We start from the raw sequence: 57671 nt of genomic DNA, 5'->3' as shown, positions 1-57671 counted from the left end.
TAGTTACTCGATATATCAATCACGATATATTAATAATATATAAATGAATTTATTATGGAGATGATTATATGAATATACTGGATAAATATGATTGGCATCCCGCAGATATTATTGCAGCAATAAAAAAACAGGGTACGTGTCTATCACAAGTATCACGGAGGGCAGGCCTTGCTTCTTCAACATTATCAAATGCTTTACAACGTCCATGGCCAAAAGGGGAAGCAATTATCGCACATCAACTCGGGATATCACCCATGGATATTTGGCCTTCACGCTATATAAATAATAAAGCCAATATTTTTTGGCTAGAACTAAAACTAACTAATGTACGCTGATCATCACAAATACAAACAGCAAAAAGCCCTGAGTATAAATACTCAGGGCTTCAAATTTGTTGGCGGAACGGACGGGACTCGAACCCGCGACCCCCTGCGTGACAGGCAGGTATTCTAACCAACTGAACTACCGCTCCACTCTTTGTCCTTGCTTCAGAACAAGGCGAATATTACGGATACTAGACACTCCCGTCAATCATTTTTCTTTCAAAATGATTCGTTTGAGCAGTTTTTAGCCTTAATTCTATTTAATACTAGTGAACGATCTGATTTTCATCTTTTTCTAGTCGCCATAAGCAAGATTTTCCAGACTTTTTATCAACGAGATCAAGACGAGACTCATGTTCTATCAATTCAGTCGCGTTGGCATAAATAACTTTTAGCCCCGAGACAGGTCGTTCTACCCGCTGAATCTCCTGAATCGAATTTTCATTTGATGATTCCATTTCCAATGAAAATGCTAAAGAGGTCTGCCCGCCAGTCATGGCTAAGTAAACATCAGATAATATTTCAGCATCTAGTAACGCCCCGTGTAACTGGCGTTTGGAGTTATCAATCATGTATCGATCACATAATGCATCTAAGTTATTGCGTTTCCCCGGGAATAACGTTCTTGCTAACGCCAGACTATCGGTTATCTGACAAAACTCAGCAGTTGGGGGGATCCCTCGATTAAGCTTTCTAAATTCATAATCCATAAATCCAATATCAAACGACGCATTATGGATAACTAATTCTGCCCCGCGAATAAATTCGATAAATTCATCAGCTATGTCAGCAAATACAGGTTTATCCATTAAGAATTCATCACTAATTCCATGGATACCAAAAGCTTCAGGATCAACTAAGCGATCTGGTTTGATATAGATGTGAAAATTTCGCCCTGTTAATCGACGATTAATCACTTCTACCGCACCGATCTCTATAATATTATGGCCTTCATAATGAACACCAAGTTTGTTCATACCGGTTGTTTCGGTATCAAGTACAATTTGTCGTTTTATCGCCGTGCTCATAATAGTTTTTTATGTCAGACTAAGGTTTTTAATAATATAAGGTAAGTCTACCAGAAATGATTAAACAGGTAGAGATTTTCACTGATGGTTCATGCTTAGGTAATCCAGGTCCCGGTGGCTATGGAGTTCTTCTTAGGTATCAAGGTCATACTAAGGAACTAAGCCAAGGATTTTTCTTAACAACCAATAATCGAATGGAACTTCTAGCTGCAATTGTAGCATTAGAGTCCTTAAAGAGACCGTGTAATATTATTTTAACCACAGATAGCCAGTATGTACGCCAGGGGATCACTCAATGGATCCATAACTGGAAACGTAAGCAATGGCGCAAAGCGGATAAATCGCCTGTGATTAATGTTGATCTGTGGAAGCGACTTGATGAAGCCATTATTCGACATAAAATTGATTGGCGCTGGGTTAAAGGTCATGCTGGGCATGCAGAAAATGAAAAATGTGATGAACTCGCTCGTCAAGCTGCTAATTCACCAACCGAAGAAGATAGCGGATATAAACCAGCAAATTAAATTTAATTACGTTTTTTCATTGATTTAGTAACTCCAAGTGCATTACCTATTTTCATATTTGACCGGCTGAACTTCAAACATGTTGGGGTCAGTGGGCAGGTTCGTTTACGTGCGACGAGAATGCTCAATGTCCCAATTCCCCTAATATGATGATTAAGCCAAGACTTCGGATGGTGCCAAGGGAGTAATTGACAATGAGTTAAATAGAAAATTTCATAATTTAGGACACTCAACCAATCATAAATACGCCAAGAGGGAAACATTCGACTATTAAAAGGCGGCTGCTTTCTTAATATAGGGATACATTTAGCCATCCCTATTAAGCTAAAAGGGTTAAATTCAGAAATTATTAACCAACCATCATCAACCAAAACTCGATCTGCTCCGCGTAATAACCAATGAGGATCCTCGCTGTATGAAAGCATATTTACCATTAAACAAGCATCGATCGACTTGTTGTCAAAAGGTAACGCATAAGGATCACCGATCACATTAAAACGTGGATCATTATTCCCCATACTAAACTGATGGGCTATCATACACTCCTCAGTATGAATTTCAGTGCTCAAATGCCCTAGCTTAAGTAAATGAAAACCATAAATTTTTGCTAACCAAGGCTGTAATTGATATTCCAGAGCTAGGCGATATTGTTCACCAAAATAGATATCTGACCAGCTTACTGGCATCTTAATTTTTTTCTTTATGCGCGCTGACTTCATGAATTTCCCCTTTCATCGACTTACAGAGGTAATAATGGAGCTTATACGGATACCTGCCCTGAATGATAATTATATTTGGCTACTCGCAGATGCTGATCATCAGTGTATCATTGTTGATCCTTCGGAGTCAGAACCAGTTATCAAAATTATTAACCAAAAAAAACTCACCCCTGTGGCTATTCTATTAACTCATCATCATAACGACCATGTGGGTGGCGTTCCTCAATTATTAACTCATTATGCAAAATTACCCGTTTTTGGTCCGGCCGAAACAGCTAAAAAAGGAACAGACCACCTAGTTACAGATGGTGATTCAATTAATATTGGTTCGTTCTATTTTAATGTTATTGCCCTGCCTGGCCATACTTTGGGTCACATTGGCTTTTATCAAGCGCCTTATCTATTTTGTGGAGATACATTATTTTCTGCCGGCTGTGGTCGGATTTTTGAAGGGACGCCTGAACAGATGTTTCAATCTCTGGAGAGAATTTCAGCTTTACCTGATGACACATTGATATGTTGTGCCCATGAATATACAGAATCAAATCTTAAATTTGCACATCATATTTGGCCTGAAAATGAAGCTATAACTAATTATTTACATCTAATTCATACTAAACGACAAAAATTAGAACCAACAGTACCTAGCACGTTGAAAACAGAAAGAAAAATTAACTTATTCTTACAATGTAATAATAGCGATTTACAGAAGAAGTTAGCAATCAAGATCGATAAACCTTCACTAAGAGCAACATTTACCTTACTTCGTCAATTAAAAGATCAGTTTTAAACTTTGATCATTGTGTTATCTAGCTTAGGACAGTATTATTGTTCAACTTTTAGATATGAAGAATAACAACGATGAAGACAAAAGCGATACTATTCGCCATTGTTCTGCTTGCTGGTTGCCAATCACCGTCGAAACACAACAAGCAGAACGTGTCTTCAGCAAGTCACGCGATAGAAACTGTTGCTTCCCATAATCAGGCGGCAAGTAGACAAACTCCATTGTTAGAAAATGATCTCTGGGGCTATATCAGTGATGAACTGAAGATGAATGTGCCAAAAAATGAGCGTATCCAAGAACAAGCGAATAATTTCTTATCAAAAAAAGATCAACTTCAAACCATGACTGTTCGGGCTGAGCCTTATATGTACTGGATTGTTGATGAAATCAATGATCGCAATTTACCTATGGAGCTGGCACTGGTTCCCATTATTGAAAGCTCATTTAATCCAAATGCAACTTCATCAGCCCAAGCCGCGGGATTATGGCAAATCGTGCCTATTACTGCACGCTCATATGGCTTAAAACAAAATCAATGGGTTGATGATCGAAGAAATTTAGCTGCCTCTACTTCGGCGGCATTTGATCTGCTTGAAAACTTAAATGTCATGTTTGGCCATGATTGGGAGTTAACTTTAGCCGCATATAATTGTGGTGAAGGTTGTGTACTAAATGCTATAAAGAAAAATGAGGCACAAGGGTTACCTACTGATTTTTGGTCTTTATCACTCCCCAAAGAAACTATGTTGTACGTGCCTAAAATTTTGGCATTAAGTAAAATATTGCGTGATAAAGATAATTATCAAATACGATTACCGCGCTCAAATAAGAATAAAGCATTAACTCAAGTAGATGTCGGCCAACAAATTACACTTTCACAAGCTGCTGAACTCGCAGGATTAACGATAGAATCGCTTAAAACATATAACTCGGGATATAAAAAAGGGATCACATCTCCTGACGGCCCTCATTATATTATGCTACCGGCAAATAAAGCTGAGCGGTTTAAACTCGCATTAACAGATCAATCTGTTTTAGCCAATATTCGTTCTGCAGTAAATAAGAATAATCAACGTACTCAGCAAATACAACAACAAGCGATAACTCGCTATAAAGTCCAATCTGGAGATACACTTTCAAGTATCGCTAAACGTTATAATACTCACCCGAAAAAAATCCAACAAATTAATGGCTTAAAAACAGCCAGTAATATAAAGGTTGGTCAAATATTAAAAATTACAGACAAGCAGCGATTAGAAAATTATACTAAATCAAAATCACCTTCTTCTATCTATAAAGTTAAAAGAGGAGATTCTTATTATAGTATTGCTAAACGCCACGGAATCAAACTAAAAGATCTAATGAATTGGAACTCTGGTGTGAAAATGGCTGATTTAAAGCCAGGCGTGACTCTTTCACTCTATCTGTAATTTAATCAGAGCCAGCTTAAATTTAGTAAAGCTGGCTTTTTTCTTAATAGTCTAAAATTATTTTATTATTTTAATTTTTAGTACGTTAACAATATTGCATTACTGTTTCACTGAAATTTATTAGTTATATAAAAAAAGCATTTTTTATTCATTATTTCTTTCACTCTATTTTTTCTACTTTTTTCATAAAGAGATTTTAAAAACATCGGTAAAATAATAAAAATAACTATATCTTAAAAATTTTTTAGCTTAAAATTGTATTATTTTGAAGCAACTCTATCAATGGTGACAAAAAAACCTTCATACGGGTGGTGACTTATGCAAGAATAATGCTATATTAATGCGTATTGAACACTAGTGATACCAATCAATTCTATATCCAAAATGACACTATCAAAATTCATCAAAATAATTAGGTATACTATTACAATAGCTTTCTAAGTACTTTGTAAGTGATTTTTTGATATAGTATTTTTTGGGTTAATTCAGAAAATTTATTATGATTAATAATACAATTTATTAATCATAATAAAACTGGTAAGTGTTTTTTCTAATCCACTGACCGGAGGTGACTATGGATGAATATTCACCCAGATATTACGATACTGCTGAATTAAAGTATTTATGTGATAGTCTTAACAATGATGCGATATTATCGTTACATAAGACTAAAACGCATTGGATTAATGATTTGAGTTCACAGCAAAGTGCGAATCTGAATGAGTTAATAGAGCATGCGGCTGCATTTTTTTGGAAATTTAAGATAAAGTATCCTAGTGAACGCTTAGTCATCTCTCTAGTTGATGAATATCTTGATGAAACTTATAATTTATTTGGTAGTCCATTAATCACATTAAATGAATTTTCAGATTGGCAAAAAATGAACACTCACTTAATTGATGAATTAAATAATGATTTAAAGTGTTCAGTAGCCAAACTGTGATGCATTTACTCCCTCCACGATCAAAGAAATTTAAAAGTTTTAAATTATGAATGAAAGACAGGAAAATATGACTAAAACAGACTATCTGATGCGTTTAAGAAAATGCACGACTATTGAAACATTAGAGCGTGTTATTGAAAAAAATAAATATGAGCTATCTGATGATGAACTCGAACTATTTTTTTCCGCTGCAGACCACCGTCTAGCAGAACTAACAATGAATAAACTGTACGACAAAATTCCAGCATCTGTCTGGAAATATGTTCGATAAGCAGCAGTACCTAATATCAGATAGCATTTGTTTTAGCCGATAAGTTAATTTTTCTATCGGCTAGATGCTTTGATATAATTTATTAAAATAATTTATATCAATTAAAGCTACAGTTAGATTGAACTGATAAAAATAATTATTAGCCTATGAGATTGTTCATATCGCTAGCGCTCGCCATAAAAAACCCCTTATATGAGTAATTCCTATTAAACAATAATTATAAGTTATTACCATAATACGATTTATTCTATTTTTAATAAAAAATGACTATATTTAAAATCAAAACAATATAAAAATACCAATTTTCATCAAATATCTATCTTTTTTATATTAAAAATATCATTAAAATCAGCTCATTAAGAATGATCCAATAAGATATTGATATTTGAACTATGAGATACAACGTCAAATGATACCGATAGCAACTAGAGAAAGAGTATAAAGAAATATAACGATGAGATTTAGATTGGGTGGGAACCCTGCCAGCGACATCCCGGCACACACATCCCCTGCCATGGCTGCTTCCTTCCGGACCTGACCAAGTTAACAAGTTAGCATTGCGGGAGAACCAACAGGGTTCCCATTGAGTGCTTCTAATAAAGCGAGGGCATTATGCGTGATATAAAAAATAATAGCAACAATCGAGCTACCAATCGCTTATTTATTATACAATGATGTTCTAATTAATAGCGAATATCATTAATTTAACTTAATAAACACCCATTGTATATTCATAACCATTTATCGCTCAGCTACCGTTATCAACCGCTGTCAGCACTATCTCAACATTATTATCCACGCCATTATTTACTACTTCATAGAGGGAATCGGTCACATACCATAATTTTCCTTCTACTGAAATCGTAGCACTCACAATAACTTTTGCATCTGGTCTAACTTCGCTTTTTTTATACTTAATCTCAAAGGGAAACGGCGATTGATGCCCCTTTGTATTATAGGATTTTTGAGAAAGGATAACAGAAGGAACGCCAAACAAAGAGGCATCCGATAAAGTTACAGTAATAATGGCATTTTTAGGCAACGCAATGCGTTGTAATACCATGATAGATCCATTTACAGTACTAATATCCGTAGTATTCTTACTAGCATCGTCTTTCGGTGCAAAGAACTCTATATTTTTTCCGTTACCTTCACACGAAGATAATACGAAAATAGATGCTAAGGCGATGATTACATTACAAACCTTCATATCGCGTTTCCGATGACAAATTTTGTTAAATTTAAACTATCTTGGTTATATAAATACACACTTTTTTACTTAATTTAATTAATTATACACAAATTTATAGTTAGCATAGCTAGATAATCATCAATTAAAATTAGTTTTTGCTAAAAATGACCTTCTATAATCTGATAAAAATAAGAATTAAAGCCAGTAAAATAATAAAAAACAAACTCAATAACCACACATAACATAGTGATTATAAACATAATAACAGGTATCGTTAACGAGTTAATAATAGCTATTCCTATACTAAACATGCCTTTCAATTAAACGTAATAAAAATTAAATCTCCTACCTCTTTAATTCTTTTAGTGGGAGAATATTTACATTGAGTTATGATGATTAGGTGAAAGTTGATTATGAGTCCAGCATTAAAAAATCTGATTGAATTAATGGAACTCGAAAAAATTGAGGAAGGTTTGTTTCGAGGACAAAGTGAAGATCTTGGTTTACCACAAGTATTTGGCGGTCAAGTTGTTGGGCAAGCAATGTATGCGGCAGAACAAACTGTACCAAGTGAACGAATGATTAATTCATTTCATAGCTATTTTCTTCGCCCTGGAGATAGCCGCCGACCAATTGTCTATGATGTTGAAATTCTAAGAGATGGCGGTAGTTTTAGTGCGCGTCGTGTTAGTGCGATCCAGCACGGTAAACCTATTTTTTACATGACCGCTTCATTTCAAACCCAAGAAGATGGATATCAGCATCAAAATTTAATGCCTGATATTCCTGGACCTGATAACTTAATTTCTCAAGATAAAATTATTGAAAAAATAGCGGCTAATCTTCCTGAGGCAATAAGAAAATACGCATTACGTCCGAATCCCTTTGAATTTAGACCGATTGAATTTTACAGCCCATTTGACAATAAACCACAAGAACCAAATCGTTATATTTGGTTTAAATCGCAAGGAGAATTACCAGATATTCCTTCTTTGCATCATTATTTATTAGGCTATGTTTCTGACTATAACTTTTTACCAACCGCACTTCAGCCACATGGTCGCGGATTTATGGAAAGAAACTTACAAGTAGCAACAATAGATCACTCTATGTGGTTTCATCGTCCATTTAAGCTCGATGAATGGCTATTATATGCCATTGAAAGCCCTTCAGCCTCCGGTGGTCGTGGGTTTGTAAAAGGACAAATTTATGACCAAAGAGGAAACCTGATAGCAACTGCGGTGCAAGAAGGTTTGATGCGGATACGTAATAATTAATCATTCACGATCAACCAGATAACTGATTGTAAATAGATAATATATTATAAATAATGACAGTATTATACTGTAATGCTTGCCAGTTAAATATCTAATGACGCCGCAATATATATCATTGCGGCTTTTTATTTACTGCTCTGAAGTCATGTCTTTGTCGTTGAGCCGGCATTCCATGTTTTTCTATATTTGATATTTACCAATGAGACAATATATCAAATGTATAAAATTTTTATCGGATATTGTCTGAGAGTGGCTGAGGACAATCAGAGTAACAGTGTTTATTTGCTATCTGCCCGAACGCTGTATCATTTTCGGGGGATAGGATATACACCAAAGCGATCCATCTATGGCCACCAAAATTAATTCGCACCCGTTCAACAAAGGTAATGTTTCTAACCAGAGCTACCTTATTTTTTTCAAATACTTTGCGAATAATATCTTCATCCAGCCGCTGTCGAACCTGAATAACCATACTTTGTATAACATAGTGCTATTTTCTAGGTAAAAGCAATATAAAGATGTGAGACAAGCTGAGCTATAAAAAGTGACCTGAAAATCGACATTCCAGTAACATCTCAAACCATCATTTACATCGGAAGTCGATATTTATGTAGAGTAATAATATCAGTATTGATCAAATATACTTTGATGAGTTCAGTAGAAAGGAGAACAGGAAAAGTGGAAGCCTCCTTAATAAAAATAATAAATTATATCAACAACTTAATCAAATAATAAAAAAATCCGTAATCTTAGGAAGACTACGGATATTTACAGAACTGGAGTATCGTTCTATTTTATTCTTAACCCATCGATATCAGAGCATTATTCTGCCATTCAACTTTTATTTTATAACTGTCTCAAAAAAGATTAATTTCTGAAATTTGCTCATTCGTTACAGCTCGTTATTAATAATAGTCGTAGTAAGTAATCACTTACAATTAATAGCTTAAAGCTCTAATATATTAGCTAATTAATTATATGCACTTTCGCCATGTGATGTGACATCTAAACCTTCACGCTCTTGTTCAATACTGACTCTTAAACCCACGGTCATATCGGCAAACTTAAAGGCGCATGCAGCAACAATAGCTGTCCAAACGATACATATTACAATACTTAATGCCTGCACTCCTGCTTGCTTAGCCATGGTCATGCCTTCTGCATAACCGGTTCCACCAAACACCGATGCGGTTAAAATACCGGTTAGTAAGCAGCCTATAATTCCACAGACACCGTGTACACCAAAGACATCACAGACATCATCTGCTTTCAGCCAACGTTTTAATACCACAACTCCCCATAAACCAGCAGCACCGCAGAGTAATCCAATAATTAATGCGCCGCCAATACCGACTGTTCCTGCAGCAGGTGTAATCCCAACTAATCCAGCAAGGCACCCTGATGATGCACCTAATAATGAAGGCTGACCGCGGAATAACCATTCAGAGAGTGCCCATGACAATATCGCCCCCGATGTTGCAACAACTGTATTAATAAATGCTAAGGCTGCGACCTCATCTGCGGCACCAGCAGATCCGGCATTGAAACCAAACCAACCGATAAATAATATAGCCGCACCAATAAATACCATTGGTAAGTTATGCGGTTTAATCGCTTCTTTGCCCAAACCAGCACGCTTGCCTAAAAAGTAAGCCCCCACTAACCCTGCAACTGCAGCATTAATATGAACGACCGTTCCTCCCGCAAAATCTAACGCACCATCTTGAGATAGCCAACCTCCCCCCCAAACCATATGAGCCATCGGTAAATAAGCAAATGTCGTCCAAATCAGACTAAAAATAAGTACTGCAGAGAACTTAATACGTTCACTTAATGCGCCGGCGACTAATGCAACGGTCAGGCTAGCAAATGCGCCCTGAAAAACAACATGAATAAATTGAGGAATAGAGCCTGTCATACTGCTTAAAGTAATATTTTTCAGCATCACTTGATCAAAACCACCAAAGAAATCATTACCTTCACTGAAAGCGATACTGTAGCCATATACAATCCAAATAACAGAAACTAAAGCAAAAATAACTACCACTTGAGCCATCAAGGATAATACGTTTTTCGCTCTTAGTAAGCCGCCATAAAATAGTGCTATCCCGGGTAAGATCATAAATAAGACTAATGCAGTGCAAATCATCATAAAAGCATTATCTGCTTTATCTAATGTCGCCGGCTCAGATACAGCCATGAACGGTAAGCAAGTAAGTACTAACATTAAACTTCTATAAAATAACTTGTTCATCATTCATCTCCTAAATAGCATCATCAGCTTTTTCACCTGTACGGATCCGCACCACTTGCTCTAAATCTAATACAAAAATTTTACCGTCACCTACCTTGCCAGTTTTAGCGGCCTGTTCAATTGCCTCAATTACTGGCTCGAATTGCTCCTCTGTGACAGCTATTTCCATTTTTACTTTGGGCAAGAAATCGACGGTATACTCGGCACCACGGTAAAGTTCTGAATGACCTTTTTGACGACCGAAACCACGAATCTCTGAAATAGTTAATCCTTGAATACCGATATCAGATAACGCTTCGCGGACATCCTCTAATTTGAAAGGTTTAATAATTGCAATAATGTATTTCATATTATTCTCCGCTCGCGTGTGAATATAATATCTTATCTATCTCAATTTATTGGTCGATGATTATAAAAATTAGCGCTTTGGATAATTAGTAATAAACATCTTTCCCCTGCTTTTAATTGCCTAAATAAATAACTACAATTTATATAAAGCAATCTATATGCCAATATTAAAATTATTTGATTATCAATTAGATAGCAAAAAAAATGGCGACAGTTATACTGTCGCCATTGAATTTGCATTATTTTCGTGCGTTATGATATTAAGACATTAAATTAATAAAGGATCATCAGTCGATACATTTAACGATTCACCCACTTGTTGAAGTTGATACATTTGGTGATAGCGGCCTTTTCGTTGCAATAATTGCTGATGAGTTCCTTGCTCAACTATTGCACCACGATGAAGCACAACAATTTGAGAGGCTTCAACAATCGTTGATAATCGATGAGCAATAACAACTAACGTCGTCTTTTTGCGAATTAAATATAATGCTTTCTGAATTGCTTGCTCAGTTCCAGAGTCAATATTGGCCGTCGCTTCATCTAATATCAATATTTTAGGGGTTTGAACTAATACTCTAGCCATCGCTAATAATTGCTTTTGCCCTGCAGATAAAGTATTTCCTTGCTCACCTAACACTGAATCTAATCCATCAGGCAAAGAACTTACATGTTCGGCTAATTGCACCATCTCCAATACTTGCCAGACCCTTTCTTCAGAAATATCACGACCTAAAGCAATATTATCAAAAAATGAGACAGCCAAAACCACTGGATCTTGCTGAACCATAGCAATGCCATTACGCAAAACTTGATGGGATAAGGTATGCAGTGGACGGTTATCAAAATAAATATCACCTTGTTGCCAAGGGTAATAACCCATCAATAAATTAGCGATAGTGCTTTTACCACTTCCCGTATGCCCAACTAGTGCTAAAAAACCATGGGCTGGGACATGCAAATTAATATTTTGCAGCACAGGGCGATCTTTTTTATAACTGAAAGATAAATTTTTGATATCGATTTTACCACTGTTTAATGGTGCAATTTCTTGTCCATATGCTTGTTGTGGGCTATCCATCAATTCAAAAACTCTTTCACCGGACACAACCGCTTGTTGTAGCATAGATTGCTGAGAGGTTAATTCTATTAGTGGTTGATTTAAACGCCCTAAATAATTGATAAACGCGTATAAAACACCAACACCTACCGTTTCTGTTCCTTCAAAACCAAATAATAATAAGAGGCCACATAAAATAGCGGCAGAAAATAGACTTAATAATGGACGCAGCAAAATACCATCTAATTTAAGAGCCTGCATTCGTGCATTATAGTGATCTCGGCTGGCTGAAAACATTTTTTCGCCAAATCTAGCCTGCTGACGAAACTGTTGTATAACAGTCATTCCATTAATAATTTCGTTAAATCCATTATTAATATCCGCTAAATAAGATCTTACTCGTCTGACAATCGGCGTACTCAAACGTTGATAAATAACCATCACCACAAATACCGCCGGAAAAATTAATATCGCGATCGATGCCATTCGCCAGTCAAGTGAATACATCGCAATCAACATGGCACAAACTAGAGCCAAACTACGAAATACTGTAGGAACTACAGTGATAAATAAATCTTTAATCACTTCGGTATCATTAGTTACCCTTGAAATTAATTGACCTACGGGCTGATTATCAAAAGCACTCAGAGGCTGACGAATAGCTGCACTCATCGTATCTGTCCGGAGTTGCTGAACAACACCAACAGATGCGCGATTAAATAGAATAGTTTGATAATAATGAAGCACAGCTGCGGTAATTTGCAGCACAATAAAAGCAATGGCGAGTAATACCGTCATTGATAACTCAACCGTCTTGGTCGCGACCATATTATCAATAAAATAACTTACTAATAATGGGCCACTAACCTCAGCCAATGCCGCAACCCACAACATAATAATTGCAATAACCATCGGCTTTCGGTGAGCTTTCCCGTAAGAAAGTAACCGCTTAAGCGCTGGCCATAAAGGACGTTTTTGACTCATTAGTAATCATCCAATTCGGCTTCAATCTGCTGGTAATGATACATATCTTTATACCAACCCATTGATGATATTAACTGTGCATGGGTGCCTTGTGCAGCGATCGCCCCTTGAGATAATACCAAGATATTATCTGCTTCAGTTAATGCGGATAAACGATGAGCACTAATAATTAAGGTACGATCAGTACGCCATTGAGCCAGATTTTGTAAAATTTGATATTCAGTCTGGCCATCTACGGCCGATAATGCATCATCTAAAACCAATATCTCAGCATCTAATAATAAGGCGCGAGCAATAGAAATTCTCTGTTTTTGCCCACCTGATAACATGACCCCACGCTCACCAACTTCTGTATGATAACCTTCTGGTAGGCGCATAATATCATCATGCACATTGGCTAAACGTGCCGCAGTAATAATTTCATCTTCCGTTGCTTCGGGTTTTCCTAAGGCGATATTCTCAGCAATGCTGGCCGAAAACAAAAACGGATTTTGATTAACTACGGCCAAACGAGCTCGCCAGTTATCCAGCTTAATTTCTCGTAGATCAATTGATTGGAACAATATAGACCCTTCGCTTAAATCAAACTGACGTTGTAACAAAGCAATTAATGTTGATTTTCCAGATCCCGTAGGACCACAAATTCCCAATAATTCCCCCGGCGATAAAGTAAATTGAATATTATGTAATGACGCTCTTTGTGCTTCAGGATAAATGAAACGAGCAATATCAACGTGCAATTGGCCTCTCATTGGCTTCAATAGTTCTTGCCCTTCATTTACACTAGGTGTTTCATCGAGTAAAGAACGTATGCGACTATAAGCTGCGCTCCCTCTCTCAACGATATTAAACATCCATGCAAGTGCTAGCATTGGCCAAATCATTAAACCTAAATACATGATAAAACTTGTTAATTCACCTAGCGTAAGCGTGTCATGTAATACCATCCAACTTCCACCGCCTATCGCCAATAAATTAGCCATACCAATGGCAATAAAAATAGTAGGATCAAATCGGGCATCAATTTCAGCCACGTGCATATTGCGGCGCCCGGTCTCTGTTGCGACCTGTTCAAATTGATTAGATTGATTATCTTCCAAACCAAATGCTTTGATCATCCGAATACTAGTTAAGCTTTCTTGCGCCTGATTATTCAATAATGAGAAGGCCCCTTGCGCATGTTTAAATCGGTAATGTAATTGATCACCATAGCGTTTTATCACTAATGCCATAATTGGCATGGGAACCAAAGCTAAAAGAGTCAATTGCCAACTAATATCTATGCTCATCATAATTAACACCGCGCAGCCCATAACTAATGAATCCACCAGCGTTAAAACACCTTCACCCGCCGCAAAAACGACACGATCAACATCATTGGTTGTACGCGCAATAAGATCGCCCGTACGATGACGTAAATAAAAAACCTGATCTTGCTGACTAAGTTGCTGATAAATTTTTTGCCTTAATTGTATCGCTAGCTTATAGGAAGCACCAAATAACCAAAGACGCCAAATATAACGTAAACCATAAACGAGTAATGCAATTCCTAGCATTACTGCAACCCATACCACTAATTGCTGACGACTCATGGTCCCGCGACTGATACCATCGATAACCAGTCCCACAAGGCGTGGGGGTATTATTTGTAATATTGCTATAAGTACCAAAAAGCAAACAGCGCCGGTATAACGCCGCCACTCACTGAAAAAATACCAGCGTAGCTGAGAAAATAATCGCACGTTTTATTGCCTTGAATGGTTAGTAAAAAATACCAAAGAATAAGATAAGTCGATATTTAATATCGCAGTATCTATAAATTTATCAACTAGTCTGGAATTGGCAATGCCGTAGTATACTTTATTCGTTCCATAGCAAAACTGGAGGTGACATCAATCAATCCTTGCACGCCATTGACTAACTTTTTATAAAATAAATCGTATGATTTCATATCTCTGACTTCAACTTGCATCAAATAGTCGTATTCACCGGCCATCCGATAGAATGCCATCACTTCTGGCATTTGATTAACAAAAGTTACGAATTGTTCATACCATTCACTGTTATGGTGCTGTGTTCTGATCATTACAATGACAGTTAATCCTAAACCTAGCTTTTCACTGTCTAATAAGGTCACTCGACCTAAAATATACCCTTCATCTTCAAGACGTTTTAATCTTTTCCAGCAAGGCGTTGAGGTTAAATTAACCGCTTCGGCTAACGTATTCAACGAAACACTGCTATCAACTTGTAAGAGACTAAGAAGTTTTTTATCTATTTTATCTAACATCTGATTAATCCACTTGAAGACTCATTTTGCTCCCCTGATAGTATCAAGCGTATTAGATTAAACACTGCCAGGAAATTATTTTTTATATTTTATAATAAACTCAGAAAAATTTTATCTAGATTGAGCGATATAGACATTATATGATTCATTTTCAACAATAATACAGAAAATCAACTGGCATTACTCTCAGTAGGTAAGTATCCAGCCGAATTATTCGGCTAGTATATATCGCTTAAAATACTCTTCATTAATAAACAAAACTCAGTAAGCAAAGAGCTATCAATCAGCTTACAATGACGTATAGCAAATTGATGTAATATATTAGCAGATAACTGGCTAGGGCTTGAAAATAGCCAATAGCCGATAAATATTTATCGGGAGATATAAGTAATGAAACGTGCAGTTGTAGTGTTCAGTGGTGGTCAAGATTCAACAACTTGCCTAATTCAAGCACTTAAAAATTATGATGATGTCCATTGTGTCACTTTTGACTATGGACAACGCCACCGTGCGGAAATTCAAGTTGCCCAACGACTGAGCAAAAATCTTGGTGCTTCAGCACATAAAACGCTGGATGTGACTTTACTCAATGAACTCGCGATTAGTAGTTTAACTCGGGATAATATTCCGGTACCCGATTTCTCTGAAAGTGAAAAGAGTGCGATCCCTAGTACTTTTGTTCCTGGCCGCAATATTTTATTTCTTACTCTCGCGGCTATTTATGCATACCAAGTTCAAGCAGAAGCCGTTATCACTGGGGTCTGTGAAACAGACTTTTCCGGTTATCCTGATTGCAGGAATGATTTTGTTAAAGCATTAAATACAGCAGTTTCTGCGGGCCTTGCTCGTGATATTCGTTTCGAAACACCATTAATGTGGCTCGATAAAGCGGAAACTTGGGCACTAGCTGACTACTATGAACATTTAGAAACAATCCGCCAAGACACATTAACTTGCTATAACGGTATTCAAGGTGATGGCTGTGGCGAATGTGCTGCTTGCCACCTTAGGGCAAATGGTTTAGAGCGTTATCAAGATAATAAATCAGCAATTATGCAGTCAATGAAACAAAAAGTAGGTTTAGCATAATCCTTATCAACTAAACTGAAATAGACTGAGCTAAACGAGTGTCATCTTTATACTATGTAAGGTAAAGATGACGACTCAATACAATTAAAATTTACGCTAATTTTCATCATTCAGATCGAGTATCTGCCTCAATTTATCCGTAATCGGTAACGCCTTATTAGTTATTAAATCAATAAAAACAAAAGTAATTGCCGCATCAGAAACTAATTCTTTGGTTTGATTTCTCTCGCGAGTTATCTGCTGATAGCATATCGCACTTTTTTGGCCTATTTTCTGTATTGAAGAACTGATCGTTAATTGATCTCCTAATATAGCCCCAATGCGATAATTAACATTAATATTAACTGCCACCATAGCTATTTTATTTTGCATCATCCATTCTTTAAGCTGGTTTTTATCTAGCCATGCCCAGCGCTCCATTTCATAAAATTCAAGATAGCGAGCATTATTTACATGACCAAAAACATCAATATGATAACCAATAACTTTAATTTGTGATGCCATATCCACCTCTAGTTATTATAAATTTAGTTATAACATAACAAATATTAAATTAATTTTTCGATAGTTTTACCAACTTACGAAGTGCATCACAATAATAAAACATAAATAACAAAAATAATTAATAAAGATAAAATAACCACCAAAACAATTAGTTATGGTGGCTAAAGCTATTTATAACTTGAGTTTATCTCTGTTATTTTCGATGAATAAAGGTCCTATCCCATTAACTTCTTGTAAGTTTTCAATAGATTTAAAATCACCAAATTTTTCTCGGTAATCAATAATGGCTTGTGCCTTACGAATACCAATACCACTTAGCTTTAAGGCTAACTCATCAGCATCCGCTTTATTAATATTAACCAGATCACTGGATGTAGCAGAAACTGCCGCTGACCCTTTGGTTAATGTATCGCTTTCACTCTTATCTGGTTTATTTTTCGAAATTAATTTACTCACTAACTCTGAGCTGGTATCTGCTTTTGCTTTATCCGCCAGCACTAATGTGGGTACCACTGACAGCAATGATGTAATAAATATCAAAGCTGTTCCTAGTTTTCGTTGTTTATTCCATAACATGATTTATTTCTCCTTTGAGCGAGCTTTCATCATGCCTGAATAAATCATCCAAGCTGCTAGTTATTGATAGAAACAAGAAAGGCTACCCAAAGGTAGCCTTTCTGTTACAGCAAAATAATCTTATTTTGCGAGCCTGTACATATTTTTGCGAGAATTATTATTCCACTTTCTGCTCTTTATGTTAGGCGTTAGCTTCAAGCTGTTATTCTAAATTCAAAACTTCAACTTTTGCATTATCACGCAAATTAATCATCAATGTTTCCTGCATCGCTGCACTCATTAATGCTTTATATTGCTGAGCAAAACCTTGTAAATCTTGATCTTCAGGCTGACCGGCAATAACTTTATCTAACTGAATAATAACCACGTTACCTAAACTATCACGCGCGCTAGCAAACGTTGGTTTGCCTTCCTGTGGTTCAGGCATTGAAAATGCCGTATCTACAATCGGATTTTGCTGTTCAAGACGAGTCACGGTCTTAGATGCATCAAAATGTACGCCAGCTTCAGTTAATGCCGCTTCGCCTTTACCGTCTTTTAACGCCGCTAACAGCTTGGCACTCTCAGCTTGTAATGCAACTTCTGCTTTTTGACGCTTCACCAGATCGGTAATCTCTTGTTTAACGCTATCAAATGGTTGTACTGCTTCAGGTTTATATTCATCCACTCGAATAACAAATGCACGATCACCTTCGACATTAATAACGTCAGAGTTTAATCCGGTGGTGCCATTGGCATCAACTAAACGATCACTAAATATTTCAGCAATAACTTTATTGAAATTCAGTTCTTGTGGCGGATTATTACGATCAAACCAATCGGTGGTGACTTTTTTAATTCCTGCCGCTTCTTCTGCTGAAATCAATGATTCATTATCATTTGTCGCTGCATCACTGACTTTTTGTTGCAAGTCATAAAATTGTTTAATTTCAGAATCTTGACGTAAAGTCGTTTCAATTTGTGACTTCACTTGATCCAGCGGCTTAATCACTTCCGGTTTAATATCGTCTAAACGGAAAATAATATAGCCCGCCGTTGATTTAATCGGTGCAGAAAGTTGACCTTTCTCTGTCAGATTAGCATCAATAATTTCGCTCGGCGTAGATGTTGCTTCCATCCAACCAATTACACCTTTATTCGCGGCACTAAATTTATCAGTAGATTTTTCGCTAGCAAGCGTAGCAAAATCAGCACCTTGTTTTAACGCTGATTCAATTTCAGCGGCCTCTTCTGGAGTCGCAACTTGGATCATACTGTATTGTTGCTGTTGAGGCTGAGTAAAGTTCTTAAGATTCTGCTCATAGTAAGTTTTAATTTCTTCATCCGTAATTTTTACATCAGAAGACATATTCGCAGCATCTAATTTGATATAGCTAACTTTAACTTTTTCAGGAGAAAGGAAACTACTTTGATTGGAGTGATAATAATCCTGTAGTTCTTGTTCCGTAACTGTCTGTTTTTTCTGCATATCAATTAAAGACAAGGTTGCAGAACGAATATCGCGTTTCTGCATAATTAATTCAGCGTAGGCTTTAACTTCTGAAGGTAAAGCAAACTCGGTTCCGCTAAATGTATTTCCTAGCTGTTCTCTGACTAAATCCTGACCAATTTGTTGTGCCAAATTATCAGCATTTATATTGTATTGAGCGAGTACTGCGCGATATCTGTCACTATTGAATTGGCCATCAACTTGGAAGATAGGCATTTCAAAAATGCTCTGTTTAATCTGAGCATCGCTGGCAGAAAGACCAAGTTTGTTAGCATATTGATTGAATAAAGACACATTAATTAAGTTTTCAAGTGCCTGACGACGCAACTGATTCATCGTTTGTTCATTGCTAGCAACTTCAGAAAATCTATCGCCCAGACGTTCCTGCATCGTTTGTCTTTCTTGTTGAAAAGCCTGTTGCAGTTGTGCGCGAGAAATTGGCTGGCCATTAACTTCAGCTGCATCATTCGCAGATCCACTAATCAGATAACCACCGACGCCGGTTAATACAAACGACACCATGATTACACCCAGCACGATTTTAAGCACAGGACTGTTCGCCGCCGTGCGTAGATTGTCCATCATAAAAAGGCTTAACTCCGCTTTGTTGATTTCAATTAGCTAATGATACGCTATCTTAAACTTTAATAGAAAAAAAAGCGCATCATTTCCATGATGCACTCTATATTATCCTAACAGCGCTGATGAGTCAGTGTCAGTTTCTCTAAAATAAGCAGAAATAATAACCTGATACTGAATAATTATGAATTAACAGCGTCTTTTAAGGCTTTTCCTGGACGGAATTTAGGCACTTTGGTCGCTGCTATCTCAATTTTCGCACCTGTCTGTGGGTTACGACCAGTACGGGCAGCGCGATCACTCACTGCAAAAGTACCGAATCCAACTAATGCAACATCGTCACCTTGTTTTAAAGAGTCTGTAATTGATGCTACGAAAGTATCAACAACACGACCTGCTGCGGCTTTAGAAATATTTGCATCTGCTGCGATTTGATCAATTAATTGTGATTTATTCACGCTTATTATCCCCATAATTAGTTTGGCTATCACTTTAAGCTTTAAAATAGCCCTTAATGTGATGTTGTCGTTATATCAATACTGATAATTAATGGCAAGAGAACATATTCTCCACACATAATTATCAGAATCTTCGTTTAGATTAATTTCACAAAAAAAAGACTGACAAGCGTCAATTGCACTGTCAGTCTTTTATTCTGAGTGGTTGATTAAACTCGCTCTGTTATTACTGTTTAGTTACCACTTCCATACCCATCGGTGGATTTTGCAATGCTAATGCCAAAACCTCTTCAATAGTTTTCACTGGATGAATTTCTAAATCAGCAATCACGTTATCTGGAATTTCTTCCAAATCACGTTTATTTTCTTCAGGGATCAGAACCACTTTAATACCACCACGATGCGCCGCTAATAATTTCTCTTTTAGCCCGCCAATTGGCAATACTTGCCCCCTCAACGTTATTTCACCGGTCATAGCAACTTCAGCGCGTACAGGATTACCTGTTAAACAAGAAACCAATGCGGTTGACATCGCAATACCGGCGCTTGGACCATCTTTTGGTGTTGCCCCTTCAGGCACATGCACATGGATATCACGTTTTTCATAGAAATCACTATTGATACCTAATTTGTCCGCACGCGCTCTGACTACGGTTAATGCAGCCTGAATTGATTCTTGCATAACTTCACCCAGTGAACCGGTGTAAGTTAATTTTCCTTTTCCAGGAACACAAGCGGTTTCAATTGTCAGCAGATCGCCGCCTACTTCAGTCCATGCTAATCCAGTGACTTGGCCCACACGGTTTTCAGTATCGGCACGACCGTAATCGACTTTACGTACACCTAAGAAATCTTTCAAATTGTCAGCAGTAATATCGATATGCTTAAGGGATTTATCCATCAGCAACGTTTTTACAGCTTTACGGCACAATTTAGAAATTTCACGTTCGAGACTACGTACGCCAGCTTCACGGGTATAGTAACGAATAATCCCCATAATTGCGCTTTCATCGATGGTTAATTCGCCTTTTTTCAATGCATTACGCTGAAGCTGTTTAGGCAACAAATGCTGCATTGCGATATTCAGTTTTTCATCTTCGGTATAACCGGAAAGACGAATAACTTCCATACGGTCAAGCAATGGCGCAGGAATATTCATCGAGTTTGAGGTCGCAACAAACATTACATCAGACAAATCATAATCGACTTCTAAATAATGATCATTAAATGCAATATTTTGCTCTGGATCTAATACCTCAAGTAAAGCTGAAGCGGGATCACCACGCATATCGGATGACATCTTATCGATTTCATCTAATAAGAATAATGGATTTTTAACCCCAACTTTAGCCATTTTCTGGATCAGTTTACCCGGCATAGAGCCAATATAGGTACGACGATGTCCACGGATTTCAGCTTCATCTCGTACGCCACCTAAGGCCATGCGCACGTATTTACGGCCTGTCGCTTTGGCAATAGATTGGCCTAACGAGGTTTTACCTACCCCTGGAGGCCCCACCAAACAGAGAATGGGCCCTTTAATTTTACTAACCCGGCTTTGTACCGCGAGATACTCAAGAATACGTTCTTTAACTCGCTCAAGACCGTAATGATCGCTATCTAACACTTCCTGCGCTTTAATCAGGTCTTTTTTCACTTTACTGCGCGCATTCCATGGAACTTGGATCATCCACTCAATGTAACTGCGAACCACTGTGGCTTCCGCTGACATTGGTGACATCATTTTCAGTTTTTGTAACTCTGCTTCCGCCTTTTCATGCGCCTCTTTCGGCATTTTGGCTTCTTCAATTTTACGTTTCAGAGATTCATATTCATCAGGCGTATCATCCATCTCGCCTAATTCTTTCTGAATCGCTTTCATTTGTTCGTTCAGATAATATTCACGCTGACTTTTTTCCATCTGCTTTTTAACGCGATTACGAATGCGTTTTTCAACTTGCAGCAGATCGATTTCAGATTCCATCATTTCCATCAGATATTCTAGGCGCTCGCCTACATCTGACATTTCTAATACACGCTGTTTATCCGCTAATTTCAACGGCATATGTGAAGCGATGGTATCTGCTAATTTATCAACTTCATCAATTGCATTTAGTGAAGTTAAAACTTCTGGTGGGATTTTTTTGTTCAGTTTGATATAGCCTTCAAACTGATTAATCGCCACACGGATTAATGCTTCTTGTTCTTTTTCATCAACAGCTTCAGACGTTAGGTACTCAGCCTGAGCCAAGAAATATTCACCATTATCTGTCAGTGTGCTGATATGGGCACGTTTTAAACCTTCTACCAGTACTTTGACTGTCCCATCGGGCAGTTTCAACATTTGTAGAACGGAAGCTACGGTACCGACAGAAAAAAGATCATTTACCCCTGGCTCATCAGTTGAGGCTTCTTTTTGGGCAACCAGCATTACCTGCTTGTCATGATCCATCGCTGCTTCCAGACTGTGAATGGATTTTTCACGTCCAACAAACAGTGGGATCACCATATGTGGGTATACCACTACATCACGCAGAGGCAATACGGGTATTTCAATGCGTTCGGAACGCTCAGGATTCATAAAGCTCTCTCTTCGTTTAGCTTACGCCAATTTAAGGGTTTCAAGGCACAAAGTGATCGAAACCGCACCTCAGAATATAAACTATATGGGGACAAGATTTTGACATTCAATAGTAATAAAGCGATTAAAAACAAAATGAGGGGATACCCCTCATTTTGCATAATGCGCTATTGATGGAAAATCCTAAGTGTTAATTATCACCAGAAGCTTGAGCATCAGGTTTACTGTAAATCAACAATGGCTCTGACTGCTCATTAATTACATTTTCATCAACGATAACAGTCGCTACATCGTTCATGGAAGGTAAGTCATACATTGTATTTAACAGAACACCTTCAACGATAGAACGTAAACCACGTGCCCCAGTTTTACGGGCCATGGCTTTCTTAGCAATTGCTTTTAACGCATCATCGCGAAACTCAAGCTCAACGCCTTCTAAATTAAATAATGCCTGATATTGTTTAGTCAGTGCATTTTTTGGCTCTTTAAGAATTTGAATTAAGGCTTCTTCACTCAGTTCAGTCAATGTTGCAACCACTGGCAAACGACCAATGAACTCAGGGATCAGTCCAAATTTAATCAAATCTTCAGGCTCTGCTTGAGACAGTAATTCACCTTCTGTGGCTTTTTCTGACTCACCTTTCACTTCTGCCGCAAAACCAATACCAGAACGAGTATTGATACGTTGGCCGATAACTTTATCTAATCCAGCAAATGCACCACCACAAATAAATAGAATTTTAGAGGTATCTACCTGTAAAAATTCCTGTTGTGGATGCTTACGTCCACCTTGAGGTGGAACTGCAGCTACTGTTCCTTCAATCAGTTTCAGCAGCGCCTGCTGAACACCTTCACCAGAAACATCTCGGGTAATCGATGGATTATCTGATTTACGAGAAATTTTATCAATTTCATCAATATATACGATACCACGTTGTGCTTTCTCAACATCGTAGTCGCATTTTTGCAATAATTTCTGAATAATATTTTCGACATCTTCACCGACATAGCCGGCTTCTGTCAGCGTTGTTGCATCTGCCATAGTAAACGGCACATCCAAATAACGCGCTAATGTTTCTGCCAGTAATGTTTTACCGCTACCTGTTGGACCAATTAGCAAGATATTACTTTTACCAAGCTCAATGCCCTCACTGGTTTTATCGCCATTACGCAGACGTTTATAGTGGTTATAAACCGCGACGGCCAGAACTTTTTTGGCTTTTTCTTGACCAATAACATAATCGTCTAAATGTTGACGAATTTCATGCGGCGTTGGCAAAGCACTGCGCTCACGATGAGGCGCTAATTCTTTGATCTCTTCACGAATAATATCATTGCAAAGATCGACACACTCATTACAAACATATACTGACGGGCCGGCTATCAGCTTACGCACTTCATGCTGACTCTTGCCGCAGAAAGAGCAGTACAACAGTTTCCCTGAACCCTCTTTGCGCTTATCTGTCATCAGTTGACCTCACTTATATGCGACTATCTTGCTTTTATTTAGAGCAGATAGGAAAATTTCATCGCGCTACTATCGATAGCATGGAAGATTGAAACTACCAATATCCTAGCGTTATTTCACAGGAGTAATCGGTAATTCAATCATTCATCAAGCTCGATTATCCACGGTTAGTATAAATATGATCGACCAGACCGTAATCTTTTGCTTCTGATGCAGACAAGAAGCGATCACGCTCGGTATCACGATTAATTTCTTCTAATGTTCTACCTGTATGGTGAGCCATTAGCTGGTTCATACGCGCTTTAACTTTTAATATTTCTTGAGCATGGATTTCAATATCCGTTGCCTGACCTTGATATCCACCTAATGGTTGGTGGATCATAACGCGAGAGTTCGGCAAACAGAAACGTTTACCTTTCGCGCCAGCGGTCAATAAAAATGCGCCCATTGAGCAAGCCTGCCCCATACAAATGGTACTTACGTCAGGTTTGATAAATTGCATTGTGTCATAAATAGACATCCCTGCGGTGATAACACCACCAGGCGAGTTTATGTAAAGATGAATATCCTTTTCTGGATTTTCAGCTTCTAAGAATAACATCTGAGCAACCACCAGATTGGCCATATGATCTTCCACCTGACCCGTCAGGAAGATAATACGTTCTTTTAATAAACGAGAGTAAATATCATACGAACGTTCACCCCGAGAGGTCTGCTCAATGACCATTGGCACCAATGCCATATGGGGTGCTAAGTGATCCTGACTGTCAAAATGTGACATTTCTATCTCCTATTTAAATCTTACTGGTGCTTGAGCTTAATAATTTAATCTAGAATGACACTCGTCACGCTAAAAAATGGCGATTTTTTAATTAAATAATGCGTTTTACTCGCCTATTTTATCATTCGCTGTTTATTTATAGCTTGTACAACGCATTATTTACAAGGTGCTATTTACTCGGCGTTATCGACAAACATATAACTAACAAGCGAGCGGCCTATAACTACCGCAGTAGTTATTATTGGTGTTATTACAGGCGAAAATAATTTAGCGTCATCTAAAATAGTTTAACACAAGTGAACTGGGATACACCGACTTCTCGCGCGTCAGCAAACAGCCGACTTATTATAAATAAAAAAAATCCAAAACTGCTCTGGTTATTTTTAGATCAATAAAAAGTATCTATGCTCGAGCTATATACAAACTCTGTACGAACGATGTACAAACGACTTTTAGTATGACTTAAAATATCTTGGGGTTAATTATTTTTTTTCAAGGTCTATCAATATTCTTGCCACTTAATAGACAAAAAACCCGTAGCTAATCACTACGGGTTTCTTACTTAAGAACATCTCAGAAAAGAAAGGATTAACCCATCTGAACTTGATTCATCAGCTCAGTGAAATTAGTTTCTTTTTCTGTAACTTTCGCCGCTTCCAGTAATTTCTCTACTGCTTGCTCTTCAAGAGCTAAGTTGCGAACGCTATCCATCAACTCATTGTTCTTGCTGTAGTATTCGATAACTTCAGCAGGATCTTCATAAGCAGATGCCATTTCTTCGATCAGAACTTTGACACGATCTTCATCAGCTTTCAGCTCATTAGTGCGAATAACTTCACCTAACAGCAGACCGATAACGACGCGACGTTTAGCCTGTTCTTCAAACAATTCACGAGGCAGTTCCATCGCTTGTTTTTCATCGCCACCGAAGCGTTGTGCAGCTTGACGACGCAGAACATCGATTTCACCATCGATAACTGCAACAGGAACATCGATGTCATTCGCTTTAACCAGGCCATCAAGAACCTGAGCTTTAACACGGCTGCGAATTGCATTTTTCAATTCACGTTGCATGTTTTTACGAACTTCAGCACGCAGACCGTCTAAAGTACCATCAGCGATACCGAAACGTTTGATGAATTCTTCAGTAAATTCTGGCAGTTCGCGTTGTTCTACTTTTTTCAGAACGATTGCAAACTTAGCCGCTTTACCTTTCAGGTTTTCAGCATGGTAATCTTCTGGGAAGTTAACATCGATATCGAATTCTTCACCAGCTTTATGACCAACAACACCTTCTTCAAAACCTGGGATCATGCGGCCTTCGCCCATAACCAGCGCGAAATCTTCAGCTTTTCCGCCTTCGAATTCTTCGCCATCGATAGAACCAGAGAAGTTAACAGTAACACGAGAATCAGCCGCAGCGGCTTCGTCAGTTTCTTTCCACTCTGCTTGTTGTTTACGCAGAGTATCCAGCATGTTATCAACGTCTTCTTCTTTAACTTCAACCGCTGGTTTTTCAACTTCAATGGTATCTAAACCTTGTAGTTCGATTTCTGGGTAAACTTCAAATTCTACAGAATAAGTGAAGTCTTTACCGTCTTCAAACTGCTCAGGTTTATAGCTCGGTGCGCCGGCTGGATTAACTTTGTTTTCAATGATTGCATTGATAAAGTTACGTTGCATAACGTCACCTAGAACATCCTGAAGTACAGATGCGCCATAACGCTGTTTAACGATGTGCATTGGTACTTTCCCTTTACGGAAGCCATCAATGCGAACTTTTTTCGCAGCATTCACTAATTCGCTATTTACTGCTTTTTCAATATCGGCAGCAGGAACGGTGATTGTTACACGACGCCCAAGGCCTTGAGTCGTTTCAACAGAAACTTGCATCTTGTTACCTCAAAAAAAAATCTTAGTGCTCGGTCAACTCCAGAGTTATGTCAACGGTATAAACCGATAACAATCTCCCTTCCAGAACCGGGGCCGCCATATTGACGAACGATAATCCCTGTATCAGAAGCATCCCGAAACCTTACTGAAAATTAGACGCAACATTATACCGATGCATGAGGGTTGAGTCGAGAAAAGCCGATAAAAGAGGCAATTATTCCTGTTTTTTGTGACTTTTCTGACTTATATGCGCTAAAACCCCTCACTTACCTGGAGAAAAAACAACCAGTCCGGTATTCGATCGCGATAAATATAAATAAAACACCTTTCACCGAGAAAAGAAAATCACCACATTATCGGCAAATTAGTTATTTTATTTATCCTTAACGACATATTAACTGCAATGTCTTCGATAACTTAGGTTTTCTACAACCCTATTTTATATGGATAGATTTCTACTGCTTTGTCTTATGCAACTAAGCTTTATACCACTAAGCTTTATACAACTATATTTTATAAAACTATAACTTCTACAACTATACCTTAAATAATGTCCGGCATGCAGAAGACTATGGCTGATAAATTGACGTATTAAGTGTGCCGGATAGTCCAACAGAGTCAACACCCTACGCTAGAATTATCTTATCTACGGTAGGATTAATGCTTACCGCCACCGCGACATGCAGGCGATGATAACTTCGTATCTTGTAATTCATGCCATTCTTGCGGTGTATACGTATGGAGAGCCAAAGCATGAACACTGCCCGCCAGTTCTTCAGCAAGAAGCGCATAAATCGCCCGATGGCGGGCGATCATACGCTGTTCGGCAAAGCGCTCAGTGACAATAATAACTTTAAAATGGCTTTCTGCACCGGGCGCCACATTATGTTGATGGCTTTCATTAATAACATCGATAAACGTTGGCGAAAATTTTTGCTGTAATTTATCCATAATGTGTTGCTGTAGATTCTCTGCTTGCTGTTTAGACATAAGGTAACCTCTTGGTAAACGGTCTTTTTTTAGCTATATTTTTTACAAATATCATAATTGCCATCATTACGATAATCGAATAACCTCATATTACAAGATAGTCGAGATTTTTATTATCATCGCCAATGATAGGGATATCTGAGAATGCCAAGGCAGTGTTATAATAATCGCTGTAGATTTTGTTACCCGGATAAGGGTAACTCAACGCAGGCATTGTTGTGTGTAATGCTATAATTTAACTGAATTATCTACGATTTTATATTTTATGATGCCATCTATAACGATAGAATTAAATCGTTGGGTATCCCCCGAATAAAGATGCACATTAACGGAACACATTTAATTAAGAAAGATTAACCGGAAAAAAATTATGCTGAAAAGACTCTGTTTTCCACTCTTCGCTATTTTGTTGCTGGCTGGCTGCGCAGCACCAAATAATACCTTATCTTTAGAGCCTAAAATTACGCTACCAGCACAAAATCAAGCACAAGGAACACACTCGATTAGTATTACTAGCGTGGATAATCGCAGTTCAAAATCGTTAGCGGAAATTAATCGTGATGGAAAATTAGTACAATTAATACCTTCACGAGAACCTCGTTACTTATTGCAAGAAGCGGTCGAAAAACAAATGAGTGCACGCGGTTTTACTGTTAGCTCACCCGCAAATATTAATTTAGTTATTCAATTGAATAGTCTGAATGCTAACGTTCAGGAAGGCAGCTTACGACATAATATTACCGCACAAACTAGCGTAACCATTGATGCTCAAGCGCCAAATGGTGCCAAGACGACACGAACCTTCAATCGTAATTATAATGAGCAAGGACCGATGGGTGCTAGCAATGCTAAAATTGAAAGTGCCATTAATACCGCGCTAACCGATATTATTGCTGATATGGCTAATGATCAGGATCTTAGCCAATTTATTAAACAAAATTCGAATTAATTTTTCATCATCTATACCTCAATACATACTCAGATAGCAGAATATAGCAAGCTCACGGTAAAAATATCGTTAGCGTTGTTACTTGTTCTTCTTGAAATATAAGCGGTATATACAAAGGCTTCGTCGCGTAGCAGAGCCACAGGATTACTATGAGTCGCCCTTTATTGCCTAATTCAATCGCCCTGATCCTATTAGGTTTTGTGTCAGGCCTCCCGCTTGCTCTAACCGGCGGTACTCTCCAAGCGTGGTTAACCGTTGAAAATGTTGATATTAAAACCATCGGCTTTTTCTCCTTAGTCGGGCAAGCTTATGTTTTAAAATTTCTGTGGTCGCCGATGATGGATAGGTATACGCCTCCGTTTTTAGGCCGTCGTCGTGGCTGGTTAGTCACCACACAGATTTTACTGGTTGCCAGTATTGCGGGGATGGCCTTTATGAATCCGTCACAGCATCTATGGTGGCTAGCCTCATTTGCCGTTATCGTCGCCTTCTGCTCAGCATCACAAGATATCGTCTTCGATGCCTATAAAACTGATTTATTGAGTGCAGAAGAACGCGGTGTTGGTGCCGCTGTGTCAGTCATGGGCTATCGAATCAGTATGTTAGTGTCTGGTGGGCTCTCTTTATGGATGGCTGATACCTTTTTAAGCTGGAAGCAACTGTATTTATTAATGGCCGCATTAATGCTCATAGGGGTTGTCACTACTTTATTCGCTAAAGAACCCGAAGATAATTGCGCCCCGCCCGCTTCATTAAAAGACGCTATTTATGAACCATTAGCCGAATTTTTTAGCCGTAATAATGCATGGTTGATTTTATTATTACTGATTTTTTATAAAATGGGTGATGCCTTTGTAATGGCATTAAATACCAACTTTTTATTAAATGGCTTAGGTTTTAGTCTCAGTGAAGTCGGGGCGGTCAATAAAACTGTCGGGATGACAGCAACCATTGTTGGCGCATTACTGGGCGGCTATTTGATGAAAGAGATGAGTCTATTTAAGGCGTTACTGGTCTTTGGTATTCTGCAAGGTGTCTCTAATATTGGTTATTGGTTCTTGGCAGTAACTCCGGCGAATATTTATTCGATGGGCTCAATTATTTTCCTAGAAAATATATTTTCCGGTATGGGAACCGCGGCCTTTGTCGCATTATTAATGACGCTGTGTAATAAATCGCTATCCGCCACTCAATTTGCTTTATTATCGGCACTCTCTGCCGTTGGTCGCGTTTATATTGGCCCTGTCGCTAGCGTATTAGTCAGTAATTACGGCTGGCCACTGTTTTATCTTATTTCTATCGGTGTAGCTTTCCCGGGCATAATACTGTTATTAGCCTGCCGTAACTCGCTGTTATATACCCAAGTTACCGGGATGTTCCAGCGCCGAGTATTGTTTCCAGCTGCTTATAAAATTGCCGTTAAAATATTATTAGTAAGCGTAATACTTTTAGGGTTATGGTTGCTATCAATATTAATTTTCAGTTTTTCTACTATTAAAATCTACATGTTTATCCAACAATTAGATCTTTGGTTAAACCTAAACGCATATCAGGATATTTTATTTAATACTGGAATATCGATTGGCTGTATTAGCTTAATTCTTGGCGGATGTCTCGATTTCTTTGCAGTGAAAAAAGCCGTTGAGCAGAGCCACTAATCCTATATTTAGCTAAAATGCTGGATAACAACCCAGCATTTTATTAATTAATCGATTATTAATAAAAATAAACAACTTGAAGTCGCTCAGTAAATTTAACCATTCTCCGCCCTATTAAGTGACGCAGATCACTTAGCCAATGAAATCTATTTTTTATTTACACTATAAAAGTCTAAAATATCACAGTTTTAGGCAAGTCAGCATTGGCTGAATATGAATGTAATCACTTAATAATTAAATGATGATAATAATATAAAAAATGAAAAAACAATTGCTATGTCTAACCGCCCTAGCCTCTTTATCTAGTGCTGCACACGCTGATTTTTTAGGCTATCAGAATGGTTTTGCCGATCTCAACGTCAATTATTTAGATTGGTCTCGCCACACAGAAAACAAATCAAAAGATGGCTCACGTAAACAAGACTTTGCTTATATTGAATTAGAAGGCGGAGCAAACTTTAAGTGGGGTGAACTGTATGGTTTCTTCGATCTAGAAAATCCATTCCACAAAAGAAGAACTGAGCCAAGCCGTAATCAACGCTATACGGTAAAAACCACCAGCCGTATTTATTTAGGCGAAACGGGTTTTAACTTGTACGGACATATTTATGGTACTTGGTCAATGCCAGGTGCACGCTATGGTGGTAACTTCCATGAAGTCAATACACTGTATGGGGTTGGTTATAATACCGGTATTGGTAATCTATGGTTCAAACCTTTTGTTGCACTACATTATGTTGATCAAACCTATTATTCTGGCAATAACGGCTATGTTGTCGGCTGGGTAGCTGGCTATAACTTCAAAGTATTAAAAGAAGATTTCGCCATCACCAACTGGCATGAAATGGAATTCAACCGCAATGAACGCTACGGAAATGGTGGCAGTCACGGTATTAATGGTGCAGTCGCTTTATGGTGGAATGCAACGCCTAATTTAGCGGCTGGTGTACAATATCGTTACGCTGATAATAAATTAGGTGAAGACTTCTATCAGGATGCGATTGTTTATACATTAAAATATAATTTCTAAGGTGTCGAATTAATCACCAATAATAACGAAGATATCTCGCTATTATTTGGTTTGAGGATCCCTAATACGCCCTTATCGATAAGAACGACTGCCCATCAGTCGTTCTTTATTATTAAATAAGCCTCATCTTTTTACCTAATAAAACCGATATATAGTCGTCGATGTTTAAACTAATCTTTTTTTGTTTCTTTTTTCTTTTAAAAATTACAAAGATATTTTAAGATTAAGCGCGCTTTATCAAAGGATCGTTAAATCCTAAGCTATAAATTTAACTTTTAGCTAATGATGCTTTCACATGTGATCACATCTACATAAAGAGCCAACATTTCGATTTCTTTACCTTACAATTGTTTACACTACTATAACCTTACCGTAAAATGCCCACACTGATGAAACGACAATAGAATTTTTGTCATTTGGGGTCGTGGATGAGACTTATGAACTACAAAAAAAGTATTGGAGCAATCTCACTGTTAGTGGCTTCCTTATTATTAGGCGGTTGCGATATGGTGTTGATGGATCCTAAAGGCGCCGTTGGTGTCGAGCAGAAAAAGCTAATCCTAACTGCGATTGGCCTCATGCTGATAGTTGTGATCCCGGTAATTATCATGGCAATTGCATTTGCTGTGAAATATCGTCAATCAAACAAGTCAGCTACTTACCGTCCTAACTGGGGTCATTCAAATAAAATTGAATTAGTAGTTTGGACCATTCCTATCATTATTATTATTATCCTTGGGACAATCACGTGGAAAACAACCCATGAGCTGGATCCTTATCAGCCATTAGTGAGCGACCAAAAACCAATAACTATCGAAGTTATTTCTACCGACTGGAAATGGGTATTTATCTATCCTGAACAAGGCATTGCCACCGTCAATGAAATTGCTTTCCCGACGGGTGTTCCTGTTAACTTCAAAATCACTTCAGATTCTGTAATGAACTCTTTCTTCATTCCTGCTCTGGGTGGACAAATTTACGCCATGGCAGGTATGCAAACTAAATTGCACCTGATTGCTAACGAACCGGGTACCTATAAAGGTATCTCTTCAAGCTACAGTGGTGCTGGATTCTCTGACATGAAGTTTAATGCGATTGCAACACCGACGCAGGAAGGCTTTGATGAGTGGGTTCAGAAGGTAAAAGCTTCACCAAAAACGCTTGATACTATGCAAGCATTTGATGAGTTAGCTAAACCTAGCCAAAAAGTTCCAGTTACCTACTTCTCAAGCGTAAAACCTAATCTGTATGCAGATATCGTGATGAAATTCGGTCATGAGCATCACGCGGGTATGACGTCTATGGATCACAAAGAACAGTCTGCGGATCACTCTATGAATATGAGCCATTCAGCTCATGCAGGCGTTGAGGAATAAGGGCATGTTGGGAAAATTAACACTTGATGCAGTCCCGCTCCACGAGCCAATTATCGTAATCACCCTATTAGCTATTATTATTGGTGGTTTAAGTGTAGTCGGCGCGATTACTTATTTCCGTAAATGGAAATGGTTATGGGGCGAATGGTTAACCACCGTTGACCATAAAAAAATTGGTATTATGTATATCATCGTGGCGATGGTCATGTTGTTCCGTGGATTTGCGGATGCAATCATGATGCGTAGTCAGCAAGCACTGGCCTCTGCCGGTGAAGCAGGATTCTTGCCACCTCACCATTACGATCAAATCTTTACCGCGCACGGCGTTATCATGATTTTCTTCATGGCGACACCGTTTGTGGTCGGTTTGATGAACTTAGTCGTTCCCCTTCAGATTGGTGCGCGTGATGTTGCGTTCCCATTCCTGAACTCGTTGAGCTTCTGGTTCTTCGTTGTCGGTGTCGTTCTGATTAATATCTCTTTAGGTGTTGGCGAATTCGCACAAACCGGTTGGTTAGCGTATCCACCATTATCCGGCAAAGAATATAATCCGGGTGTCGGGGTCGATTATTGGATATGGAGTCTGCAAATCTCAGGTATCGGTACTTTACTGACTGGGGTTAACTTCTTCGCTACCATTATCCGTATGCGTGCGCCTGGTATGTCGATGATGAAAATGCCAGTCTTTACTTGGGCGGCATTCTGTACCAACATCCTAATTATCGCCGCATTCCCTATCCTAACAGTGACTATTACTCTGTTGACCCTTGACCGTTATCTCGGTACCCATTTCTTTACCAATGATATGGGCGGCAACATGATGATGTACATCAACCTGATTTGGGCTTGGGGTCATCCTGAAGTTTATATTCTAGTCTTGCCAGTATTTGGTGTGTTCTCTGAGGTTACTGCAACCTTCTCCAAAAAACGCCTGTTTGGCTATACCTCGCTGGTATGGGCAACTATCGCCATTACTGTACTGTCGTTCATCGTTTGGTTACACCACTTCTTCACCATGGGATCAGGCGCTAACGTCAACGCGTTCTTCGGTATTGCCACCATGATTATTTCAATCCCAACCGGGGTTAAAATCTTCAACTGGCTATTTACCATGTATCAAGGCCGTATCGAATTTAAATCCCCAATGCTGTGGACAATTGGCTTTATCATCACCTTCTCTATCGGTGGGATGACCGGCGTTCTGTTAGCGGTTCCAGGGGCTAACTTTGTCCTGCATAACAGCTTATTCCTGATTGCTCACTTCCATAACGTAATTATCGGCGGTGTAGTCTTCGGTTGTTTCGCGGGTATGACTTATTGGTTCCCGAAAGCATTTGGCTTTACGCTAAATGAGAAATGGGGCGTTCGTGCATTCTGGTTCTGGATCATCGGCTTCTTCTTTGCCTTTATGCCACTGTACGTTCTTGGCTTTATGGGAATGACACGCCGTATTAGCCAGAACATCGACCCTCAGTACCATACCATGCTGCTAGTCGCATCTTTTGGTGCACTCCTAATAGCTATCGGTATTCTGTGCCAAGTTATCCAAATCGTTGTCAGTATCCGTGATCGCCACGAAAACCGTGATTTAACCGGTGACCCGTGGGGAGGACGTACGCTGGAATGGTCAACATCTTCACCACCTCCATTCTATAATTTCGCGATTGAACCCAATGTTCAAACCCGTGATGCGTGGTGGGATATGAAAGAAAAAGGTACTGCACATCAGCGCCCTGCGGGATATGAAGAGATCCATATGCCGAAAAATACAGGTGCTGGCGTGATTATTGCCGGATTCAGTCTGGTGTTCGGTTTTGCCATGATATGGCATATCTGGTGGCTAGCGATTATTGGTTTCGCAGGTATGATTGTCACCTGGATTGTGAAAAGCTTTGACACAGACGTTGATTTCTATGTACCTGTGGCTGAAATCGAAAAAATCGAGACTAAGCATTTTGAAGATTTAGACAAGGCAGGTGTAAAAAATGTCAACTAATACAATGACTAATCAGAATGAGGCCCATGCAGAGCATGGGCACCACGATGCAGGAGCTACCAAAGTCTTCGGTTTCTGGATCTACCTGATGAGCGACTTAATTCTGTTTGCCAGCCTGTTCGCAACCTATGTTGTGTTATCCGGCGGTACGGCAGGCGGTCCGAGCGGTAAAGACATCTTCAGCCTGAAGTTTGTCCTAGGCGAAACTTTCTTATTGTTGTTCAGTAGCATTACTTATGGTTTTGCAATGCTGGCGATGCATAAAGGAAAAGTTGCTACCGTTAACCTCTGGTTATTCGTGACTTTCCTGCTAGGTCTTGGCTTCGTTATCATGGAAGTTTACGAATTCCATGAATTGATTTCAGAAGGTTATGGTCCAGATCGTAGCGGCTTTTTATCTGCGTTCTTTGCTTTGGTTGCTACTCACGGCCTGCACGTTACCGCAGGTCTGGTGTGGATTATCATCATGATGATCCAAGTTTCATGCCGTGGTTTAACCCAAGTAAATCAAACACGTCTTAACTGCTTGAGCCTGTTCTGGCACTTCTTAGATGTGGTTTGGATCTGTGTATTTACCGTTGTTTATCTGCTGGGGGCAATATAATGAGTCATGTTAAAGATGCTCATACAGGAGCGAGCCACGGTAGTGCCAAAACATACATGATTGGCTTTATACTGTCAGTTATCTTGACAGTCATCCCATTCTGGATGGTAATGGAAGGCACTGCGTCTCAATCCACGATTTTAGCGGTTGTGGTTGGTATGGCAGTGGTTCAGATCCTAGTACATCTGGTGTGTTTCCTCCATATGAATACATCATCAGATGAACGCTGGAACCTGATTGCATTCCTGTTCACTTTGCTAATCATCGGTATCGTTGTTATTGGCTCTCTGTGGATTATGTACAACCTGAACATCAATATGATGCTCGACTAAAGAGTCGCCAATATGTTTAAGCAATACCTGCAAGTGACCAAACCAGGAATTATTTTCGGAAATTTAATTTCTGTGATCGGCGGTTTTCTGCTCGCGTCGAAAGGCGTGATTGACTATCCCCTGTTCATTGCGACTTTGCTGGGTGTATCACTGGTTGTGGCATCTGGTTGTGTATTTAACAACTATATCGACCGTGATATCGACAGGATCATGGAAAGAACCAAAAATCGCCCTTTAGTTAAAGGGCTGATTGACCCGAAAGTTAGCCTGATTTATGCCGCTGCTCTCGGTATTGCTGGCATGGTGCTGCTACTTGTAGCAGCCAATGCCTTGGCAATGCTTATCGCGGTTGCCGGTTTTATTGTCTATGTCGGGGTTTACAGCTTATATATGAAGCGTAAATCCGTCTATGGTACTTTAATCGGTAGTTTGTCAGGTGCTGCGCCTCCGGTTATTGGTTATTGCGCTGTCACTAATGAATTTGATGCTGGCGCATTGATCTTGTTATTAATTTTCAGCTTATGGCAAATGCCGCATTCATACGCCATTGCAATTTTCCGTTTTAAAGACTATCAAGCAGCTAATATTCCCGTTTTGCCGGTCATCAAAGGAATTTCAGTCGCTAAAACGCATATTATCCTCTATATTCTGGCCTTTATGATTGCAACAGTAATGTTGGCGCTCAGCGGTTACGCGGGTTACAAATATTTAGTTGTTGCAGCTGCGGTTAGCCTATGGTGGCTAGGTATGGCTATTTCAGGATTTAAAACCACTAATGATGATCGTGTCTGGGCACGCAAACTGTTTATCTTTTCCATTATTACGATAACCTCTCTGAGCGTAATGATGTCTGTTGACCCAACAGTTTCCGCTGATACGGTACTGACTTATGTCCGGTAATCTGCTGAATAATCGCTAGCAAAATAAAAGATAGTTGATAATGGCAGGTAAATCCTGCCATTATTGTCTTTATCAAATAGCGGTTATCAAATAACATTCATTGAATAACCCGCACATTGACAGCATCAACCTTAACCACCAGCCAAATCGCATGTTTATTTCTAGGAATGTCCCTAGAATTACGTGTTTATATTTTTTGAGGTAACACCATGAACGATAATAAAATGACACCGCGGGAACTCAGAGCCACGTGGGGTTTAGGATCGGTTTTTTCCTTGCGAATGCTGGGAATGTTTATGGTTTTGCCCATCCTCACCAGCTATGGCTTAGAACTCAAAGGAGCAACTGAATTTCTGCTCGGACTGGCTATTGGTATCTATGGGTTAAGTCAGGCTATTTTTCAAATTCCTTTTGGCTTTTTATCCGATCGATTCGGTCGTAAGCCGATAATTGTTTTTGGACTGCTCATTTTTATTGCCGGCAGTATATTAGCTGCGTTAAGTGACTCTATTTGGGGAATTATTATCGGCCGAGCATTACAAGGTGCCGGGGCTATTTCAGCCGCCGTAATGGCCTTACTCTCAGATTTGACTCGCGAACAGAATCGAACTAAAGCGATGGCATTTATCGGAATTAGCTTTGGTCTAACCTTCGCTATCGCCTTAGTTTTAGGCCCAATTCTAACCCATGCTATAGGTATCCAAGGATTATTTTGGGGGATCACCCTGCTAGCGATTGGCGGGATCCTCATCACTCTATTTGCGGTACCAAATAGCCAGCATCATAGCTTAAACCGCGAATCAGGATTTGTTAAAGGCCATTTACGTGCTGTTTTAACTCACCCGCAATTGCTTAAACTTAATTTTGGTATTCTTTGTCTGCATACATTACTGATGTCTAGCTTTGTCGCCCTGCCATTAATAATGACCCATGCCGGATTTGCCGCAGAGCAGCATTGGAAAGCCTATCTAATCACTATGTTAGTCGCCTTTGTAGCCGTTCTGCCTTTTATTATTTATGCTGAAAAACAGCGTCGAATGAAACAAGTTTTCTTGTTCTGTATCGCGCTATTGTTTATTGCCGAGATTGTTCTGTGGCTTTCTGGCGATAATTTATGGATTATTTTCCTCGGGATTCAACTATTCTTTATCGCCTTTAATGTTATGGAAGCCATTTTACCTTCACTGATCAGCAAAGAAGCACCCGCCGGTTATAAAGGCACTGCGATGGGAATATATTCCACCTGTCAGTTTTTAGGCGTAGCTATCGGGGGGATTTTTGGTGGCTGGCTATATCAACATCAAGGCGCATCTGGCGTATTTATCGGTGGATTAATTGTTGCTTCGCTGTGGTTCATTGTCAGCTTAACAATGAAGCAGCCCCCTTATACCAGCAGTATTCGTCTGGTAATGCCCCATCGATTTAAAGCTATTCCAGCGCTACAGGCTAAACTTTCACAGCAACCGGGCGTCAGCGAAGTCGTTATTGTCGTCGATGAAATGAGCGTGTATGTCAAAGTCGATAAAAAACTCACGTCTCGCGAGCAGTTAGAATCTATTGTTAACGCCGAATAGTTGGTTGAATAAATAGCTCTTTGAATAATGAGCGCAATAGTTAAATTCAATCAACGTAATGACAGCCCGAAGCTCGATTGGGCTGTCATTAACTTACTCAATAAAAAGCATTTAATAGAAAAACGAAATAAAGACCGGCAAGTAATCTTAATCGCGGAAGTTATTAAACTGAAACGGCTGCCCCAAATCGCTCTGACGAACCAAATTCATCACTGCCTGTAAATCATCGCGCGATTTTCCAGTCACTCGTACTTGCTCACCTTGAATTTGAGCCTGTACTTTTAACTTGCTATCTTTAATCAACTTAACGATTTTCTTAGCTTGTGCAGTATCGATCCCCTGCTGCAATGTCGCTTCTACGCTGTACATTTTACCGCTGTGTAGCATCTCACTGGGTACCGTTAATACGGCACCATCAATACCGCGTTTAGACATTTTTTCGCGTAGAATATCAACCAGTTGGTTAACCTGAAAATCAGATTCACTGGTCAACTTAATCGATTCATTTTTTTCATTCAGCTCAATACTGGCGGTCACGTTACGGAAATCCCAGCGACTGGTCAGTTCTCTTTGAGCGTTTTCGACCGCATTACGAACTTCATGCAATTCAACTTCAGAAACAATATCAAATGATGGCATGCTCTATGACCTCCTGATAATCAATAGGATGGAATGATAGCCTCTTTCTATTACAAGGAAAAGAGCCGACCCGGAGGATAATAAACTCGATTTATGCTTTTATATACCAACCCGTGAGATCACCGTGAAATAAGAGAGAGATAAAAAATAGCTTTGGTTTATCTCCTCAATATAGACGCTATAATCTCCTCATATAGCAAAAATAGGAAACAACAAATCGTAGATAGCAGGGAGAACAATTGAAAATTACGCTAATTGGTTGTGGTTCTATCGGCAAACTGTGGCTTGCGGCTCTGCATCAACAGCAACATGAGGTGCAAGGCTGGCTACGACTTCCAAAAGAGGAATTGTCTTTATATATCAATAATGTGAATGGCGATACATTTAACCAGGTTATTGCGAGCAATGATTTGGCGCACTTGAAAGCCAGTCAGTTAATTATTGTTTGTCTAAAAGCCTGGCAGGTCTCAGCCGCGTTAAACCCGCTCAGTGATCTTATCGCAACTGATTGTCCTATTTTATTGCTGCACAATGGTATGGGTACCCTCGATGAGCTGCAATTTAATCAGCATCCGCTGTTGGCAGGAACAACCACTCATGCGGCTTGGCAAGATAACCACCAAGTTTTCCATGTTGCTCAAGGAATTACACATATTGGCGCCGTCAATCAACCTGCCCAAAATTACAGCTATATTGCCGATATTCTGCATCAAGCCCTACCAGATGTCGCATGGCATAACCAAATTATCACTACTTGCTGGCAAAAACTGGCGGTTAACTGCGTGATAAATCCATTAACGGTACTGTATGATTGTCATAATGGTGAGCTTCTCAATTATAGCGATCAAATTCAGCTTTTAATCCATGAAATCTATCAAGTTATGGTCGCAGAAGGGCTCTATACCGAAGAACAATCTTTATCTCATCATATTAATCGCGTGATCACCGATACCCATCAAAATTTTTCATCGATGTTACAGGATGTCAGAAATCAACGCCGTACAGAAATCGATTATATTACGGGTTATCTCCTCAAACGAGCGCGACTTTACGGTATTAATACCCCCGAGAATGATCGCATTTATCATCTTATTAAATATAGGGAACAACACTATGACAGTTTCGGTACTGGTCTGTCTGGCTAACGGCAGTGAAGAAATGGAGGCGGTAACAACTATCGACATATTGGTAAGAGCCGGTATAAACGTTACGACGGCCAGTGTGACTAATGATGGCTCAACCCAGATTACTTGCTCGCGTGGCGTCAAGCTTATCGCCGATTATCCGCTCGTTAAAATTGCCGATGAGCCTTTTGATGCGCTAGTGTTGCCCGGTGGATTATCCGGTGCAGAAACCTTCCGTGACAGCCCGTTAGTGATTGAAAAAATTCGCCGTATGCATCATGAAGGTCATATTATTGCGGCTATTTGTGCTTCTCCAGCGGTTGTATTGGAATACCATCAATTATTTCCGATTGGCAATATGACCGGCTATCCGAGTTTAAAAGATAAAATTGCAAGCAACAAATGGGTCGATAAACGTGTCTATTTTGACGAGCGGGTCAATTTATTAACCAGTCAAGGGCCGGCTACCGCGATTGATTTTGCGTTGAAATTAATTGAGTTATTAATTGATAAATCAAAAGCCGCTGAAATCGCCGCTGAATTAATATTACCGCCGGGGATCAATAACTATGTCGATAATCAGTGGTTATTTGAAAATTAATAATTAGCTTACCATAAGGCTATATTCGATAAAAAAGTCGGAGATATTGAGAATGGATCTCCTCAATTGTCTCCAACTTTTTATATTGCCGAGCTTATAAATCAATTTGTATATGAATTAATCTGTTTATTAATCAGCTAGCGTATTCATCAATTAACTTACAAGCCGCTGAGCTGCTCTTAGTAAATGATGAAAATAGCTAAATAATATCAATAAGTCTCGCCAGAAAAATCACCCTGTGAAGCCTAGCAGAATTAAGGACGATACACTTTAACGTTGGTGTATCCCTGCTCATGCAAATACAGCGCTTGCAGACGACTCATTACGCCTCGGTCACAGTACAACATGTAGGTTTTATCTTTCCCTAACTCTGCAAATTGTGTCGTTAATTTGTAGAATGGGATATGGATCACTTCCACATTGTCGATATGCAGTGGTTTAACTTCAGCTTCATCATTAGAACGAATATCAACGATGATTTCATCCTGAGCAGCTATTTCACTCACCGTTTCAACTTCTGTCACTTGCTGTTTACTTTCAGTCGCAATTTGACGGATATCCAGATTTTGCGCTTGAGATACCGCGTTCTCTAATACCTCGAAATTGAAATGAGCTTCTTCTGCTTCAATTTTTTCTTTAATAGCTTTTACGGTCGGGCTTTTTGAAATAACACCGCAGAATTCTGGCATGGTACGAGCTAAATCTTCCGTACCGATCTGTCTGGCCAGATTAATAATAGTTTCTTTATCGTGCGAGATTAAAGGCCTTAAAATTAAGGTATCGGTCGCATTATCGATCAAACGCAGGTTGGTCAATGTTTGGCTAGAAACTTGGCCTAATGCTTCACCAGTGACCAGCGCCTGAACGCCATAACGCTCTGCAACTTTAGAGGCGGCACGTACCATCATGCGTTTGAGCACAACGCCCATTTGCCCATCGTCTACTTTTTCAAGAATTTCAGCAACAACTGGTTCAAAGTCAATAGCAACAAAGCGCACTTTATGGGAGCTACCAAAACGGCTCCATAAATAATGAGCCACTTGTTTTACGCCGATTTCATGGGCTGCACCGCCTAAATTAAAGAAACAGTAATGCACACGACAACCGCGACGCATCAGCATATAGCTGGATACGCCAGAGTCAAATCCGCCCGAAATTAATGATAAAACATCTTCTTGAGTACCAATTGGGAAACCACCGATACCTTCATAGCGTGCTTTAACTAAAATTAATTTTTCATCTTCAATTTCAAGATGAACAGTAACCTCAGGTTTAGTTAATTTAACTTTGGCTGATGCTATATTTTGGTTTAATCCACCGCCGATATAACGTTCGGCATCAATTGAACTAAACTCATGTTTCCCTTTACGTTTTACACGAACACAAAAGGTTTTATTTTCCAGCGCCGGCGCATAAGCCTGATGAGTCATTTCATAGATATGATGCAGACTAGTAAATGGATGTTCTTCAACTTCTAAAATATGATGAATACCGGGAATACGCGTTAATGCGTCACAAATTTCATCGTGACGAATCTCACTTTTAACCCGTACCGCAATGTTATCCCAATGACGAACAACTGCGATATCATCGCCGAAGGATTTAAGTACATTACGAATATTGCTGGTTAGTATTTTAATAAAACGCAGTCTTACTGACTGGCTTTTAATAGTAATTTCTGGGAATAACTTAATGATAAACTTCATAATTGGCTGTACAGTTAATTTATAATTTAGGCGGTTATATCCCCCGTTTCCCTTAAAGCACAGACTGGTTTATGCTAAACCATGCCGCAGCGTAACGTATCTAATTCGGTTCGCTGCCGCTCTGCATCTAAAAGTTTGGGGAGATAAATTAACGCAATGAATGATAGAAAGAAGCGTTAACTTTCCGAGTGTCAATAAGGTGGCGGATTATAACATCATCTTGTGGAATGCGCCTAAAAACACGAAGAATAAATTGTATCCTTTGTTATACTAGGATAGTCTCCAATTCATATAGACTGACCCGACTTTTATAAAAAGCAAATATTATGGCTAAAGAAAAATCTCAGCGCGTTCCTTCTGTCAGCTTCGAAAACTCACTGCAAGAACTGGAACAAATCGTCGCAAAATTAGAATCTGGTGAACTTCCTCTCGAAGACGCATTAAATGAATTTGAACGTGGAATTCAGATTGCCAAACAAGGGCAAAAAGTTTTGCAGCAAGCCGAGCAGCGTGTCCAAATCCTGCTGCGTGATGATGAAAACGATCAGGAAACGCCTGCTCACGCTCAATCACTTACAGATTTTTCTCCTGATACCGAATAAATTATGCCTGAACAAACGCATTTATCATTTATCCAATTACAGCAACAGGCTCAAATTCGTGTGGATAGCTTTTTGTTATCCGTACTGAAATCACAGCCTTTTGCCGGATCCCCCTTAGCTAATACGATGCAACACGGGGCATTGCTGGGTGGCAAACGCCTACGCCCTTTCTTGACTTATGCCGTTGGCGGTATGTTAGGTGTCAGCGAAAATAATTTAGATGCCCCAGCCGCCGCGGTAGAATCTATTCACGCCTATTCATTAATTCATGATGATCTTCCGGCGATGGATAATGACGATTTACGCAGAGGCCAACCGACGTGCCATATAAAATTTGGCGAAGCCAATGCTATTTTGGCCGGAGATGCTTTGCAGACCTTAGCTTTTCAAATTTTATCGACATCATCGATGCCCGATGTGGCAGATAAAGACCGCATTGCCATGATAGCTGAACTTGCGATTGCCAGTGGTTTAACCGGAATGTGTGGTGGGCAAGCGCTTGATCTCGAAGCTGAAGGTAAAAATATTGATTTACCGTCTTTAGAGCGAATTCATCAGCATAAAACGGGCGCATTAATTAAAGCAGCTATCCGACTTGGGGCCTATGCCGCTGGCGATAAAGGCCGGAAAATCATGCCGGCTTTGGATAAATATGCCGAAGCCATTGGCTTAGCATTTCAAGTACAAGATGACATTCTTGATGTTATCGGTGAGACCGAGGTGACAGGCAAGCGTCAAGGCGCTGACCTCCAGCTAGATAAAAGTACCTATCCCTCACTATTAGGATTAAAGCAAGCACAGCAAAAAGCCCTCGAGCTATACGCTGATGCGCTTAATGCTTTAGAAACTATAGCCCAACAAGGTTATAATATCGAAACATTAAAAGCCCTAGCCAATTTCGTTATTGAGCGTAAAAACTAATCTGAACAGTCGATCGATTATTCGAAGAGACACGATCAGTTCCAGTTAACGCAATCAGTTTACGCTTTTGATTAACAAGCGACATGGCTAAGTAAACTTAAACGCAGCCTCTTTCTGAGGCAGCGATTTTCCGAATTAACAATAAAAAATGTAGTGGGCATCATAATGAGTATTGATATTGCCAAGTACCCAACCTTAGCGCTGGCAGCAACTCCAGAAGAGTTGCGCATGCTGCCAAAAGAAAGCCTGCCTAAACTATGTGATGAGTTAAGGCAATTTTTGCTTAACAGCGTCAGCCGTTCTAGTGGACATTTTGCTTCCGGGCTTGGCACAATCGAACTGACTGTGGCTCTGCACTACGTTTATAAAACGCCCTTTGATAATCTTATCTGGGATGTGGGTCATCAGGCGTACCCCCATAAAATTCTGACTGGGCGCCGTGATCGAATCGATACTATTCGACAAAAGAATGGATTACACCCTTTCCCATGGCGCGCAGAAAGTGAATATGATGTGCTGAGTGTAGGCCATTCTTCAACGTCTATCAGTGCTGGCTTAGGGATGGCGGTGGCTGCGCAGCGGGAAGATCACGGACGTAAAACCGTATGTGTAATTGGCGACGGTGCAATAACTGCGGGTATGGCCTTTGAAGCAATGAATCACGCTGGTGATATCGCGCCGGATATGCTGGTCGTCCTGAATGATAATGAGATGTCGATTTCTGAAAATGTCGGTGCGTTAAATAATCACTTAGCTCATTTATTATCAGGAAAATTATATACCACGCTTAGAGAAGGCGGAAAAAAAGTCTTCTCTAATCTGCCGCCAATTAAAGAACTACTGAAAAAAACCGAAGAGCATATCAAAGGCATGGTTGTGCCGGGCACCATGTTCGAAGAATTAGGCTTCAATTATATTGGCCCGGTCGATGGCCATGATGTATTAGCGTTAGTTCAAACGCTACGCAATATGCGTGATCTAAAAGGCCCGCAATTTCTACACATTATGACCAAAAAAGGTCGTGGTTATGAGCCCGCAGAGAAAGACCCCATTAGTTGGCATGCGGTGCCTAAATTTGATCCATCGACCTTTACGCTGCCAAAAAGTAAGGATACTCGCCCGACATTCTCTAAAATATTTGGCGACTGGCTATGTGAAGAAGCAGCAACTGATGAAAAATTAATGGCAGTGACTCCCGCCATGCGCGAAGGCTCTGGCATGGTTCGATTCTCCAAAGAATATCCAGACCAATATTTTGATGTCGCGATTGCAGAGCAACATGCCGTCACATTTGCCGCGGGATTAGCCGTAGGTGGCTACAAACCTATTGTCGCAATTTATTCCACATTTTTACAACGTGCTTACGATCAAGTGATCCACGATGTAGCTATTCAAAAATTACCGGTGTTATTTGCTATCGACCGCGCGGGGATAGTCGGTGCTGACGGTCAAACACATCAAGGCGCATTTGACCTTTCGTTCTTACGCTGTATTCCTGATCTAATCATTATGGCACCAAGCGATGAAAACGAATGCCGCCAAATGCTACATACGGGCTATCAATATGATCAAGGGCCTGTCGCCGTACGTTATCCTCGAGGTGCAGGAACAGGCGCGCAATTAACGCCTTTATCGCCATTACCGATAGGTAAAGCTATTGTTCGTCGCCAAGGTGAAAAAATTGCTATTTTGAACTTCGGCACGTTATTATCAGAAGCCTTAATAGCTGCTGAGTCACTGAATGCTACCGTAGTAGACATGCGCTTTATCAAGCCTCTCGATGAAGCGATGATCCTCGAACTCGCCGCATCGCATGAAATTCTGGTAACTCTGGAAGAAAATGCCATTATGGGCGGCGCAGGCAGTGGCGTAAATGAACTATTAATGCGCGAAAAAATTCTTATTCCGCTGCTGAACCTTGGATTACCAGACTTTTTCATTCCACAAGGTAACCAAACAGAAATACAAGCGGATTTAGGCTTAGATAGCGCGGGTATAGAGAACTCAATTAAACACTATCTGGCTAAATAAGTTTATTAAATTTCAAAACAGCACGGCGATTGATTAATACCGTGCTGTTTAATCTGATTAATTAAATCTTTCACTAATTTATTCAGCTTAAATAACTAATATTGATTATCTCTATTACGATTCACCGATTTTTATCAGTCTGCATTAGCTATTAATCTACTTTAACTAACCACTCTCGACTATCCTATCTAGAATAACCAAGCCGATTATAATGATTTTCAAATGCAACCTAAGAGTAAATGAGCCTTAAATGTTATCATTATGTTATAAATTGGTATTATTTAATTAATGCCCTTCGATAAGTAACGCTGTCCTCTTTATCTTTCCTTATTTAACTTAGTTTGTCTGCCAGTGAGTGGTCAAAGATACCGACTAGAGATAGGTTAACTACAACAAAGATAAAGAAATCCTAGAGTGATAAACTACCTGGTGATATTCTCATGGAATAGGTCATCAATCCTTCAGCCTCAATAAAAACTTCGCTAAATAATAGGATTAGAGATAAATAATAAAATTAAGCCATAAAATATATACCAGCATATTGCAATTATAAAAAATAAAGCTCAATATAATTACATCATATTATTTATTATCCTCAGTAATTCTTTTTAATTTATATTATATAGTTAAAATCACTTATTTTAACTATATTACAATAACCTACGCCTCTATTTAAGCTGCCTTTGGGCAGCTTTCTTTTATTGTATTTATATTAATTACCGCTCGTCTACATTATCACCAACAAACTACTTTTATTTACGGCTATAACGCAAAATGGGCTATCTGCCGCAGCAAATAGCCCATATTTAAACATCAAAATTCACTTGTATTAATTAGTGATAATCAAATTATCATATGCCGTATCAGCAGTATTCTAATTAGCAGAGAATGGCATGAGATTATAAAACGCCAATAACCACACGGTAACATATGCAAAAATTGCCGCGATCACATCGTCGATCATAATACCAAAACCACCACTGACACGCCTATCAAACCAACGGATTGGCCATGGCTTCCACATATCAAAAATGCGGAAAATAAAGAAGCCGGTTAATATCCATTCCCAACTTACTGTAGGGATAGCCATTAAAGTTATCCACATGCCGATAAATTCATCCCACACAATACTGCCGTGATCGTGAACTTTCATATCATCTGAGGTACGCTGGCAAATCAAACAGCCAATAAAAAAACCAGCCACAATAATTACCCAGCAACTCCATATTGGCATCCGGGCCATCAGTAACCAAAATGGAATAGCCACTAATGAGCCCATGGTTCCAGGTACAATAGGTGACAATCCGCTGCCAAATCCGGTCGCCAGTAAATGCCATGGATTACGCATTTTTAGTCGATCTGTTGCTTCACTCATGTGTACCTTCCAAATTAAAATGATCAAATCCCTGTAAGGAAACAGATATTTCCTGTTCGCCTTTAAAATAGCGAACACCTTCCGATTCAGGACGAATTTGACCGATACAAGTAAAGCCGGAGCCAGTATGCGCTAAAGCCATTTCCAATGCACCGCGATTAATCTCAGGAACAGTAAAGCACAGTTCATAATCTTCCCCACCGCTTAATGACCAAATATGAGCTTGTTCTTCGGTGCAAGATTGATCTAAATAACATTGGGTTAATGCAGATGATAACGGCAATTTGTCGAGATTAATCCGTGCACCTGTACCACTTATTTTTAAAATATGGGCTAAATCAGAAATTAAACCGTCTGAAATATCAATCGCGGATGACGCCAAATTACGTAAAGCTTGGCCTTGTAAAACGCGAGGCTGAGGGCGTAAATGACGCTGAACTAACCACTCGCGTTGTGAAAGATCATCAACTTGTAAACGTTGCTGTAATATTGCTAAGCCGGCAGCACTATCGCCCAATGTACCAGTAACATAAATCCAATCACCAATACGTGCACCAGATCGCGTTAATGCTTTACCCGTAGGTACTAGTCCATGAATAGTATAGGTTAAACTCATCGGTCCGCGAGTTGTATCTCCACCTATTAGTTGAATTCCATAATAATTTAATTGCTCAAATAATGAGTCGCTAAATTGAGATAACCATGCAGTATCAACAGAGGGAAGGGTTAATGCTAAAGAGACCCAAGCCGGATCAGCACCCATAGCAGCAAGATCGCTAATATTTACCGCTAAAGATTTATATGCCAGATCGGCAGGCGAGATATCCGACAAAAAATGAATACCGGAGACCAAGGTGTCTGTACTCACAGCCAGTTGCTGTTTTTCAGGGATAGTCATTAACGCACAGTCATCACCAATACCAATATTAACATCATGGCGGTTAATTGTCTGGCGGTTAAAGTAACGTGCGATGAGGTCAAATTCGCCATATGACATTATGTATCATCCCAAATTTGTAATGCTGATGTATATAAGGCCGGTCAGCCGGCCTTATTATGCATTACTACCGTTTTGTCAGGGGGAACCCCGGTAAACAATTATTTCTTTTTACGTACGGCCGGAGCAGCTTTATCTAACACACCGTTGACAAACTTATGGCTGTCTTCAGCGCCAAATACTTTAGCCAGTTCGATACCTTCGTTGATTGCAACTTTAAAAGGCACATCTTGACGATAGCTCAGTTCATACATAGAAATACGCAGAATGGCTTTTTCAACTTGACCCAACTCTTCTAACTGACGAGACAAATATGGATTCATCAATTGGTCAAGTTTGGCTGCGTTGGTAGCAACACCCGACAGCAGTTCACGAAAATATGCCACATCGACACCAGACATGTCCTGTTCAGATAAAAATTCTAATTCCACATCTGCGATATTATTACCGGATAACTGCCATGAATAAATGGCCTGAACAGCACATTCACGGGCGCGACGACGAGCAGCAGGTTTCACAAGATCCCCCTTAAATAAGAACTAAATCAGCTTTTTAAAGCTTTAATTACATTAATCATTTCAAGTGCAGTCAGCGCAGCTTCGGCGCCTTTATTACCTGCCTTTGTTCCTGCTCGTTCAATAGCCTGTTCTATATTTTCAGTGGTCAAAACACCGAAAGTCACCGGAATATTACTATTCAATGCAACATGAGAAAGACCTGAACTGCATTCACCGGCAACGTACTCGAAATGGGCTGTGCCACCACGGATAACTGTACCCAATGCAACCACTGCATCATATTTGTTGGTTTCTACCAGTACTTTTACTGCCAGTGGTAATTCATAGGCACCGGGTACCCAAACCACAGTGATATTGTCTGAAGGAACTTGGCCAATGCGATCTAACGCATCAATAGCACCTTCCAGCAGGCTGTCATTAATGAAGTTGTTAAAACGAGCGATAACAATTGCTATACGAGCTTCAGGAGCAGCAACAACACCTTTGATTACGTTCATAGCCTTCCTTAAAATATCAATTTAGATCCGCGGGGCGCGGATTTTATCACATTCTTTCATTTACTGCGTCTTTCAATTTTAGCAAAGAGGCAAAAAAGTTATATTTGGTGCTATTTATCGCCAGTTACCAAAGTGGGCGTAATCGTAAACGCACATCGTCACCGACTTTAGTGACCTCGGTAAATTCAAATTTTGGCGCATCACTAAGATGAGCTAATTCGGGTAAGTTAATCAACCCGCGGGCCGTATCGCCTAAAAGTTTTGGTGCAATATACAGGATAAGTTCATCGACTAAGCCCAATTTAAGTAAAGATCCCGCCAGTTTGGGGCCACTTTCAACCCAGATACTATTGATATTGCGCTTAGCTAACTGCATCATCAAAATGACTAAGTCGATGCCTTCTGCATGCTCAGGGATCGCCAGTTGCTCTACATCACCAGCAAATTCTGTCGCCTGTGGCTGAGGACGCACTAACCAGCATGCTCCGTCGAGTTGAGTCACTTGATGTTGTGAAGTCACTCGATTATGACGGTCTAAAATAATTCGGGTAGGTTGACGTACAGACGCTTGCGGATAAATAGCTTGAATATCCGTTGATAACTGTTCCCAACGTACTGTCAATGCAGGATCGTCGGCTAAAACAGTGCTACTAGTAGTTAAAATAGCGCTAGCTTGAGCACGGAAATTCTGTACATCTTGACGCGCCGCTGGCGAAGTTATCCATTTACTTTCACCGGAGGCCAATGCAGTTTTACCGTCTAATGAGGCGGCTAATTTTAATTGAATATATGGGAATGCTGTACGCATTCGCTTAAAGAAACCCCGATTAATCGCTTCGGCTTCCGCCATCAATACGCCACTTTCAACCTCAATACCTGCCTGTTGCAGCATAAATAACCCCCGTCCCGCCACTTGCGGATTAGGATCTTGCATCGCCGCAACGACTCGGCTAACACCGGCTTTAATTAATGCTTCTGCACAAGGCGGTGTACGGCCATGGTGGCTACAAGGCTCTAACGTAACGTAAGCAGTTGCACCTTTAGCACGTTCACCTGCCATTTTTAAGGCATGAACCTCGGCGTGTGGCTCACCTGCTTTTTGATGATACCCTGTACCAACGACTTGATTATCAAGGACAATAACACAGCCGACATTGGGATTGGGAGAAGTAGTAAATCGGCCTAATTGAGCTAACTCGATAGCTTGTGCCATATATTGGGCATCTTGCTGTTGCAGCGTTTGCGGTATGGATTTTTGCGTTGATTGTTGCATAATTTAGTCCTGTAGCCGCGCAATCTCTTCGCCAAACTCACGAATATCTTCAAAACTACGATAAACAGATGCAAAACGGATATAGGCGACTTTATCCAACTTTTTCAGTTCATCCATCACCAAATTGCCGATCATTTTCGAGGCAACTTCACGTTCACCGGTCGCTCGCAGTTGCGACTTAATCACATTGATAGCCATTTCAACATCATCAGAGCTTACGGGACGTTTTTCTAGCGCTTTTAGTAAACCTCGACGCAGTTTTTCTTCGTCAAAAGGCTCACGAATATCGTCACTTTTAATCACTCGAGGCATAACAAGTTCGGCGACTTCAAAAGTGGTAAAACGCTCGTGGCATTCCAAGCATTGTCGACGCCTGCGAACCTGAGATCCGTCGGCAACCAGGCGGGAGTCGATCACTTTGGTATCTACGGCAGCGCAAAATGGGCAATGCATAGCAGTTCCTGATTCAGATTACGGGAGAATAGTGTACCTCAGACTGCCATGAAAAACACCCTGACAGTGAATACTGTCAGGGTGTTTTATCGGCAGACTATTAGCCGGAGAGCACAAGATTAGCGAAAAGTGATGAGTTTTTTAACTAACTCAATAAAATAACTCTGTTAATTATTGCGTCTGAAAAATATTTCACTGTCATTATCACTTTCACCCTTTGCCGTCGTTATCTTATTTTTTATCGTAACTTCGCAGCTACATTTATGTAGCTATATTTGCGAAGCTACGCGCAAATTAAGGTAACAGGGAATCTTGATCTGCACCTTCTTTTTCGACTTTAGTTTGGATCAGATGTTCACGTTTCATGCCCATTTTCAGTGCTAATGCAGAAGCCACATAAATAGAGGAGACAGTCCCGATGGTCACACCAATCAACATAACTAAAGAGAAGCCTTCTAACATCGCACCACCGAAGATGTACAGCATCAGAACCACCAATAAGGTCGTTGCTGAAGTCATAATCGTACGGCTTAATGTTTGCGTTAGTGAGACGTTCATAATCTCATAAGGCGTTCCGCGGCGGATTTTACGGAAGTTTTCACGAATACGGTCAGAAACCACGATACTGTCATTCAGTGAATACCCGATAACCGACATCAAAGACGCCACAATAGTCATATCAATTTCAATTTTGAATAGTGATAAAATACCTAAAGTAATTATCACGTCATGGGCAAGCGCTATAACCGCACCTGCAGCCAAACGCCATTCAAAACGACACCCGACATAAATCAAAATACAGATTAATGCCGCAACAAGCGCTAAAGCCCCCGTTTGTGCCAATTCAGCACCCACACTCGGCCCAACAAACTCGATGCGTTTTACTGTCGCCTTATCATCCACATTATTGTTGATAATGGTAATAATCTCTTTACCCACTTCTTGACCCGCAACGCCTTCAATCGGCGGTAAACGGATCATGATGTCACGGCTACTGCCGAAATTCTGGATAAGCGGATCTCGATGATCTGAATTAGATAAGCTATCGCGGATCTTATCCAAATCAGCTGGCTGGCTGAGGCTAATCTCAATGACGGTTCCGCCAGTGAAATCTAATCCCCAGTTAAAGCCTTTAACCCCAATAACCACAATCGAAGCGATCAACAATATGATAGAAATCGTAAAGGCAACGTTGTCCCAGCGCATAAAGTCATAGACTTTACGGCCATGGTTTAATTGTTCAACAGTATAATCCTGTGCCACAACGTGCTCCTTAAATTGACAGCTTCTTAATACGTTTACCACCATACAGCAGGTTCACGATAGCGCGTGTTCCTATGATTGCAGTAAACATTGAGGTGGCGACACCAATTGCTGTCGTAATCGCAAAGCCTTTAATCGACCCAGTCCCCACAGCATACAAAATAATTGCGGTGATTAAGGTAGTTAAGTTTGCATCGATAATACTTGAGAAAGCGCCTTTATACCCTTCATGAATTGCTTGCTGGACAGATCGCCCATTCCGCAACTCTTCTTTGATACGCTCATTTATCAGTACGTTAGCATCAACAGCAACGGCCAGTGTCAGCACGATCCCGGCAATACCCGGCATGGTGAGTGTCGCCCCCGGTAATAGAGACATTATCCCGACAATCATCACTAAGTTTGCAAGCAATGCTGTACTAGCAATCAGACCAAATTTACGATAGTAAATCATCATAAATAGAATCGATGCTATCAGACCAGCCAGACATGCTTTCAGACCTTGTTCAATATTCTGTAAGCCCAGTGTCGGACCAATCGTCCGTTCTTCAACAATTTGGATAGGTGCAATCAATGCCCCGGCACGCAATAGTAAAGATAATTGACGTGCTTCTGCTGGGTTTGAAATACCGGTAATCCGGAATTTACTCCCAAAGCGTGCAGAAATACGAGCTACGTTGATCACTTTCTCATCTTTAACCAGAATCGAGCGACCCGCTGCATCTTTTTTACCGCTGTCTTTATATTCGACAAATAGCGCTGCCATCAATTTATCCTGATTATCACGAGTGAAATCAGACATGATGGTACCGCCCGAGCTGTCCAAGCCAATACTGACCTGTGGTGCGCCCATTTCGTCATTTTCTGAGGTTGAATCAGTAATATGGTCGCCGGTGAGGATAACGCGTTTAAACAACACGACAGGCTCATCTTCACGGGTATATTTCACTTCAGAGTCACCTGGAATACGACCAGATGCAGCCGCAGAACTATCTACGCCACTGTTAACTAAACGAAACTCTAAAGTTGCAGTTGCGCCCAAAATTTCTTTTGCTCGTGCCGTATCTTGAATCCCCGGTAATTCAACCACGATGCGATCCGCACCTTGACGTTGAACTAATGGTTCTGCAACGCCTAACTGGTTTACACGGTTACGCAGGATATTGATATTCTGAGAAACAGCATAATTACGCGCTTCACGTAAGCGCTCATCAGTCATAATGGCTGTCATGGTATTACCACTGCCATTAGTGAGCACTAAATCAGGATAGCGACGGGTCAGATAACTCTCCGCTTTAGAGCGGTCATCTGTATTACGGAATCGAACTTCGACGCCATAATCATTAATTTTACGAATAGAAGAATATGGAATACCTTGATCACGCAAGTCACTGCGTAAGCCATCCATATTTTGTTCCTGCAATTTACTTAATGCAGTATCCATATCAACTTCCATCAGGAAGTGGACACCACCACGCAGATCAAGCCCCAATTTCATCGGCTCGGCCCCTAAAGTCTCTAACCAACTTGGGGTTGCAGGCGCTAAGTTTAATGCGACAACGTATTGATCACCCAGTGCTTCCATTAAGGATTCACGGGCATGCAATTGAATATCAGGGTTATTAAAACGCGCTAAAATAGCCCCATTCTCCAGAGCAATAGATTTGCTCTGTATATTCTCTTTATCTAATATTTTACGGACTTGGACCAGCGTTTGTTCATTGGCGGCGGTTCCCCGCACGCCAGTGATCTGAACAGCCGGATCCTCACCATACAGGTTGGGAAGTGCATATAGCAGACCGATGAGGATCGCAGCGATCAGCATCAGATACTTCCACAAAGGATAACGGTTTAGCACGGCTAGTTCCCTTCGGGAAAATCAGAAATTAAATAGCTTTCATTGTGCCTTTAGGCAATACAGCAGCAACGAAATCACGTTTGATAGTTACTTCAGTCGTTTCGTTCAGCGCGATAACCACATAACCGGTATCAGAAACTTTACTTACACGACCAATCAGACCACCAGTTGTCAGGACTTCATCGCCTTTAGCAATAGAATCCATCAATTTTTTATGGTCTTTAGCACGTTTTTGTTGTGGACGCAGGATCATAAAATAAAAGATCAATGCAAATACAACTAACATGATAACTAAAGAATAAGGGCTACCCTGACCTGGCGCGCCAGCTGATGCCGCTGCTTCAGAAATAAAAAAACTCATTCAACTTTCCTCATTGTTATTGAACGCAATTTAAAACACTAAGTGCCAACAAGCCCGATATGCTACACAGATTAAGACAAATTGGCACTCAAATTCATTCGCCTTTTATCGGCGGTACAGGTTTACCAATCCGTTGGTAGAAATCTTGTACAAATTGATCGAAATTACCCGCTTCAATCGCCGAGCGAATTCCCGACATTAAGCGTTGATAGTAACGCAGATTATGAATGGTATTTAATCTCGCGCCAAGGATTTCGTTACAACGGTCAAGATGATGCAAATAGGCACGGCTATAATGACGACAAGTATAGCAATCGCACTCGTCATCCAACGTTGCAGTGTCCGATTTATATTTAGCATTACGAATTTTAACCACGCCAGTAGTAACAAATAAATGCCCGTTACGTGCATTGCGTGTTGGCATAACGCAGTCAAACATGTCTATCCCACGGCGTACGCCTTCCACTAGATCTTCAGGTTTACCCACCCCCATTAAATAACGAGGTTTATCCTGTGGAATTTGAGGGCAAACATGTTCCAAAATACGGTGCATGTCTTCTTTAGGTTCACCGACCGCTAAGCCGCCTACAGCGTAACCATCAAAACCGATTTCAACCAGACCTTTGACTGAAATATCACGTAAATCTTCGTAAATTCCGCCCTGAATAATACCGAATAATGAATTTTTATTCTTCAGTTCATCAAAGCGTTGACGGCTACGAGCCGCCCAGCGTAATGACATTTCCATTGAATTCTTCGCATAATCCCAATCAGCGGGATATGGCGTACATTCATCAAAAATCATGACAATGTCAGAACCGAGGTCATACTGAATTTCCATCGATTTTTCTGGGCTAAGAAAAATTTTCTCACCATTAATCGGATTGCGGAAATGTACACCTTCTTCTTTTATCTTGCGGGTTGCCCCTAAGCTAAAGACCTGAAAGCCGCCGGAATCGGTCAGGATAGGACCTTGCCATTGCATGAAATCGTGCAGATCGCCATGTAACTTCATGATCTCCTGACCTGGACGTAACCAAAGATGGAAAGTATTGCCCAGTAGAATCTCTGCGCCTGTCTCTTTGACTTCCTCTGGCGTCATGCCTTTTACTGTGCCGTAGGTTCCTACCGGCATAAATGCGGGAGTCTCAACCGTTCCGCGTTCAAAAATCAAGCGACCACGACGAGCATTGCCGTCTGTAGTCTGTAATTCATATTTCAAGTTTGCCTCCAGGCACCAGAAAAACAGTCTGATGCTATGCTAAAAAATATCAGCCACCTGCGAAGCAGAAGCTGATAAGAGTTTGCTAGTTATACATGACCGTTTATTCGCTCACGTCCAATTGCCCAACCTGTTCGGCTGGCGCTTGTAAATTACGCGTAATAAACATGGCATCGCCATAACTAAAGAAACGGTATTGTTGTTCAACCGCTTCGCGATAAGCCCGCATAGTATTTTGATATCCTGCGAAAGCAGAAACCAGCATAATCAAAGTTGATTCAGGTAGATGAAAATTAGTAATTAATGCATCGACGACCTGATAGTTATATCCTGGATATATAAAGATTTGTGTATCATCGAAAAACGGCGCAATTAACTGTTCTTTACTGGCCTGAGCCGCGCTTTCTAGCGATCGAACCGAGGTTGTCCCTACAGCAACAACGCGATTTCCTCGCGCTTTACACGCTAACACGGCATCCACTACATCCTGAGAGATCTCTGCATATTCAGAATGCATAATGTGGTCTTCGATGGTATCAACTCGCACAGGCTGAAACGTCCCCGCCCCAACATGTAGAGTCACAAACGCCATTTCAATGCCTTTTTCTCGCAGTGCTGCAAGTAAGGGTTCATCAAAATGTAGCCCTGCTGTTGGCGCAGCGACTGCGCCAGGACGTTGGCTATAAACGGTTTGATACAGCTCTTTATCCGCTTCTTCATCTGGGCGATCAATATAAGGCGGCAGTGGCATATGTCCGATCTGATTAAGGATAGTCAAAATATCACGGCTATCATCAAAGCGGAGCTCAAACAATGCCCCATGCCTTGCCAGCATTGTGGCTTTCACGCTTTCATCGTCACCCAGTAACAGCTCAGCGCCTTCTTTTGGTGCTTTCGATGCTCTGACATGCGCCAGAACACGGTTATCATCCAGCATACGTTCAACCAGTACTTCAATTTTACCGCCTGATGCCTTACGGCCAAATAACCGTGCAGGAATAACGCGAGTGTTATTGAATACCAAGAGATCGCCAGGTTCCAGTTTCTCAAGAACATCAGTAAAAATACCGTGCGTGAGTTGTCCTGTGGTGCCATCCAAGCTCAGCAAGCGACAAGCACTGCGTTGGGATTGTGGATAGTGAGCAATCAGCCCTTCAGGTAGTTCAAAAGTAAAATCTGAGACACGCATTGTATTGACATCATTCTGAAAAAATAGGCGTACTAGTCTAGTGCTGAGCAACAAAAGGCGCAAGAAATAAGCGTGCTTTAGGATAAAAAAGGCTGAATATCGAACAAATAAGTCAAAAATAGTGATAGTCGTCGATGAAAAAAAGCCTCTATCTTCGATTAAATAGCTGGCGCTTGAATAAACTAAACAATGATCAATGTATTACGATACTAAATATCACTGACTGTAACTTACGTGATAAGCAGTATATACTAAGCCAATGAATTTTCTTGCGCATCTCCATCTCGCCCACCTTGCCGAAAGCTCGCTATTAGGCAATATTATGGCTGACTTTGTCCGGGGCGATCCTACGGAGCTTTTCAGCGCCGACATCGTGAGCGGGATCCGTATGCATCGCAGAATCGATGTTGAAACGGATAAACATCCGCTAGTTGTTGGAGCAAAAAGGTTTTTTCGTCCTGCCTATCGGCGAGTTGCTCCGATTACGTTGGATTTAATCTGGGATCACTTTTTGTCATTACACTGGTCAAAGATCGAACCCGAATTGCCATTGACCGAGTTTGTACGTCAAGCACGCCAGCAAATTGAACCTCAATTATCTGTTACCCCAGAAAGATTTCAGTCGTTAAATGAACATTTATGGCCACAAAATTGGCTAATACGCTATGCGGAGCCTGAATATATCGGTGCATCCCTTAGAGGCATGGCACGTAGACGCCCAAAACTAAGCGATTTAGCCGGTTCATATGATGATTTTAGCGCTGAATATGCACAGTTTGAGCAG

At 40.0% G+C, this 57671-nt stretch carries 53 protein-coding genes, 1 tRNA gene and 1 other RNA gene (1 of these 55 only partly in view); 23 read left to right on the top strand and 32 right to left on the bottom strand.

Annotated features, from left to right (window positions below; all coding sequences use genetic code 11):
• Positions 1-68 precede the first annotated feature (68 nt).
• The gene (locus M992_RS05620; protein ID WP_053907690.1) at positions 69-335 is read left to right on the top strand and encodes a helix-turn-helix domain-containing protein; all 267 of its coding nucleotides are present in this window, start codon (positions 69-71) and stop codon (positions 333-335) included.
• Between the two features lie 60 nt (positions 336-395).
• On the opposite strand, the gene M992_RS05615 is transcribed toward M992_RS05620, so the two are convergent.
• A tRNA-Asp gene (locus tag M992_RS05615) sits at positions 396-472 on the bottom strand.
• A 117-nt stretch (positions 473-589) separates the two neighbouring features.
• Positions 590-1351: a DNA polymerase III subunit epsilon gene (dnaQ, locus tag M992_RS05610; protein WP_053907689.1), complete on the bottom strand. Its 762-nt coding sequence runs from the start codon at positions 1349-1351 to the stop codon at positions 590-592.
• Between the two features lie 56 nt (positions 1352-1407).
• On the opposite strand from dnaQ, the gene rnhA reads away from it, so the two are divergent.
• Complete coding sequence (gene rnhA, locus M992_RS05605; protein WP_053907688.1) at positions 1408-1875, top strand: ribonuclease HI; 468 nt, start codon at positions 1408-1410, stop codon at positions 1873-1875.
• Positions 1876-1877: 2 nt separating this feature from the next.
• On the opposite strand, the gene M992_RS05600 is transcribed toward rnhA, so the two are convergent.
• Entirely contained in the window at positions 1878-2594 is a 717-nt protein-coding gene (locus tag M992_RS05600) for a class I SAM-dependent methyltransferase (protein ID WP_053907687.1), read from the bottom strand.
• A 34-nt stretch (positions 2595-2628) separates the two neighbouring features.
• On the opposite strand from M992_RS05600, the gene gloB reads away from it, so the two are divergent.
• The 4 genes from gloB (at position 2629) to M992_RS05580 (ending at position 6025) form a co-directional block, all read left to right on the top strand.
• A complete protein-coding gene (gene gloB, locus M992_RS05595) occupies positions 2629-3384 on the top strand; it encodes a hydroxyacylglutathione hydrolase (protein ID WP_053907686.1) in 756 nt (251 codons plus the stop codon).
• 71 nt (positions 3385-3455) lie between these two features.
• Entirely contained in the window at positions 3456-4811 is a 1356-nt protein-coding gene (gene mltD, locus M992_RS05590) for a murein transglycosylase D (RefSeq protein ID WP_053907685.1), read from the top strand.
• 574 nt (positions 4812-5385) lie between these two features.
• Positions 5386-5754: an Hha toxicity modulator TomB gene (gene tomB, locus M992_RS05585; protein WP_053907684.1), complete on the top strand. Its 369-nt coding sequence runs from the start codon at positions 5386-5388 to the stop codon at positions 5752-5754.
• Between the two features lie 67 nt (positions 5755-5821).
• On the top strand, positions 5822-6025 hold the full coding sequence (locus tag M992_RS05580; RefSeq protein WP_047256413.1) for an HHA domain-containing protein: 204 nt from the start codon (positions 5822-5824) through the stop codon (positions 6023-6025).
• Positions 6026-6502: 477 nt separating this feature from the next.
• Here the strand turns inward: M992_RS05580 and ffs are convergent.
• Positions 6503-6599, bottom strand: an RNA gene (gene ffs / locus M992_RS14655) — signal recognition particle sRNA small type.
• Positions 6600-6773: 174 nt separating this feature from the next.
• A complete protein-coding gene (locus tag M992_RS05575) occupies positions 6774-7235 on the bottom strand; it encodes a YbaY family lipoprotein (RefSeq protein ID WP_053907683.1) in 462 nt (153 codons plus the stop codon).
• A 395-nt stretch (positions 7236-7630) separates the two neighbouring features.
• Here M992_RS05575 and tesB point away from each other — a divergent pair, with 395 nt between their 5' ends.
• Entirely contained in the window at positions 7631-8494 is an 864-nt protein-coding gene (gene tesB, locus M992_RS05570) for an acyl-CoA thioesterase II (protein WP_053907682.1), read from the top strand.
• 970 nt (positions 8495-9464) lie between these two features.
• On the opposite strand, the gene amtB is transcribed toward tesB, so the two are convergent.
• From amtB to M992_RS05545, 5 genes are all read right to left on the bottom strand, one after another.
• Positions 9465-10751, bottom strand: coding sequence for an ammonium transporter AmtB (amtB, locus tag M992_RS05565; RefSeq protein WP_390892480.1), 1287 nt, complete (start codon positions 10749-10751; stop codon positions 9465-9467).
• Between the two features lie 7 nt (positions 10752-10758).
• Positions 10759-11097, bottom strand: coding sequence for a P-II family nitrogen regulator (gene glnK / locus M992_RS05560; protein WP_047256417.1), 339 nt, complete (start codon positions 11095-11097; stop codon positions 10759-10761).
• A gap of 267 nt (positions 11098-11364) precedes the next feature.
• Positions 11365-13140: a SmdB family multidrug efflux ABC transporter permease/ATP-binding protein gene (locus tag M992_RS05555; RefSeq protein ID WP_047256418.1), complete on the bottom strand. Its 1776-nt coding sequence runs from the start codon at positions 13138-13140 to the stop codon at positions 11365-11367.
• On the bottom strand, positions 13140-14882 hold the full coding sequence (locus tag M992_RS05550) for a SmdA family multidrug ABC transporter permease/ATP-binding protein (RefSeq protein WP_053907680.1): 1743 nt from the start codon (positions 14880-14882) through the stop codon (positions 13140-13142). Before M992_RS05550 ends, M992_RS05555 begins: the two co-directional genes overlap by 1 nt.
• Before the next feature lie 86 nt (positions 14883-14968).
• Positions 14969-15430: an Lrp/AsnC family transcriptional regulator gene (locus M992_RS05545; protein WP_047256420.1), complete on the bottom strand. Its 462-nt coding sequence runs from the start codon at positions 15428-15430 to the stop codon at positions 14969-14971.
• Between the two features lie 390 nt (positions 15431-15820).
• Here M992_RS05545 and queC point away from each other — a divergent pair, with 390 nt between their 5' ends.
• Entirely contained in the window at positions 15821-16519 is a 699-nt protein-coding gene (queC, locus tag M992_RS05540) for a 7-cyano-7-deazaguanine synthase QueC (protein ID WP_047256421.1), read from the top strand.
• A 96-nt stretch (positions 16520-16615) separates the two neighbouring features.
• Here queC and M992_RS05535 read toward each other — a convergent pair whose 3' ends face one another.
• The 9 genes from M992_RS05535 to bolA all read right to left on the bottom strand — a co-directional run bounded on the left by M992_RS05535 (position 16616) and on the right by bolA (position 27838).
• A complete protein-coding gene (locus tag M992_RS05535) occupies positions 16616-17023 on the bottom strand; it encodes an acyl-CoA thioesterase (RefSeq protein ID WP_053907679.1) in 408 nt (135 codons plus the stop codon).
• A 171-nt stretch (positions 17024-17194) separates the two neighbouring features.
• Positions 17195-17599, bottom strand: coding sequence for a ComEA family DNA-binding protein (locus tag M992_RS05530; RefSeq protein WP_053907678.1), 405 nt, complete (start codon positions 17597-17599; stop codon positions 17195-17197).
• A 202-nt stretch (positions 17600-17801) separates the two neighbouring features.
• Positions 17802-19673: a peptidylprolyl isomerase gene (gene ppiD, locus M992_RS05525; RefSeq protein ID WP_053907677.1), complete on the bottom strand. Its 1872-nt coding sequence runs from the start codon at positions 19671-19673 to the stop codon at positions 17802-17804.
• Positions 19674-19849: 176 nt separating this feature from the next.
• Positions 19850-20125 carry a nucleoid-associated protein HU-beta gene (gene hupB / locus M992_RS05520; RefSeq protein ID WP_047256425.1) on the bottom strand — a complete coding sequence of 92 codons (276 nt, stop codon included), beginning with the start codon at positions 20123-20125 and terminating at the stop codon, positions 19850-19852.
• Between the two features lie 226 nt (positions 20126-20351).
• Positions 20352-22706, bottom strand: a complete 2355-nt coding sequence (gene lon, locus M992_RS05515; protein ID WP_047256426.1) for an endopeptidase La — start codon at positions 22704-22706, stop codon at positions 20352-20354.
• Between the two features lie 190 nt (positions 22707-22896).
• Positions 22897-24174, bottom strand: a complete 1278-nt coding sequence (clpX, locus tag M992_RS05510) for an ATP-dependent protease ATP-binding subunit ClpX (RefSeq protein WP_053907676.1) — start codon at positions 24172-24174, stop codon at positions 22897-22899.
• 157 nt (positions 24175-24331) lie between these two features.
• The gene (gene clpP, locus M992_RS05505; RefSeq protein WP_053907675.1) at positions 24332-24955 is read right to left on the bottom strand and encodes an ATP-dependent Clp endopeptidase proteolytic subunit ClpP; all 624 of its coding nucleotides are present in this window, start codon (positions 24953-24955) and stop codon (positions 24332-24334) included.
• A gap of 588 nt (positions 24956-25543) precedes the next feature.
• Complete coding sequence (gene tig, locus M992_RS05500) at positions 25544-26848, bottom strand: trigger factor (RefSeq protein WP_053907674.1); 1305 nt, start codon at positions 26846-26848, stop codon at positions 25544-25546.
• A gap of 657 nt (positions 26849-27505) precedes the next feature.
• On the bottom strand, positions 27506-27838 hold the full coding sequence (bolA, locus tag M992_RS05495) for a transcriptional regulator BolA (RefSeq protein WP_053907673.1): 333 nt from the start codon (positions 27836-27838) through the stop codon (positions 27506-27508).
• Positions 27839-28208: 370 nt separating this feature from the next.
• On the opposite strand from bolA, the gene M992_RS05490 reads away from it, so the two are divergent.
• The 9 genes from M992_RS05490 to M992_RS05450 all read left to right on the top strand — a co-directional run bounded on the left by M992_RS05490 (position 28209) and on the right by M992_RS05450 (position 38257).
• Positions 28209-28787 carry a YajG family lipoprotein gene (locus M992_RS05490; protein ID WP_053907672.1) on the top strand — a complete coding sequence of 193 codons (579 nt, stop codon included), beginning with the start codon at positions 28209-28211 and terminating at the stop codon, positions 28785-28787.
• Between the two features lie 149 nt (positions 28788-28936).
• Positions 28937-30445, top strand: coding sequence for an AmpG family muropeptide MFS transporter (locus M992_RS05485; RefSeq protein ID WP_053907671.1), 1509 nt, complete (start codon positions 28937-28939; stop codon positions 30443-30445).
• Between the two features lie 259 nt (positions 30446-30704).
• Entirely contained in the window at positions 30705-31475 is a 771-nt protein-coding gene (locus M992_RS05480) for a nucleoside-specific channel-forming Tsx family protein (RefSeq protein WP_053907670.1), read from the top strand.
• Between the two features lie 428 nt (positions 31476-31903).
• The gene (gene cyoA, locus M992_RS05475) at positions 31904-32851 is read left to right on the top strand and encodes a cytochrome o ubiquinol oxidase subunit II (RefSeq protein WP_053907669.1); all 948 of its coding nucleotides are present in this window, start codon (positions 31904-31906) and stop codon (positions 32849-32851) included.
• Between the two features lie 4 nt (positions 32852-32855).
• The gene (gene cyoB / locus M992_RS05470) at positions 32856-34847 is read left to right on the top strand and encodes a cytochrome o ubiquinol oxidase subunit I (protein WP_053907668.1); all 1992 of its coding nucleotides are present in this window, start codon (positions 32856-32858) and stop codon (positions 34845-34847) included.
• Entirely contained in the window at positions 34837-35451 is a 615-nt protein-coding gene (locus M992_RS05465; protein ID WP_053907667.1) for a cytochrome o ubiquinol oxidase subunit III, read from the top strand. The genes cyoB and M992_RS05465 overlap by 11 nt, the downstream gene beginning before the upstream one ends.
• Positions 35451-35783 (top strand): cytochrome o ubiquinol oxidase subunit IV, encoded by a 333-nt coding sequence (locus M992_RS05460; RefSeq protein ID WP_053907666.1) that lies wholly within the window; start codon positions 35451-35453, stop codon positions 35781-35783. The genes M992_RS05465 and M992_RS05460 overlap by 1 nt, the downstream gene beginning before the upstream one ends.
• A 12-nt stretch (positions 35784-35795) precedes the next feature.
• Entirely contained in the window at positions 35796-36683 is an 888-nt protein-coding gene (gene cyoE, locus M992_RS05455; protein ID WP_047256438.1) for a heme o synthase, read from the top strand.
• A 209-nt stretch (positions 36684-36892) separates the two neighbouring features.
• On the top strand, positions 36893-38257 hold the full coding sequence (locus M992_RS05450) for an MFS transporter (RefSeq protein ID WP_053907665.1): 1365 nt from the start codon (positions 36893-36895) through the stop codon (positions 38255-38257).
• Positions 38258-38404: 147 nt separating this feature from the next.
• Here the strand turns inward: M992_RS05450 and M992_RS05445 are convergent, their stop codons facing one another.
• Positions 38405-38896, bottom strand: a complete 492-nt coding sequence (locus tag M992_RS05445) for a YajQ family cyclic di-GMP-binding protein (RefSeq protein WP_047256440.1) — start codon at positions 38894-38896, stop codon at positions 38405-38407.
• Between the two features lie 239 nt (positions 38897-39135).
• Between M992_RS05445 and panE the strand changes: the two genes are divergently transcribed.
• Positions 39136-40041, top strand: a complete 906-nt coding sequence (gene panE, locus M992_RS05440; RefSeq protein WP_053907664.1) for a 2-dehydropantoate 2-reductase — start codon at positions 39136-39138, stop codon at positions 40039-40041.
• The gene (yajL, locus tag M992_RS05435) at positions 40010-40621 is read left to right on the top strand and encodes a protein deglycase YajL (protein ID WP_047256442.1); all 612 of its coding nucleotides are present in this window, start codon (positions 40010-40012) and stop codon (positions 40619-40621) included. The genes panE and yajL overlap by 32 nt, the downstream gene beginning before the upstream one ends.
• A 254-nt stretch (positions 40622-40875) precedes the next feature.
• Here yajL and thiI read toward each other — a convergent pair whose 3' ends face one another.
• Positions 40876-42327, bottom strand: coding sequence for a tRNA uracil 4-sulfurtransferase ThiI (gene thiI / locus M992_RS05430; protein ID WP_053907663.1), 1452 nt, complete (start codon positions 42325-42327; stop codon positions 40876-40878).
• A 326-nt stretch (positions 42328-42653) separates the two neighbouring features.
• Between thiI and xseB the strand changes: the two genes are divergently transcribed.
• From xseB to dxs, 3 genes are all read left to right on the top strand, one after another.
• Entirely contained in the window at positions 42654-42929 is a 276-nt protein-coding gene (xseB, locus tag M992_RS05425; protein ID WP_047256444.1) for an exodeoxyribonuclease VII small subunit, read from the top strand.
• Between the two features lie 3 nt (positions 42930-42932).
• Entirely contained in the window at positions 42933-43850 is a 918-nt protein-coding gene (gene ispA / locus M992_RS05420; protein WP_053907662.1) for a (2E,6E)-farnesyl diphosphate synthase, read from the top strand.
• A gap of 165 nt (positions 43851-44015) precedes the next feature.
• Complete coding sequence (gene dxs / locus M992_RS05415) at positions 44016-45881, top strand: 1-deoxy-D-xylulose-5-phosphate synthase (RefSeq protein ID WP_053907661.1); 1866 nt, start codon at positions 44016-44018, stop codon at positions 45879-45881.
• An 874-nt stretch (positions 45882-46755) separates the two neighbouring features.
• Here the strand turns inward: dxs and pgpA are convergent.
• From pgpA to queA, 11 genes are all read right to left on the bottom strand, one after another.
• Positions 46756-47256 (bottom strand): phosphatidylglycerophosphatase A, encoded by a 501-nt coding sequence (gene pgpA, locus M992_RS05410; RefSeq protein WP_053907660.1) that lies wholly within the window; start codon positions 47254-47256, stop codon positions 46756-46758.
• A complete protein-coding gene (gene thiL, locus M992_RS05405; RefSeq protein ID WP_053907659.1) occupies positions 47249-48253 on the bottom strand; it encodes a thiamine-phosphate kinase in 1005 nt (334 codons plus the stop codon). Before thiL ends, pgpA begins: the two co-directional genes overlap by 8 nt.
• A gap of 101 nt (positions 48254-48354) precedes the next feature.
• On the bottom strand, positions 48355-48771 hold the full coding sequence (nusB, locus tag M992_RS05400; protein WP_047256449.1) for a transcription antitermination factor NusB: 417 nt from the start codon (positions 48769-48771) through the stop codon (positions 48355-48357).
• Between the two features lie 26 nt (positions 48772-48797).
• Complete coding sequence (ribH, locus tag M992_RS05395; protein ID WP_047256450.1) at positions 48798-49268, bottom strand: 6,7-dimethyl-8-ribityllumazine synthase; 471 nt, start codon at positions 49266-49268, stop codon at positions 48798-48800.
• Positions 49269-49392: 124 nt separating this feature from the next.
• Positions 49393-50541, bottom strand: coding sequence for a bifunctional diaminohydroxyphosphoribosylaminopyrimidine deaminase/5-amino-6-(5-phosphoribosylamino)uracil reductase RibD (ribD, locus tag M992_RS05390; RefSeq protein WP_174721763.1), 1149 nt, complete (start codon positions 50539-50541; stop codon positions 49393-49395).
• A 3-nt stretch (positions 50542-50544) separates the two neighbouring features.
• Positions 50545-50994 carry a transcriptional regulator NrdR gene (gene nrdR / locus M992_RS05385; protein ID WP_047256452.1) on the bottom strand — a complete coding sequence of 150 codons (450 nt, stop codon included), beginning with the start codon at positions 50992-50994 and terminating at the stop codon, positions 50545-50547.
• Positions 50995-51288: 294 nt separating this feature from the next.
• The gene (gene secF, locus M992_RS05380; protein ID WP_053907658.1) at positions 51289-52257 is read right to left on the bottom strand and encodes a protein translocase subunit SecF; all 969 of its coding nucleotides are present in this window, start codon (positions 52255-52257) and stop codon (positions 51289-51291) included.
• Positions 52258-52267: 10 nt separating this feature from the next.
• Entirely contained in the window at positions 52268-54115 is a 1848-nt protein-coding gene (secD, locus tag M992_RS05375; protein WP_072057353.1) for a protein translocase subunit SecD, read from the bottom strand.
• 28 nt (positions 54116-54143) lie between these two features.
• Complete coding sequence (gene yajC / locus M992_RS05370) at positions 54144-54476, bottom strand: preprotein translocase subunit YajC (protein WP_047256455.1); 333 nt, start codon at positions 54474-54476, stop codon at positions 54144-54146.
• A 94-nt stretch (positions 54477-54570) separates the two neighbouring features.
• Positions 54571-55698 (bottom strand): tRNA guanosine(34) transglycosylase Tgt, encoded by a 1128-nt coding sequence (tgt, locus tag M992_RS05365; protein WP_047256456.1) that lies wholly within the window; start codon positions 55696-55698, stop codon positions 54571-54573.
• Between the two features lie 103 nt (positions 55699-55801).
• Entirely contained in the window at positions 55802-56887 is a 1086-nt protein-coding gene (gene queA / locus M992_RS05360; RefSeq protein ID WP_047256457.1) for a tRNA preQ1(34) S-adenosylmethionine ribosyltransferase-isomerase QueA, read from the bottom strand.
• 259 nt (positions 56888-57146) lie between these two features.
• Between queA and M992_RS05355 the strand changes: the two genes are divergently transcribed.
• Positions 57147-57671 carry the 5' portion of an acyl carrier protein phosphodiesterase gene (locus M992_RS05355; protein WP_053907657.1) on the top strand. Its footprint extends 78 nt past the window's final position, so the window shows 525 of its 603 coding nt (coding positions 1-525); its start codon is at positions 57147-57149; the stop codon falls past the right edge of the window.

The sequence above is a fragment of the Moellerella wisconsensis ATCC 35017 genome (assembly GCF_001294465.1).
Classification (GTDB): Bacteria; Pseudomonadota; Gammaproteobacteria; order Enterobacterales; family Enterobacteriaceae; genus Moellerella; species Moellerella wisconsensis.
This window is presented reverse-complemented; position numbering and strand designations above follow the sequence as displayed.

Coding starts and splice junctions, on each gene's coding strand:
- M992_RS05620 (WP_053907690.1), top strand. CDS start 69: ATGAATATACTGGATAAATATGATTGGCATCCCGCAGATATTATTGCA.
- dnaQ (WP_053907689.1), bottom strand. CDS start 1,351: ATGAGCACGGCGATAAAACGACAAATTGTACTTGATACCGAAACAACC.
- rnhA (WP_053907688.1), top strand. CDS start 1,408: ATGATTAAACAGGTAGAGATTTTCACTGATGGTTCATGCTTAGGTAAT.
- M992_RS05600 (WP_053907687.1), bottom strand. CDS start 2,594: ATGAAGTCAGCGCGCATAAAGAAAAAAATTAAGATGCCAGTAAGCTGG.
- gloB (WP_053907686.1), top strand. CDS start 2,629: ATGGAGCTTATACGGATACCTGCCCTGAATGATAATTATATTTGGCTA.
- mltD (WP_053907685.1), top strand. CDS start 3,456: ATGAAGACAAAAGCGATACTATTCGCCATTGTTCTGCTTGCTGGTTGC.
- tomB (WP_053907684.1), top strand. CDS start 5,386: ATGGATGAATATTCACCCAGATATTACGATACTGCTGAATTAAAGTAT.
- M992_RS05580 (WP_047256413.1), top strand. CDS start 5,822: ATGACTAAAACAGACTATCTGATGCGTTTAAGAAAATGCACGACTATT.
- M992_RS05575 (WP_053907683.1), bottom strand. CDS start 7,235: ATGAAGGTTTGTAATGTAATCATCGCCTTAGCATCTATTTTCGTATTA.
- tesB (WP_053907682.1), top strand. CDS start 7,631: ATGAGTCCAGCATTAAAAAATCTGATTGAATTAATGGAACTCGAAAAA.
- amtB (WP_390892480.1), bottom strand. CDS start 10,751: ATGATGAACAAGTTATTTTATAGAAGTTTAATGTTAGTACTTACTTGC.
- glnK (WP_047256417.1), bottom strand. CDS start 11,097: ATGAAATACATTATTGCAATTATTAAACCTTTCAAATTAGAGGATGTC.
- M992_RS05555 (WP_047256418.1), bottom strand. CDS start 13,140: ATGAGTCAAAAACGTCCTTTATGGCCAGCGCTTAAGCGGTTACTTTCT.
- M992_RS05545 (WP_047256420.1), bottom strand. CDS start 15,430: ATGTTAGATAAAATAGATAAAAAACTTCTTAGTCTCTTACAAGTTGAT.
- queC (WP_047256421.1), top strand. CDS start 15,821: ATGAAACGTGCAGTTGTAGTGTTCAGTGGTGGTCAAGATTCAACAACT.
- M992_RS05535 (WP_053907679.1), bottom strand. CDS start 17,023: ATGGCATCACAAATTAAAGTTATTGGTTATCATATTGATGTTTTTGGT.
- M992_RS05530 (WP_053907678.1), bottom strand. CDS start 17,599: ATGTTATGGAATAAACAACGAAAACTAGGAACAGCTTTGATATTTATT.
- ppiD (WP_053907677.1), bottom strand. CDS start 19,673: ATGATGGACAATCTACGCACGGCGGCGAACAGTCCTGTGCTTAAAATC.
- lon (WP_047256426.1), bottom strand. CDS start 22,706: ATGAATCCTGAGCGTTCCGAACGCATTGAAATACCCGTATTGCCTCTG.
- clpX (WP_053907676.1), bottom strand. CDS start 24,174: ATGACAGATAAGCGCAAAGAGGGTTCAGGGAAACTGTTGTACTGCTCT.
- clpP (WP_053907675.1), bottom strand. CDS start 24,955: ATGTCACATTTTGACAGTCAGGATCACTTAGCACCCCATATGGCATTG.
- tig (WP_053907674.1), bottom strand. CDS start 26,848: ATGCAAGTTTCTGTTGAAACGACTCAAGGCCTTGGGCGTCGTGTAACA.
- bolA (WP_053907673.1), bottom strand. CDS start 27,838: ATGTCTAAACAGCAAGCAGAGAATCTACAGCAACACATTATGGATAAA.
- M992_RS05490 (WP_053907672.1), top strand. CDS start 28,209: ATGCTGAAAAGACTCTGTTTTCCACTCTTCGCTATTTTGTTGCTGGCT.
- M992_RS05485 (WP_053907671.1), top strand. CDS start 28,937: ATGAGTCGCCCTTTATTGCCTAATTCAATCGCCCTGATCCTATTAGGT.
- M992_RS05480 (WP_053907670.1), top strand. CDS start 30,705: ATGAAAAAACAATTGCTATGTCTAACCGCCCTAGCCTCTTTATCTAGT.
- cyoA (WP_053907669.1), top strand. CDS start 31,904: ATGAGACTTATGAACTACAAAAAAAGTATTGGAGCAATCTCACTGTTA.
- cyoB (WP_053907668.1), top strand. CDS start 32,856: ATGTTGGGAAAATTAACACTTGATGCAGTCCCGCTCCACGAGCCAATT.
- M992_RS05465 (WP_053907667.1), top strand. CDS start 34,837: ATGTCAACTAATACAATGACTAATCAGAATGAGGCCCATGCAGAGCAT.
- M992_RS05460 (WP_053907666.1), top strand. CDS start 35,451: ATGAGTCATGTTAAAGATGCTCATACAGGAGCGAGCCACGGTAGTGCC.
- cyoE (WP_047256438.1), top strand. CDS start 35,796: ATGTTTAAGCAATACCTGCAAGTGACCAAACCAGGAATTATTTTCGGA.
- M992_RS05450 (WP_053907665.1), top strand. CDS start 36,893: ATGAACGATAATAAAATGACACCGCGGGAACTCAGAGCCACGTGGGGT.
- M992_RS05445 (WP_047256440.1), bottom strand. CDS start 38,896: ATGCCATCATTTGATATTGTTTCTGAAGTTGAATTGCATGAAGTTCGT.
- yajL (WP_047256442.1), top strand. CDS start 40,010: ATGACAGTTTCGGTACTGGTCTGTCTGGCTAACGGCAGTGAAGAAATG.
- thiI (WP_053907663.1), bottom strand. CDS start 42,327: ATGAAGTTTATCATTAAGTTATTCCCAGAAATTACTATTAAAAGCCAG.
- xseB (WP_047256444.1), top strand. CDS start 42,654: ATGGCTAAAGAAAAATCTCAGCGCGTTCCTTCTGTCAGCTTCGAAAAC.
- ispA (WP_053907662.1), top strand. CDS start 42,933: ATGCCTGAACAAACGCATTTATCATTTATCCAATTACAGCAACAGGCT.
- dxs (WP_053907661.1), top strand. CDS start 44,016: ATGAGTATTGATATTGCCAAGTACCCAACCTTAGCGCTGGCAGCAACT.
- pgpA (WP_053907660.1), bottom strand. CDS start 47,256: ATGAGTGAAGCAACAGATCGACTAAAAATGCGTAATCCATGGCATTTA.
- thiL (WP_053907659.1), bottom strand. CDS start 48,253: ATGTCATATGGCGAATTTGACCTCATCGCACGTTACTTTAACCGCCAG.
- ribH (WP_047256450.1), bottom strand. CDS start 49,268: ATGAACGTAATCAAAGGTGTTGTTGCTGCTCCTGAAGCTCGTATAGCA.
- ribD (WP_174721763.1), bottom strand. CDS start 50,541: ATGCAACAATCAACGCAAAAATCCATACCGCAAACGCTGCAACAGCAA.
- nrdR (WP_047256452.1), bottom strand. CDS start 50,994: ATGCATTGCCCATTTTGCGCTGCCGTAGATACCAAAGTGATCGACTCC.
- yajC (WP_047256455.1), bottom strand. CDS start 54,476: ATGAGTTTTTTTATTTCTGAAGCAGCGGCATCAGCTGGCGCGCCAGGT.
- queA (WP_047256457.1), bottom strand. CDS start 56,887: ATGCGTGTCTCAGATTTTACTTTTGAACTACCTGAAGGGCTGATTGCT.